Source organism: Providencia sp. wls1943, from assembly GCF_009706275.1.
GTDB lineage: Bacteria > Pseudomonadota > Gammaproteobacteria > Enterobacterales > Enterobacteriaceae > Providencia > Providencia zhijiangensis.
Genome location: NZ_WLTU01000027.1, coordinates 115,343 through 173,013, shown reverse-complemented (window position 1 = coordinate 173,013; position 57,671 = coordinate 115,343). Strand labels below are relative to the sequence as shown.

Here is a 57,671-nt window from a genome sequence, read left to right as displayed (position 1 = left end):
ACACCTCCGAATCCAGCACGTTTTAATGCAGCATTGACGGTTTGGCTATTCATGGGCTGGGTAGGCTTGATTCGGCTAGGAAAGATAAACTCACGATTACCACTTAATGGTTTCATTAGATCTAAAATAGCCAAAGCAGCGTCAGACAACGGAACGGTATGTTCACGGTTCATCTTCATTCTTGCTGCAGGTATCTTCCATTCCTTGGTCTCAAAGTTGATTTCATCCCAACGGGCTTCAGCAGCTTCGGCAGGGCGCGAGATGGTGAGTAGCTGCCACATAAACAAGCATCGAGTAGATAGACTAATACTAGCTGTACGCATTGTCTGCATGAGCTTTGGCAGCTGATCTGGGGGAATACTTGGCATATTTTTTTTCTTGGGTTTTTCAAAAGCTTTGCCAATATTGATACTCGGTACGGCATCAATTAAGCCAGTATTTTGAGCATAAATCATTACTTCATTGATACGCTGACATAGGCGACGAACCGTTTCTAGTGCGCCTCTAGCTTGAACCGGTTGTATTGCTTGAACCAATATGTGCGCTTTGATATCGGTAACGCTGATGTCACCAATGGCAGGGAACACATCTCGTTCAAGTGAACGCCAAATATCATTGCCGTAATCTTCGGTTACGGTGGACTTCTTCACTTCCCACCAACGTTCAGCGACAAGTTGAAAGGTATTTGCCTTAGCTTCTATGGTGTTACGGACTTGCTCTTTATAGTGATCTTGTGGGTCTATTTGTTTAGCAAGCAGTGTTCTTGCTTCAAGGCGATAGCTACGTGCATCTGCAAGGCTGACGGCAGGGTAAGAGCCTAGGCTCTTTTTAGCTCGCTTTTTAGTGAGAGGGCGAATGTAGCGAAATGACCACAGCTTGCTGCCATTGGATTTAACCAATAGCTCTAATCCATCGCCATCATAGAGGACATAATCACTCTGTTTTGGCTTTGCTGCATCGATCTCTTTTGCGGATAAGGGTTTGGTTTGTCTTGCCATTTTTGATGTTCCATTGTTTTTAGGCACCTCAAAAACTATAAAGGTTAACGAGGTGCCTATCAAGGTGCCTAAGATGATTGGATTTAATTAGGTGACATCAGACTACGCAGGACATAAAAAAGCCCACAACTCATTGAGTTAGCGGGCTTTTCAGTCTTCTTTGGACGTCCTTAGAAGATAATTTGGTGGAGCTGGCGGGAGTTGAACCCGCGTCCGAAATTTCTACATCCTCGGTACTACATGCTTAGTCTAGTCTTTAATTTCATTTGCCAACTGCGGACAGACACGCCATCAACAAACTATCCTGATTAAGTTTAACGCTTCAACCCCAGGCAAGGCATCCACGCGATCTCTTTTGGGTTTGACTTCTCTTGATCCCCGTCCTAAGAGCGGAGGCTAGGGAGAGAAGGCTCTAAGCAGGTTATTAAGCTGCTAGTGCGTAGTTTTCGTCGTTTGCGACTATTTTTTTGCGGCTTTTTACGAGGCCAACCGCCCCTCGGCATGCACCTTGGGTTTCGCAAATCCCGTCGAATCCAGAATCAGCCCCAAGTTGTGAGCGCAGTATAACAGAAAATAACTCTATAAAGCTAGGACTTAGCGATTAGAATGTTTCATTATACGTGCTTTATCTAATTGCCACTCTCTATCTTTGATATCAGAACGCTTGTCGTGGGCTTTTTTACCTTTGGCGACGCCAATTTTCACTTTGCACCACGCGTTTTTCCAATATAAGGAAAGAGCGATGACGGTATAGCCTTCTCGGTTAACTTTACCGTAAAGGGTATCTAATTCACGTTGATTAAGAAGCAGTTTTCTACTGCGAGTTGGGTCACAAACTACATGGGATGATGCGACCGTCAGTGGTGTAAAGTTGGCACCAAACAGATAGGCTTCACCATCGCGCAGTAAAACGTAGCTATCACCAATGTTGGCTTTGCCCGCGCGTAATGATTTAACTTCCCAACCTTGTAGGGATAAACCCGCCTCGAACTCCTCTTCGATAGAATATTCGTGGCGAGCACGTTTGTTCATAGCAATTGTTGCTGAACCGGGTTTATATGGTTTTTTCTTTGTCATAGTTCATTCATTATACGTTAAGATGCGTTGAATGAAATCGTTCAACACTGATATTTTTGCGATTGTGCATTTCTTGCCCTGCACGGGTTTTGTTTTTTGAGTAACCCATCAATGGTGCTATTATATGCGCAGTTTTTGGGGATAGGAATTGATATGCCACAGATTAGTCGCTCTGCGTTAGTCCCTTTTAGCGCAGAACAAATGTATAAACTTGTGAATGATGTGGTTTCATATCCAAGTTTTTTACCGGGATGCGTTGGAAGCCGAATTATTAGCCAAAATTCTGATGAAATGACGGCATCGGTTGAGGTTTCAAAGGCGGGAATTAGCAAAACCTTCATTACGAAAAATGCGTTGGAAGACAATAAACGTATCCAAATGCAGTTAGTTGAGGGCCCTTTCAGAACTCTATCTGGGGGATGGCAGTTTATTCCTTTGAGTGCTGATGCCTGTAAAATTGAATTTCATCTCGATTTTGAATTTACCAATAAGCTGATTGAATTGGCATTCGGTAAAATATTCAAAGAGCTAGCCAACAATATGGTTCAAGCATTTACGTCTCGTGCTAAGGTCGTTTACCGTGTCTGATATCAATATTGAAGTGACTTACGCGTTACCTGAAAAGCAATTTTTGCTTTCAGTGAAGGTTGCAGAAGGAACGACGATTGAAGATGCCATTATTGCGTCGGGTATTTTAACGCTGCGTTCAGATATCGATTTAAAGAAAAATAAAGTAGGCATTTATAGTCGCCCAGCGAAATTGGGTGATGTGGTTCAAGAAGGGGATAGAATCGAAATTTATCGCCCATTGATTGCCGACCCGAAAGAGCTGCGCCGCAAGCGAGCTGAAAAATCGAAAGAGAATAATAAATAAGATATTGCGTAGTGAGCGAACCAATTTGATATGAAGCCGAGTGAAAGCTCGGTTTTTTTGTGTCTAATTTATAGATTTTTCTTTGTAGAGAGTGATGGATACGTCGATTTATAGGCTAGAACGTAGAAGATGGTGCTTCTATGTATTGGCGAGAATTTATAAAAGAATAAACAAAAGTACTAAAGTAACTACCTGTTTTTTATCCCATCATTTAAATGGGGCAGGTAGCTACTTATATACTCAAGTTATAAGACATACTTAAGTTATACACGCTCAAGCATTACGCTATATAGGGTGTTATTCCGCTGCTTTTGGTTCTGATGCTTTAACTTCACCAGCTTCCATGGCTTGTTGCGCTTCAAGGTTTTTCTCGTTTTTGATATCCGTCAGAATACCGTTGCGATCAAACGTCAGCGTCAATGTTTCTTGCTTCACTGGGTCATGCCCCAACTCTTGGCGGAAAACATAAAACCAAGTCTGAGAACCAAACGGGTCAGTCATCATTGGCGTGCCTAAAGCATAAGCAACCTGTTGCTGTGTCATTCCTTTTTTAATCTTCGCAACATCTTTCGCTGTCAGGTAGTTACCTTGGTTAATATCCGGATGATAGACAAGACGTTCCATCATTGAACAGCCTGTGGACATTAATGCGAATGATAGTGCTGCAGCAGTTAACAATTTATAACGCATGGATATCTCATTCCTTTTGGAGTCAGAACATCAATGATAATCGACATTGATACAATTTAAAACCTTCCAGATCGACTCTAAGACAACAGGAGATAAAAAAAGTTGTCGAAATTTAAGCTGCGAGCAACTCTTTTGCATTAGCCAACGTATTTTTTGTCACTTCAGAACCTGCAAGTAACCGTGCAAGCTCTTGTAATCTTGATTTTTTATCCAGTAACTGCATGTGAGTCTCGGTTTCTACACCGTTTGTTTCTTTACTAACATAAAAATGGTGATGACCGCAGCCTGCGACTTGAGGCAAGTGAGTCACACACATAACTTGGGTGGATTCGCCAAGTTCACGGAGCAATTTCCCGACGATAGCGGCGGTTGGGCCACTAATACCCACGTCTACTTCATCAAAAATTAACGCCGGAGTATCCATTTTTTTCGCGGTGATCACTTGAATGGCTAAAGCGATGCGAGATAGCTCACCACCTGATGCGACTTTTGCTAAGGCTTGATGAGGTTGTCCCGGGTTTGTGGTGACATTGAATTCGACTTTGCAGGCACCATCGATTTGCAAATGTTCAGGAACAAATTTTACATCAATCGTGAATAGACCATGAGGCATTGAAAGTTGGTGCATGCTGCTGGTAATTAGTTGGCTGAGTTCTTGTGCGTAGTGCAGGCGTACATGATGTAAACGTTCCGCACATTCTAACGCTTTTTGGTGATCAGTAATGACCTGCGCATTTAAAGCTTCACAATCTTCATTTTGATTAGCAATTTGATTTTGCTCTTCGACTAATTGCTGAAAGAGTTCAGGCAGAGACTCAGGCGTAACATGATGTTTGCGCGCCAAACTAATTTGTTTGGAAATTCGCTGCTCCAATTCAAACAAGCGATTTGGGTCTAACTCGTATTGATCGCAGTAATGTTTAATTTCATCACTCACTTCACTAACTTGGATGGCCGCTTCTTCCAGCATATCCAATAGTCCTGAAAATTTAGGATTCAGAGTGACTAAATCAGAAAGCTCATTTTTTGCCATATTAAGAAGGCTGATGACGTTCGCATCGTCACTTTCAGTTAGGATTTGAGCCGCTGTTTGCCCAATAGTTAAAAATTGTCCGTGATTAGCAAGCTGCTTATATTCTTGGTCAATTTCCTCAAACTCCCCTTGAACGGGTAGGAACTCATTTAACTCTTTTAAATGATAATCAAGCAATTGTTGGCGAGATTCACGCTCTTGCATCTGTTTTTGAAAAACAGCTAATTGCTGACAAGACTCATGCCACTTTTGCCACGTTTGCTTCATTTGAGCGAGTAATTCTTGCTGATTAGCATAAGCATCAAGTAAGGATTGCTGATGGTCATTATCCAGTAATAACTGGTGAGCGTGTTGGCCATGAATTTGGATCAGTAATGCACCGAGTTCACGTAATTGGGATAAGGGAACGGAAACTCCGTTAATAAAGCCTCGAGAGCGCCCATCGGTTGCGATGGTACGGCGAAGCAAGCATTCATTTTGATTATCAAGTTGATGCTCAATGAGCCAGTTTGCCGCCATTTGAGCGTCAGACAGTGAAAAACGAGCACACAGGTCGGCACGTTGAGCACCAGGGCGAACCATGTTGGCTTCACCTCGGTTTCCTAAACATAAGCCAAGAGCATCGATAGCGATGGATTTACCCGCACCGGTTTCACCTGTAATTGTCGTCATGCCGCTACGGAAATCGATTTCTAACTCACGAACGATAGCAAAATTATTGATGGTTAGCTGGGTTAGCATCTGAGCTCTCCTGTTTAAATACACACCTGTGTTTTCATACAGTTTAACCTGTTTTTTTATACAGTAAAGAGGCAGTGCGAAAAATTTAAAAAGTTTTTTTAGACCAACCAAGTTTTGAGCTTAATGTATTGAAATAATTGTAATCTTTTGGATGAACTAAATTCAGACTCTTCGAGCTGCGTTTAATAATCACCTCTTCGCCATCCTGTATAGGTAGCATAATTTGACTGTCGCAACTGACTTCATAATCAATATTGGTGCGTAAAAATTTTAAGCGAATACTGCTGTCGCTACTGATAACTAATGGGCGAGACGATAAGGTGTGCGGGAACATCGGCACGAGTACAATAGCGTCTAGATTTGGTGTAAGGATAGGGCCCCCAGCGGATAAAGAGTAGGCTGTTGAGCCTGTCGGGGTTGCAATAATTAAGCCGTCTGAGCGTTGCGAAAAGGCAAATTTTTCATCAATGTAAACTTCAAACTCAATCATATGCGCGACTTTGCCAGGGTGAAGAACGACTTCGTTGATGGCGCTACTTTTACGGGCTTTTTGATTTGCTTTGATAACTTGAGCTTCTAATAAAAAGCGTTGTTCTTCATGATATTCCCCATCAAGAACACAAGAAAGTTGTTGAAGGGCATTGTCGGGGTCTAGGTCGGTTAAAAAACCTAAATTACCACGGTTTACGCCAATAACTTTATTGTTATAGCGGGATAAAATTCGCGCCGCTCCAAGCATGTTTCCATCGCCTCCGACAACGACGACTAAATCTGCTTGTTGACCGATTTCTGTTAAAGTTCCTGTATTGGCATCTTTTAATTTCAAATCCTTAGCCACTTGTTTATCAATTATTGCGTGGTAATTTTTTGAAATCAGCCAATGATAGATAAGTTCATGGGTCGCCAGTGCTTCAGGGTGCCTTGGGTGTCCGACAATACCGATAGTTTTAAATTGTGAAGATGGTGTCATCTTAGCCTTTTGCATACTTTTTTAACTCCTCGTTGTATGACTTCCCTTGAATCCCTGTATTAGATCCCCATAATACTCTCATAGATAGAATTATTGCTAAATACGCGGAGATATTCATGAGTAGTAAAGAACAAAACATGCATGATGAGCAAGCTTCTGAGCAAAATGAAACACAAAAAGTGCAAGCAGAGCAAGAAGTTGATACTCAACAAGCGGATTTACAAGCCGAAGAACAAGCGTTAGCAGCGCGTATTGCTGAGCTTGAACAGCAACTTGAAGCTTCCCGTAAAACTGAACGCGAAGCGATGTTACGTGCTCACGCTGAAATCGAAAATATTCGTCGTCGTACAGAACAAGATATTGAAAAAGCCCACAAGTTTGCGCTTGAGAAGTTTTCCAATGAATTGTTGCCTGTGATTGATAACTTAGAGCGTGCAATTGAAGCCGCTGATCGTGACAACGAAGAATCCAAAGCAATGTTAGAAGGCTTAGATCTTACGTTGAAAACGTTCTTAGATGCCGTTTCTAAGTTTGGTATTGAGCCTGTTGATGCGGCGAATGTGCCATTCAACCCTGAAGTTCACCAAGCCATGACCATGATTGAATCCCCAGACCATAGTTCAGGTCAGGTGATCAACGTAATGCAAAAGGGTTATACCTTGAATAACCGTCTGCTGCGTCCTGCAATGGTAATTGTTTCTAAATAAGTTTAGAACATAAATAATTTTAGGGTATATAACGAGAATGGGATGCTGAGCATCCCATTTTTCTATGATGAATTTCTGCAAGCTTCATCACCAACACATTTACTTTCTATAGAATGCGTTTATTCAGGAATAACCGGATACCAATCAATCGGTGTGCGACCTTGTTGTTCAAGTAATTGATTAGCTTTCGAAAAATGACCACATCCTAGGAAGCCTCGATGCGCAGAAAGTGGTGATGGGTGAGGTGCTTTAAGGACATGGTGGCGTTTAGTATCGATAATGCGACCTTTCTTTTGCGCATGGGATCCCCATAAAAGAAAAATCACGCCTTCTGTATGATCATTAATCGCCTGAATCACTTTATCTGTAAACGTTTCCCAGCCTAAATGTGCGTGTGAGTGCGCATTGCCTTGTTCGACAGTTAATACAGTATTGAGAAGTAAAACCCCTTGCTGCGCCCAGCTAAGTAGGTACCCATGTTCTGGGCGGATAAATCCAGGAATATCTTTCTCAAGCTCTTTATACATATTGACGAGTGAAGGTGGCGCTTTAATACCGGGGCGCACAGAAAATGATAAACCGTGTGCTTGTCCTGGTCCATGATAGGGGTCTTGTCCTAAGATCACGACTTTGATGTCCGCTAATTCAGTATAGCGAAACGCATTGAAAACATCTTCTTGCGGCGGGTAGATTACTTTTCCGCTTTCTCTTTCTTTTGCGACAAACGCGAGAGTCTCTTTGAAATAGGTTTGTGATTTTTCCGCACCGATTACGTCGTGCCAAGTCATCGTATTTGACATGAATGATTCCATAGTGATGTGTTTTATAGTTCGTAGCTTACTGGTTCATGACGTATAGATAAAGTGTTGTTCTGCGCTAACTCTCTAAAAGCGCTTCAAATTAATTTGAGAATTTACAAAAATAATTAAAAAAACCAAACGTGAATATTGATTTAAATCATGAAGATGCACTGGTTTGGTTAATTACCATACGAAATATTTGATAAATATCAAAGAATGTAGGGGTTCTAGCTGGTATATATTAGATAAACAGGTTGGTTAGACCAATTATCCAATCAACAGCGATTAAAAACAGTTAGCAAAGATTGATCAAAATCTGATTCGAACGTGGAGGTCGAGATGATTACTGGTATTCAAATTACTAAAAGTGACAACGCAGCACTGCTAAACTCTTTCTGGTTAATTGATAGCGAGACAAATGAAGCTCGTTGTGTATGTGCGAAAGCAGATTATAGCGAAGGTCAGGTTGTTCCTAAAGATGAACTGGGTGCTTTTGAGAGCCGTGAAGTTCCTCTCGAAATGAAACCAACTGTTCGTGTAGAAGGTGGTCAGCACTTAAATGTTAACGTATTAAGCCGTGAAACATTAGAAGATGCAGTAAAAAACCCAGAAAAATATCCTCAATTAACTATCCGTGTTTCTGGTTATGCAGTTCGCTTTAATTCATTAACGCCTGAACAGCAGCGTGACGTTATTACTCGTACTTTCACTGAAAGCCTGTAATAAACATTAAGGGGTCAATAGATCTCTTATCTTAATAAATTCTAAAAGCCATTGTTCTCAATGGCTTTTTTATTTGCCTCTAACAAAGTTGATTATTTCCTCCCTTGGTTATTTATATTTCAATATTCTTCCAGCATACAGCATTTGTTAGGGAGAATTTATGCCATTCAATACAGCAATACAGCAGACAGTAAGTAAGGACGAACTTTCTTTTGTTGAAGAAGGTTTAAATTTATATCAACAAAATACATTTTTAGATTCATCATGCAGTTTTAGAGATAAATGGTCTAAGAATGTCACAAGAGAGGAGTTTTTAGGAAGAGATGCACAGAATAAAGATTATCTTTTAGCGTTACTATCACAAGGTGCTTATCAGAATAATTGGCGTGATATTCAAGGAGTAGAAAAACTTAGCCCATCAAAAATTAATGAATTAGGCATAGATGCAGAACTTTTAAATAATGAATTTACAGGTTTTCAATCAAATATTTGTTGTTTTAATGGTCTGTATATTATTTGCTTTGCGGGGACGAATGATATTGTCGATTTTTATGCCAATATTCGGCAAGGGCTAGGATATTACGAACCTCAATTCTTTCAGGCTGTGGGGTTAACTAATATTCTATATCGAGCCGTGAAAGGCAATATTATCTGTACAGGGCACTCTCTAGGGGGAGGTCTTGCATCAATAGCCGCTCTGGCGAGTCAATCACCTTGTATTTCATTTAGTCCTTCAGGGCTTGCTCAAAACACAGTAAATAAAATTGGAATGGATTATAACATTGCTAAGCAACAAGCAGATGAAGGTTTGATACGCTTTTATACTGTTCAATATGATTGGCTTGATGCACTTCAAAACACGTTACCAATCCCTTCTGCGTTGGGAAACCGTATCAAAATGGCTTATAGCGAACATAATTCTTGGAAAGACTGGTTACCACACCGTTTGATGGCCAGGAGCTTTATTGCACATTCAATGGTTAAGATTATTAGGATGATGTGCAAATATAAACCATGGAATAATTGGAATGCGATTACAGGTGAATTTGATAAAACAGCGGATTCTATGTTGAATGAATTTCCTAACGTAGAGCAGAAACAAAGTCTTAATTGGCAAGAAAGCTGTAAAAATTCAATTAAGAAAGAAAACATCAGTGAATTTAAAGCGTTGCTTTCAATGAAAAATAAGCACTGCGATATTGATAAACTTGCTATGCAATCTGTTCGTACAGGTAATAGCCAATTTATAAAAGTATTATTGGAGTCACCATATGGGCAGGGAATTAAAAAAATGCAGTTGGCTCAGCAAAAAACTGTTTTACATTTAGCGGCTCAAAGCGGGAGAGTGGCTCAATCAGAAATTTTGCTGAGTAATGGTTTAATAGTCAACGTGAGAGATAATTTGGGAAATACTCCGTTGCATGATGCTTTAAATAGTCACTCTTTAGATGTTGCTGAATTATTATTATCGAATGGCGCAGATTGGAGAATGGAAAATAATCAGGGTTATAACTGCCGAGATATTTTAGATAATCATATGATAAAAGCAGAATCGTTAACTAATGAAAGCCGGGCTATGAGGGAGAAGGTCTATAAGTTAATGAATTAAAAACGGGCCGAAGCCCGCTTTTGTCAGTATCACTCGATTGAGTTTTACTTGGTTTTATTGCTATCTGCAGTTGCAGATGGCGCAGTTGTAGATGACATAGCTGGAGTGCGACGTTTGCCGATATTTTTCTTATCGCGATGGCGTACTTTTTCTTTTTTCTTGCTTTGCTCTTCTTTTTTCTTCTCTTTACGCTTAGCCAGCACTTTCTTAGATGGTTTTGGCTTATTCAGCATCGCTTCAGAAGGCGCTTTGGTTGTTGGGCGTAATGAATCTACCACACGCATCTTAATCGGATCTTCGATGTAGCGAGTGATTTTGCCCAGTAGAGGGAAATCGTGCGCTTCCACTAAAGAAAGGGCAGTACCTTTGCGTCCAGCACGACCAGTACGGCCGATACGGTGCAAATAGACATCTGCAGTGCGCGGTAAGTCGAAGTTAAAAACATGGCTGACGTTTTCAATATCTAATCCACGGGAAGCAACGTCCGTCGCAACGAGGACTTTAACTTGTCCAGTCACTAGGCGGCGAACGGCTTCGTTACGCTTCGCTTGCACCATTTCGCCTTCGATATAGCAAGGTTCAATACCAGCCTCACGCAGCCATTGGACAACTTCACGAACGCGTTCGCGCTTACGCACGAAGACAATCGATTTGGTGACATCTTCTTGCTTGATAAGATGGCACAGTAGCGCAGTTTTATGTTCTAACGTATCAGCGCGATAGTAGAATTGTTGGATTTTCTTGCGTTCACGGCGTGAAGGATCCGCTTCAATTTCGATAGGATCTTCGAGTAGGCGCTCAGCAAAATCACGAATCGCTTCACCTTCAAGGGTGGCGGAGAACAACATGGTTTGCTTACGCCAGCGGGTTTCGCCTGCGATAGTTTCGATATCGTGCGCAAAGCCCATATCCAGCATACGGTCAGCTTCATCGAGGATCAGAATTTCCACAGCGCGGCAATCGAAGTTTTCTTCTTTAATGTATTGCAGCAAACGCCCCGTGGTTGCGACGACGATGTCTTGGTTTTCGCTGAAAACTTCAGCGTGATTCATATACGCAACGCCGCCTGTAATGGTGGCAACGTCTAAATGATTATGTGCACACAACTCTTTAGCTTGATCAGCGACTTGCATAGCGAGTTCGCGAGTTGGTGTTAAAATCAGAACGCGAGGCGGACCTGATTTTTTTCTTGGGAAATCAAGTAAATGTTGAATAGCTGGCAATAAGAATGCCGCAGTTTTACCTGTTCCGGTTGGGGCTGAACCTAAAACGTCGCGTCCATCCATTGCAGGAGGGATGGCGGCTTCTTGGATCGCCGTCGGGCGCTCGTAACCTTTATTGGTCAGCGCGGTGATCAGGCTTTCATCAAGCTCAAGTTCAGAAAAAGTGGATGCAGTCATGATATACCTCTATTTGGGGCGCTGATTATAAACAGGTTAGCAAAATTGTTCACCACAAAAATCAGCTTTGTGCAGAGTTTACCTGTTTTTGTTGGCGGGGGGTATATAAGGAAGTGGCTTACTGATAATGCTCCCTCTTACCAAACTCTGTCATATAGTTGGTAAGAGGGATGAAGTGGAATTAGCTAAGCATGTTAATTAACCAAGTGTGGTAAGGAATTCCCACGAGGTCGATAAGTACAGCTCCGCTTAGAGGCACAATCATAAATGCTTTCATAGAAACTTGTTTGTAGCGCTCGCAGACCGATGACATGTTTGCCATTGCGTTCGGCGTTGCACCTAAACCATGTCCCATCATGCCTGAACACATTACTGCGGCATCGTAGTTTTTGCCTAACAGTCTGAAGACGACGAAAACAACGAACAGGATGATGGCAATAGTTTGCGCCAGTAAGATGATGAATAATGGCAGCGCGATGACTTTCAGTTCCCAAATCTTAAGCGACATCATCGCCATGGTTAAGAATAAGCCCAGTGAAACATCAGAAATTAAGTTGATGGATTTTTGGTTAATACGAACAATTTCAACTTGGTCGTTAATGTTGCGCACAATAATCGCGATAATCATGGCGCCTACATAGCTTGGTAAAGAGAATCCAGTAGCTTTAGTGAACTGGGCAGACGCAAACTGACCGACGACCATTACACCTAAAATCAGCGCTAACATTTTTAAGAATGCATGGGCGTCGATAGAGTCAATTTTACCTGCCAGTTTCTCTTCAACTTTCATGCTTTCAACATTATCTTCAGCTTGAATAGTGACGTTGTGTTTTTTAATTAAGTAGCTTGCGATAGGACCACCTAATAGGCTTCCTGAAATCAGACCAAACGTTGCAGCCGCAATCGCTGCTACGGTTGCAGACTGTACGCCAAGACCTTCAGCCATACTACCAAAGGCAGCCGCACCACCGTGTCCGCCTGTTAAGGAAACACCGCCAGCCATGATCCCGATAACCGGGTCGATACCTAGCAAATGCGCCAAACCGGCACCAAAGGTGTCTTGGAAAATAACCAATGTCCAGCAAATTAACAGGTAAGTAATCAATAAGCGTCCGCCGCTTTTTAATATGCGGAAGCTGCCATCAATACCCACAGTTGTAAAGAACGCCACCATTAAGAATGATTGTAAACTGGTATCGAACGTAATCTCAGCTAAATCGGAAGACTTTAATCCCCAGATAAGCAAACTGACTAAAAATCCACCAATGACCGGTGAAGGGATACAAAAACGTTGCAGCCATTCAATGCGCTTCTTGAGGTGAACACCCATTAGTAGGCAAACTACTGTCAGGAAGAGGGTGGTGAGTGTGTCGATTTGGAATGTCATATTTTTCCCTTTTTTATACTTTGTCTTTCGTGCTACAGCGTTGTTGGTTTCTCTTAGGTACCCTAGTCACATACTTTATGTATGCTCCTAGGGGTACCTTCATTCACCGCCTAGCTGTAACTCGAAATTCAAGGGTATAAATGTCTTGTTAAAGGCATGTATAAGTGTTTTTCAAGCGACAGTGTTGTTGGCTATTTCGAACCTCTGTGCTGTTTATTTTTAACTAGTTGCTTAGTTGACTAAGCTTTTATTTATATTTTGAAAGACAAGGTAAAGTTGTTTATCAGTCGTTTTATTGTGTTTGTTGTTTTTAGAATAAATATTGGTAAACCAAGTAAGCGGCTAGTTTTGATGTGTGGTTATCAATATCAAATTCAGGATTACACTCAGCGATATCAAACAGCGCAATCTTGCCGCTGGATTTGATGACGTTAAATAATTCATCAAATGTTTCAGTAGAAATCCCTCGAGCGGCTGGTGCACTGACCCCCGGTGCGATACCCGCAGAGAACACATCCAAATCCACAGTGACATACAGGTAATCTACAGAATTTACAAATTGTTTAATCTGTTCAATTGCTTGCGGTAATAAGCTTGCGGTTAAGGCTTTATCGCGAATATAGTGGCAGCCTAAGCTGTCCGCTGTATCGAATAACACCTTGGTGTTGCCATGATCCGCAATGCCTAAACACAGGTAATTGAAAGGGCGCTGATGCTTAGCGCACAGTTGTGAGGATTGTAAAAATGGCGTACCGGATGTGGCTTCTGGGGCTTCACGTAAATCAAAGTGCGCATCAAAATTGATGATCCCAATGGTCTTTTCTGGCTGATGTTTTTGAACGAAATCGAAAATGCCTTGAAAGCTCGCAAAGCCGACTTCGTGCCCACCGCCTAAAACAATGGGTTTTTGACGCTGTTCTAATACTGAGATTATTTCATCAGATAGGCGACGTTGAGCTGCTTCCAGCTCACCATCGTCACAACTTACGGTTCCCGCATCACGGATAGCCAATGGCTGGTGGATAGGTAAGCCAGCAAGCTGACGACGAATGGCATCAGGGCCAGCTTTAGCACCTTGGCGGCCTTTATTGCGGCGAACACCTTCGTCTGAAGCGAAGCCGATAATGGCAAACTCTGCAGGTGAGCGTTGGTTGATGACTTGGTGAATGCGTAAATGTTCCTGTGTTTCACCATCAGTTCGACCCTGCCATTGAAAAGGTTGTGTCATAGTTACTCCAAGTTAATCAGTTTTGTTATATTTTGGGCCGTTTGGCATGTTGCTTTAATCAGTTCATCGACACGGTTGACGGCACGAAATTCGGGTGCCATGACAGAGACGACAGCTAAAATATCGTTGCCTTTAAAAACAGGAGCCGATGCGCCAAAAACACCAGCGTCAATTTCACCAATAGAAATGCCATAGCCTTGTTGGCGGATTTGGATTAGATCCTGTTTTAATTTCTGTAAATAGTTATCTTTGTGTAGCTGCTTGGCGTGAGTTTCGAAGACTAATTCTTGGTATTGTTCATCACGGTAGGCTAAAAGGGTTTTTGCGCTAGCGCCGCGGATCACGGTATTACCATGCCCAACAATAAAAGAGCAGCGTACGGCTTGTTCACTATCAATTTTATCGACACAGATAGTTTCCCGTAGGTTGGCGGTAATAATTGCCGCAGTCTCTTGGGTCTTTTTGGCCAGTGCGCGCAACTCTGATTTTGACGAGGTCATTAGCAAACTGTGGTGATAGTATTTTTCTTGGGTTTTGATACTCTGCGCACCAACGGTATAAGTGCCATATTGCTTAGAGTAAGTCACAAATTCCCAGTTTATGAGAATAGTTAAAAGCCGATAAACCGTTGAAAGAGGAATATCTAACTCTTTGGAGATGGTTTGTGGTGTGATTGGAGACGCGCAAGTCGTGACAAACGATAAGATATCTAGTGTTCTATTAATACTGTTCATGGCATCTCCTTTTTCTCGAACTTAGCAGTAAAAAAAATCACTAACAAATGATATTCTCAATATATGAGAATAATATTATTGAAATTAGATTAAATTTGCAGATTTGTGGGTTGAAATTGAGAATATTCACGCAAATCCTATTTAAACCAGAGTGGCAGTATGAGCGAACAAAAAAAGCGTTATCGAAAAGGCGGGTTTACCTTCAAGCAATTTTTTGTTGCCCATGACCGTTGCGCGATGAAGGTCGGTACTGACGGGGTATTACTCGGTGCGTGGGCGCCTCTTAATGCGACAAAATACGCGTTGGACATAGGCAGTGGGAGCGGATTAATTGCCTTAATGCTGGTTCAGCGTAGTGAGCAAGTGCAGGTTGATGCGGTTGAACTTGATGACGCCGCGGCGTTACAAGCGCAGGAAAATTTTGATGAATCGCCATGGTCTGAACGGCTGCGAGTGTTCCATCAGGACATTATTACGTTTAGCGAACAGCCTAACCATCAGTATGATTTAATCGTGAGTAATCCGCCTTATTTTGAGCCCGCGGTGGCGTGTCGGGATGAAAAACGCGATCAAGCTCGCTATACCGGAACACTGACTCACCAAGTATTATTAGATAGCGCTAAACAATGTTTGGCACCTGACGGTATTTTTTGTTTGGTATTACCCTATGAAGTGGGAGAGAAAGTCGAAGCAATGGCAATGGCGAGTGGTTGGAATTTAGCTTACCGCGTGCAAGTTCAGGATAAAGCACATACGCCATATCATCGGATGCTATTAGGGTTGACGATTAAGATGACGGAGCCGGTTATTTCGTCTTTAACGTTGAAACAACCCGATGATAGCTATACGGATGAGTTTATTTCGTTGATCCGACCATTTTATCTTAAGTATTGATCGACTCAGCATTGATCGGCTAAGTATTAACCGCCTATCTGTGGTTAAAGATACCGATAGGCGGTTAGTGTTAGCGAGTTAAAATGGTGGGGCCAGACTCCGGTAATAACTCAGGGTAGTCTAGGGTATAGTGCAAACCGCGACTCTCTTTACGTTCTAAGGCGCAACGCACCATTAACTCTGCAACTTGGACTAAGTTGCGCAGTTCCAGTAAGTTGTTGGAGATGCGGAAATTAGCATAATAGTCATTAATTTCTTGCTGAAGTAAATGAATACGACGCAAAGCGCGTTCAAGGCGTTTTGTGGTTCTTACTATCCCCATGTAATCCCACATAAATAGGCGTAATTCATGCCAGTTATGCTGAATTACAACCTGTTCATCAGAATTATGAACTCGGCTTTCATCCCATTCAGGGAGTGCAGAAATTGCAGGGATCTCGTCGATCGTTTTGATAATATTTTCTGCGGCAGCCCATCCATAAACTAGGCATTCAAGTAATGAGTTAGACGCCATACGATTGGCACCATGTAGCCCGGTATAACTCACTTCACCAATCGCATACAGATTTGGTATATCTGTCATGCCGGTTGGGTCAACAACGACGCCGCCGCAGGTATAGTGAGCTGCGGGAACTATCGGGATCGGCTCTTGGGTTAAATCTAAACCTAAGGTGAGCAACTTGGCATAAATGGTGGGGAAGTGGTTCTTAATAAAGTCTGGGGATTTGTGGCTGATGTCGAGATACATGCAGTCCGCCCCGAGGCGTTTCATTTCATGGTCGATAGCTCTGGCGACAATATCTCGCGGTGCTAATTCACTGCGCTCGTCATAATCTGGCATGAATCGGCTGCCATCAGGGCGCTTTAAGTAAGCGCCTTCACCACGTAAAGCTTCAGTGAGTAAGAAATTACGTGCTTGCGGGTGGAATAAACAGGTTGGATGAAACTGGTTAAATTCCAAGTTCGCTACGCGACAACCTGCTCGCCATGCCATGGCAATACCATCACCGGATGAGATATCGGGGTTAGTGGTGTATTGATAAACTTTCGCAGCGCCACCCGTGGCTAAGACGATAGTTTTTGCTCGAATAGTCTCGACTTGCTCTTTTTGGCGATTCCAAACATAGGCACCGACAATGCGGGAGCGGGCGTTCTGTTGGTTTTTGTCCTCGAGGATCAGATCAACCGCATTGTAGCGTTCTTTGATCTGGATATTCGGGTGTTCGAAAGCAAGATTAACCAGCGTGGTTTCAACCTCTTTTCCGGTGGCATCCGCGTGATGCAGAATGCGGCGATGGCTATGCCCGCCTTCTCGGGTGAGGTGATACTGAGTTTCCCCTGTTTCGTTGACTTCAGTATCAAATAAGACGCCTTGGTCAATGAGCCACTGAACACAATGTTTGGCGTTTGATGCAATAAACTCGACGGCGCTCTTTTCACAGATCCCTGCACCAGCTACAAGCGTGTCATTAACATGGGACTCAATGCTATCTGTATCATCGAAAACGGCGGCTATTCCGCCTTGAGCATAATAAGATGCACCTTCATTGAGGGTGCTTTTACTGAGAATAGTAACTTGATGAAAGGGCGCGAGCCGGAGTGCGGCTGATAATCCTGCGACACCACTTCCAATGATTAAAATATCAGTGTCATGCTGTGTGGATGCGTTCATAAGTGTTTGTGTGCTGTGTTTCTATAGAGAATTTTATGTTAGCCTATCGAGCTGCCTGTGACTATGTATTAATCGCATTTTGAGTTCCCAAAGAACCGTTTTATTTAGCTACACTTGAGTTATTTGGAAAATCATCGTTTATTTGGAAAAAACCATCGGCTACATGATAAGTGCCAATGTGAATGAATAAATTCCACGTAATCATGCCGTAGATATGCCTGTTTTGTGTATACTATTAGGTAGTGCTCACAAGGATCAATGGGATCGATTAAGAAACTTTGATCTCATTTTTTGAAATTATTTTCGATTATTTTTGGAATAAATTGAACTTCATCAGTTTTTATTACTCGAAGTTAGGCTTGCTTAAGGAAGGGAGAAGATGAACAAGTTAAGTCATTATCAATCTGTGTTCAGGAGATGGTTCCTGGAATGAGCGAGCAGCTGACAGACCAAATATTGGTTGAGAAAGTACAAAAAGGCGATCAACAAGCTTTCAATTTATTGGTGATTAAATACCAGCATAAAGTTGCAAGTCTCGTTTCTCGTTATGTACCGCAAGCGGATGTGCCTGATGTCGCACAAGAGTCGTTTATTAAGGCTTATCGTGCAATCGGTTCGTTTCGTGGCGACAGTGCTTTTTATACTTGGCTTTATCGAATTGCTGTCAACACGGCAAAGAACTATTTAGTCGCGCAAGATAGACGTCCTCCCGCGTCAGATCTGGAAGCGAGCGACGCAGAAAACTTCGAGTCCGCCGGCGCATTAAAAGAAATTTCGAACCCAGAGAACTTAATGTTGTCTGATGAATTAAAGCGAGTTGTTTTTCGTACCATTGAGTCTCTGCCAGAAGATCTTCGAATGGCAATCACGCTACGTGAACTTGATGGTTTAAGCTATGAAGAGATAGCCGAAGTGATGGATTGCCCTGTGGGTACAGTTCGATCGCGGATCTTTAGAGCGAGGGAAGCAATTGATGAAAAAGTTCAGCCGTTGATCCAACAACATTAATTGGTTGGGTCGCGAGTTACTGTTTAACTGTGAGCAATTAACTGAAGGTAATTGGGCATGCAAAGAGAGAAACTTTCCGCAATGATGGATGGTGAAGCTCTAGATTTAGAACTTATTAACACCATTTCATGTGATTCAACGTTAAAGCAACGTTGGGAGAGCTATCATCTTGTTCGTGATACTCTGCGTAATGATACAGGCGATGTCATTCATTTTGATATTGCAAGTAAAGTTGCGGCAGCGCTGGAAAATGAAGCGGTGCGAATTAATCCTCAAGCAGTTGTTGAATCACAACCAGAGCCAGAAAGCTGGAGTGGCTTCCCGTTTTGGAACAAAATTCGTCCATGGGCTAGCCAAATTACGCAAATCGGTGTGGCTGCATGTGTATCACTCGCTGTAATTGTGGGTGTTCAACAATACAATCAAAGCAATAGCGTCGATTCTACTGTGGATGATCCTGTATTTAATACCGTTCCAGTCGGACGTGGTGCGCCAGTTAGCTTAAATCTTTCAGATAGCCAATTGTTTGGTACTGAGCAACAATCTCAGCAAATCGAACAACAAAATCAACGTATCAATGCCATGCTGCAACAGTATGAAATTGAAAGACGTTCAATGCTGAATCAGCCGCATCAAGACAGTGATAAAAATACCGCATCAGCAGGGGTTAAACTGCAATAATGAATAAATGGTTATCCGTCTTCTGCCTGACGGGCAGCCTGATTATGTCTAATCAAGCATCGGCATCATCTACGGATGCCGATGTTCTTTTCAAAGAAATGGGAACGGCTGCCCAGAACCTGTCCTATGAAATGTCGTTTATGACATTCAATCCGCAAAATATCGTTCCAGTGCGCTATCGTCACGCGATTATTAATGGAGTCCCTATTTCTCAAATGATCCAGATGGATTCATCTCGCCGAGAGATAGTGCAAAATGGTAACCGAATTAGTTATTTTGAACCGGGATTCGATGCGTTTAGCTTAAATGGTGAACATATCATTGATAACTTACCTACGGTACTTTTTGCGGATTACCAAAAAATTCAGCCTTATTATAATTTTATCGATGCTGGTCGTACGCATATTGGTGATAGACCCGCATTAGTCATGCGCATTATTTCAAAAGATAATTCTCGATTTAATTATGTGTTATTAATCGATGAAGAAACTAAACTGCCACTGCGTGTTGATTTGCTCGACAACAATAATCAAACACTGGAACAGTTCCGGGTAATTTCGACTGTTTTAGATAGTAAAAATGTACAAGATTCATTGAAATCTCTCAGTAATGTAAATTTACCACCATTATTAGTGTCGCCGAAAAACGAAAATCCATCGTTTAAATGGCGGGTGGGAATGCTGCCTCCAGGCTTTGAGGAAGTGTCTCGCTCTACGCGAAAATTAAGCGATGATGACATCATTGAAACGGCAATGTTCAGCGATGGGCTATTTACCTTTTCGGTTAATGTGACAAAAACATCGAAAGGTCCTTTACTGGATCAGCCGCGACAAAATGGTCGCCGCACAATTTACACCATGACTCAAAAGCAAAATGTGATTACGATAATAGGGGAGTTACCGCTATCAACATCCCAGTTAATTGCGAGTAGCATTCAGTTTCGGGAGTAAATCATGGTAAAAGAATGGGCAACGGTGGTTAGATGGCAGAAAGGCCGAGCATTATTACGTTATGGCTCTTCAGCCGGATGTGGAAGTTGTAGCGCTCGTGCTGCTTGTGGTTCATATGCTTTAAACAAAATAGGGCCTAACACAGAGCACGAATTGGAAATTGAAGTTGAGCAGCCTTTGGTTGTTGGGCAAAAAATTGAAGTGGGTATTCCTGAAGGGAGCTTACTGCGTTCTGCGATGTTAGTCTATTTAACGCCATTGGTTGGATTGTTTTTATTTGCCGCATTGGCTCAATTAGCTGAATTTGAGCAAGTTTGGGTCGCATTAGCGGGAATTTTCGGTGGGTTTGCTGGCTTTTTCACTGCGCGAGAAATGGCTGCACGTTGGCGCAATAAAATCGATTTCCAGCCTATCGTCTTACAAATAGGACTTCCCCCTGGCGACATTAGCGTTCAATCACATTGTTGAATGCCATTGTCGCACATCATCGCCTGTAGTTAAGCTTTCACGACATAAGCTTTTTACTACAGGCGATTTTGTTTTTAGTCGCTCAAAAATGAAGAAAAACGAAGAAAAATGAAATAAGTAACTCATTCAACTTTGGCAAGTTTACAGTTGTTTTACATTGAATCTTTGTGTTAGTGGGTTCTTGTATGTAAAATGCTGCTAATTAGCAATCTTGTGATAATCATAGCATTTTAGTTTTGCGGCAAAATTTGCTCAAAACTGATTTTGTAAGGCAATTTAAAAGAAGATATTACCTTGAAAATCAAAAACATCAGAAACTTTTCGATCATTGCACATATCGACCACGGAAAATCAACGTTGTCAGATCGTATTATTCAAATCTGTGGTGGCTTAACTGACCGCGAAATGGCGGCTCAGGTTTTAGACTCTATGGATCTGGAACGTGAACGTGGTATCACCATCAAAGCACAGAGCGTAACGCTCGATTATAAAGCGGCGGATGGTGAAACTTACCAACTGAACTTTATCGACACCCCAGGACACGTAGACTTCTCCTATGAAGTTTCTCGTTCATTGGCGGCGTGTGAAGGTGCATTATTAGTTGTGGATGCAGGGCAGGGTGTTGAAGCTCAAACCTTAGCGAACTGCTATACAGCTATTGAAATGGACTTGGAAGTGGTTCCAGTCCTGAACAAGATTGACTTACCAGCCGCTGATCCTGAGCGTGTTGCTGATGAGATTGAAGACATTGTGGGTCTTGATGCCCATGATGCTGTTCGTTGTTCTGCGAAAACCGGTATCGGTGTTCAAGATGTTATCGAACGTTTAGTGAAAGAAATTCCACCACCAGAAGGTGATGGTGATGCACCGTTACAAGCGCTGATTATCGACTCTTGGTTCGATAACTATTTAGGTGTTGTTTCTCTGATCCGTATTAAAAATGGTATATTGAGAAAAGGCGACAAAGTTAAAGTGATGAGTACGGGCAACGTGTATAACGCGGATCGCCTCGGTATTTTCACACCAAAACAAGTTGACCGTGATGTGCTTAACTGCGGTGAAGTAGGCTGGTTAGTGTGTGCGATCAAAGACATCACTGGCGCCCCAGTTGGGGATACTTTAACAGGTGCTCGTAACCCAGCAGATAAAGCATTACCGGGCTTCAAAAAAGTGAAACCTCAAGTTTATGCGGGTCTGTTCCCTGTTAGCTCTGATGACTATGAAGCTTTCCGCGATGCATTGGGTAAATTAAGCCTGAACGATGCTTCCTTGTTCTATGAACCAGAAACGTCAACAGCATTAGGATTCGGTTTCCGTTGTGGTTTCCTTGGCTTACTGCACATGGAAATCATTCAAGAGCGTTTAGAGCGTGAATACGATCTCGACCTAATCACTACAGCGCCAACGGTAGTTTATGAAGTGCAGCAAACTAATGGCGAGATTGTTTATGTGGATAGTCCGTCGAAATTACCACCGCTGAATAACATCGAAGAGTTAAGAGAGCCTATCGCTGAGTGTCATATGCTGATGCCTAAAGAGTATTTAGGTAACGTTATCACTCTGTGTATTGAAAAACGTGGCGTACAAACCAACATGGTTTACCACGGAAATCAGGTTTCTTTGACCTACGAAATTCCGATGTCAGAAGTGGTGCTGGATTTCTTTGACCGTTTAAAATCAACCTCTCGTGGTTATGCTTCTTTGGATTACTCATTCAAGCGTTTCCAAACGTCAGACATGGTGCGTGTGGATGTGTTAATCAACAACGAACGTGTCGACGCATTAGCGCTGATCACTCACCGTGGCAACTCACAGTACCGCGGACGTGAGCTGGTGGAAAAAATGAAAGAGCTTATTCCACGTCAACAGTTTGATATTGCTATCCAAGCAGCAATTGGTAACCACATTATTGCTCGTTCTACAGTGAAACAGCTGCGCAAAAACGTTCTTGCCAAATGTTATGGCGGTGACGTTAGCCGTAAGAAGAAACTGTTACAGAAGCAAAAGGATGGTAAGAAACGTATGAAGCAAGTGGGTAACGTTGAACTCCCACAAGAAGCGTTCCTTGCTATATTGCACGTTGGTAAAGACAGCTAAGTTTACAAGGAGTCTTAATGGCTAACACATTTGCCCTGATCCTCACACTGGCTACGCTAGTGACAGGGATTATTTGGTGCTTAGATAAATTTAAGTTTGCGCCAGCACGTAAAGCGAAACTTAAAAAATTGCGGGAAGTAACAAACGGCTCAATGAATGAAGATGAACTTGCGAAAGCGGTTCGTCGTCCGTCGTGGCTGGAAACGGGAACCTCAATTTTTCCTGTGTTAGCCATTGTTTTGGTTGTTCGTTCGTTTATTTATGAGCCGTTCCAAATCCCATCAGGTTCGATGATGCCAACACTTTTAGTTGGCGATTTTATGTTGGTTGAGAAGTTTTCTTATGGATTGAAAGATCCAATTACTCAAACCACATTAATCGAAACGGGTAAGCCTAATCGTGGAGATATTGCGGTATTTAAATACCCGAAAGAGCCAAATGTAGACTTCGTGAAACGTGTAATTGGTTTGCCGGGGGATAAAATCATTTATAACCCAGAAGCGAAAGAGCTGACTATTTACCCTAACTGTGCAGACAATAAATGCACAGAAAAATTACCGGTTACTTATGGCCCATTAGAGCCAAGTGAATGGACAATGGTATTTGAAAATAGCTCCGTGGTTGATAATCAATATGGTAACTATCAAATCCCAGTAGACCAAGCGGTACCGAATAACTCACTGCGTCAATATGGCCGAAGTGAGAAATTAGATACCGTTACGCACCAAATTTTGACGATTAATAACTACATTACTCAATCAAAATATGTACAACCAGGTTTACCTCTTAATGAGTGGATTGTACCTGAGAAACACTATTTTATGATGGGTGATAATAGAGACAACAGCTCTGATAGCCGTATGTGGGGCTTTGTTCCTGAGCAAAATTTAGTGGGCCGTGCGGTGTTTATCTGGTTAAGTTTAGATAAACAAGAGAACGAATGGCCTACAGGTATTCGCTTTAGCCGAATTGGTCCTCTATAATTCATTTCAGACAATGCGGGTTTTCATGAGAAAACTCGCATTATCATAAGCATTATTATTTTACCCAGTGTACAATAATGTTGTTTTAAACATTATTGACTTCCTAATTATTAACTATTCTCCTTAAATTCCGATAATTCATAAAATTTATTTTTCGAATATCAATTGCTTACGGGTGATGGTCGGAGGAAGTCAGTGCAAACGCAACAGTTTTGTAAAATAGCTGATTTTACAGGTCTGTTGCGTGTGCTTTTTTATTAAACGTAGAATGGTTGGGCGCACATGAACCCCTCTTTGTTAGAAAAATTACAGCGTAAGCTGGGATATACATTCCAGCAAAATGATTTATTAATTCAGGCATTAACTCATAGAAGTGCTAGCAGCAAACATAATGAAAGACTGGAGTTTTTGGGTGATTCAATTCTCAGTTTTGTGATTGCTAACGATCTCTATCATCGTTTCCCTAAAGTGGATGAAGGTGATATGAGCCGTATGCGCGCAACGTTAGTGCGTGGAAATACACTGGCAGAAATTGCCCGTGAATTTGAACTCGGTGAATGTTTACGTTTAGGCCCGGGTGAATTAAAAAGTGGCGGTTTCCGCCGAGAATCAATCTTAGCTGATACCGTTGAAGCCTTAATTGGCGGGATTTTCCTTGATAGTAATATTCAAACTATCGAACAGATCATTCTGGCATGGTACAAAGTAAGATTGGATGAAATTAGTCCGGGTGATAAACAAAAAGACCCGAAAACGCGGCTACAAGAATATCTGCAAGGGCGTCATCTTCCACTACCAAACTATTTAGTGGTACATGTGAAAGGTGAAGCTCATGATCAAGAATTTACGATCCATTGCCAAGTGAGCGGCATTGAAGAGCCGATTAACGGCATAGGTTCAAGCCGCCGTAAAGCGGAGCAAGCCGCAGCAGAACAAGCATTGAAAATCTTGGAGATTGAATGAGTGAATTACAATCCCACTGTGGTTTTGTTGCCATAGTTGGACGACCAAATGTTGGGAAATCAACACTGTTAAATCAGTTACTGGGGCAAAAAGTCTCGATCACATCGAGAAAGCCGCAGACAACTCGCCACCGTATTATGGGGATCCATACAGAAGATAATTACCAAATTATCTATGTTGATACCCCAGGTCTTCATATTGAAGAAAAAAGAGCAATTAACCGTTTGATGAACCGCGCAGCATCCAGCTCTATTGGCGATGTTGAATTGGTTATTTTTGTGGTTGAAGGTACCCATTGGACACCTGATGATGAAATGGTGCTGAACAAGCTATCTAGCTTGCGTTGCCCAGTCATTTTGGCGATCAACAAAATTGATAATGTGGTGGATAAAACCAGCTTACTGCCACACATCGGTATGATCAGCCAAAAAATGAATTTCTTGGACGTGGTGCCAATCAGTGCAGAAAAAGGCACTGGCGTTGATACCATCGCGAAGATTGTGAAGCAGCACATCCCTGAAGCTATTCACCACTTCCCTGAAGACTATATTACAGATCGCTCTCAGCGTTTTATGGCCTCTGAAATTATTCGTGAAAAACTGATGCGTTTCTTAGGTGACGAGCTACCATACTCAGTGACTGTTGAAATTGAACAGTTTAAAGAGATGGATAAGGGTGGCTACCATATCAACGGACTGATCTTAGTTGAGCGTGAAGGTCAGAAAAAAATGGTTATCGGTAATAAAGGTAGCAAGCTGAAAACCATTGGTACCGAAGCTCGTATTGATATGGAACGTCTGTTTGAAACTAAAGTTCACTTAGAGCTTTGGGTTAAAGTTAAATCCGGTTGGGCAGATGACGAAAGGGCACTGCGCAGTCTGGGCTATGTTGACGATTTAAAATAATCGGTGACATCGTGAGTGGTTGGCAACGCGCGTTTGTGCTCCATTCCCGTCCTTACAGTGAAACGAGTCTATTGATTGACTTTTTCACGGAAGGGGAAGGAAAAATTCGTTTGCTAGCAAAGGGTGCGAGACGCAACCGCTCACCATTAAGAGGCTGCTTGCAGCCTTTTACACCTTTGTTGATCCGTTGGAGTGGCAAAGGTGAAATCAAAACCCTCATCAATGCTGATCCTGTCTCTCTTGCTCTCCCTCTTAGTGGTACTGTTTTATATAGCGGTTTATACCTTAATGAACTTACCGCTCGGGTTATTGAGTTTGGCACACCGTATTCATCTCTATTTTTTGATTACCTCAATTGCTTGCAAGTTTTAGCCGGGAGTGAACGCACGCCTGAATCTGCTTTACGCCAGTTCGAGCTCGCTTTGCTGTCTTATCTCGGTTACGGCGTAGATTTTTTACATTGTGCGGGCAGTGGTGAGCCGGTTTCAGACACCATGACCTACCGTTACCGTGAAGAAAAAGGGTTTATTGGCAGCCTAATTGTTGACCAACTCACATTCACGGGTAAGCAATTAAGAGCGTTAGCCGAACGCGAATTCCCAGATGCGGACACCTTAAAAGCCGCTAAACGGTTTACCCGCATGGCACTGAAACCTTATCTTGGCGGTAAACCCCTTAAAAGCCGTGAACTCTTCAGGCAATTTATTATCCCTTCTCAGAATATGGCGAAGTCATAACAATTAATTGATTTTGTTTTATGACGCTATTTTTTCTATTTGTTATTACTGCGAGCATTTCCAACTATATACCTTTCCAACTGCGGACTGTTGTAACCGCAAAACTACAGGCAATCTAGACAAAGTTTTCGTCCTATCCATTTTCTTCGAGGCGCTTCCCAAAACATGAATGTAATTGATGAAATATTATTATTGCTTTGGAATCCGCGAGGAAGAACGAGATATTTTTTCCCCCAATACGATAAATTGCAGTAGGATATGGCAGACAAGAAATAAGTGACTGTTTATTCATAGGGAGTTAAACATGGCTGAGCTGTTATTGGGCGTTAACATTGACCACATTGCAACTGTTAGAAATGCAAGAGGAACACAATATCCTGACCCTGTTCAAGCAGCATTTGTTGCTGAGCAAGCTGGAGCTGACGGGATCACTATTCACTTACGTGAAGATCGCCGCCATATTACCGATAGAGACGTTGAACTGCTCAACCAAACCATTCAAACGCGCATGAACCTTGAAATGGCAGTCACAGAAGAGATGATTGACATTGCTTGTCGTATTAAGCCGACTTATTGCTGCTTAGTTCCTGAAAAGCGTGAAGAGGTGACTACTGAAGGTGGGCTTGATGTTGCAGGGCAAAAACAAAAAGTCGCATCCGCAGTAAAACGATTGACCGAAGCGGGTATTTTAGTCTCTTTATTTATCGATGCGGATCATGAACAAATTGATGCGGCTCAAGAGTGTGGGGCACCATTTATTGAAATTCACACAGGCGCATACGCGGATGCTAAAACTGAACAAGAGCAAGAGCTTGAATTTCGTCGTATTCGTGATGGCGTAGGCTATGCCGCGGGTAAAGGCATTAAAGTGAATGCGGGACATGGATTGACTTACCATAATGTTCAACGTATCGCAGCACTGCCTGAAATTTATGAACTGAATATCGGGCACGCGATTATTGGCCGAGCTCTGTTTAGCGGTCTAGCTCAAGCTGTATCAGACATGAAAAACTTACTCACAGAAGCGCGTAAATAATGGCTATTGTAGGTTTAGGTACAGATATTGTTGAGATTACGCGTATTGAATCTGTCATTGAGCGCTCCGCTGACAGCTTAGCGAAGCGTATTTTAACAGAACATGAATATGTACAATATCAGCAACAAGCTAAGCCTGCGCGTTTTCTTGCTAAGCGATTTGCAGTGAAAGAGGCGGCGGCTAAGGCATTAGGTACGGGGATCCGTAATGGTTTGGCTTTTAATCAGTTTGAAATCACAAACGATGAGCTAGGTAAACCGTTACTTTCACTGAGTGGTGAGGCGTTAAAACTAGCCAATAATTTAAAAGCCACGCATTTTCATGTTTCGATTACTGATGAGCGGCACTATGCGGCTGCAACAGTGATTATTGAAAGTCTGTAGGCATTACTCATTGCCGACTTGTTTTCGGTCGGCAATGTTTCAACGAAATAGTACTTCAATGAAATAGTACTTTAATGAAATAGTACTTTAATGAAAGTGTGCTTCAACGGATGGATGTTTTTAGTAAAACAAAAATTGAATATCGCAGAGCTGAGCCATCGTCACTTTAACAAATGTATTCAGCGTATTGGCGAAATTAGATTTTATCGGCGTGATGGATCATGACAAACTTATCCCAGAGTTGTTCTTGGGATTCAACATGTTCAGGGTCTGTAATAATCGTATTCGTTATGGGGCAAACTGACTGGCAAGTAGGTTTATCATAGTGCCCAACGCATTCAGTACACAGGTTAGAATCTATTTCATAGATTTCCGACCCCATGAAAATTGCATCATTTGGGCATTCGGGTTCACACATATCGCAGTTAATGCATTTTTTAGTAATTAATAGTGCCATTTCAATTAGTTATATCAGATTCAAACCAGTAGTATACGTTTTCGAACGCCATTTTACACTGAAGTAAATCAATTAGACACTGAATTGTGTGTGAGTGAACGAATATACTTAGCAAAAAAATAGTAATGAACAAGCAGAATAATCAAGAGTTTTAAGTGTGATTCAAAGTGGATGGTCTATAAGTAAAGCGGAATTAATAATATAAAGATGATTTTATTTATAAAAATAAAATAAGAGCTTAAATTTAAGCTCTTATTGGGTAAGGCAATTAAAAATTAATAGAAAATATTAAATTAATAATTAATTAAGTTATAGATATACCAGTTTTTAGTTTTATCAGATTGCGTATAGAAGCACAGTACACCATTAACGATGAAGAAGGTCGCTGATTTAATCGAGTCTTCAATGGTGAACTCCTCAGAATACATCAGCACGATACTGGCATTATCGGCGATTTGATAAACATCGATAACTTTCTCATCGAGATTATAACCGTACAGATATTGCTTGTTCTGTGTTGGATCGTAGAAGGCTTGAATATTTTGCAGGTAGGTTTTTAATTTACCTTTTTGTACAACGACAGTAGGTTCGATTTTTCCTGCGTCTGTCATGTTGTAGATCATGTAAGATTTATCTTTTGAATGCCCTAAGAAGTAATTTTTCTTAGCAGCACTGAATGCGAGCGTTGTTGGATAAAATTCTTCAAAGATATTTGTTTGCACGGTTCTTCTAATAAAAGCCATATTTATTCCTCTTATTTAAATTATGAAAACTGAAGTGCGTGTTAATCATATTTAATGAGAGAGATTTTAAAAATAATGTTATTTATTAGTTTGTTTTATATATTCAAATGATTTAAAAATTAATAAAAGTAGAATATTCACAATGGTTCTTAACTGTGATAGTAATAAGAAAAAACAATTAGGAAGTGGTCATGTTTGAAAATCTAGGGGTATTGAATTTCTGGACTTACTTAGCGGGATTGGTGCTTATCATCATTGTACCCGGTCCAAACTCACTGTATGTATTAAAATCAAGTACTTCACATGGGACTAAAGCGGGATATCGTGCTGCAATCGGTGTTTTCACGGGGGATGCAATACTGATTTTTCTTTCATTCATTGGTGTTGCCTCGGTCATCAAAGCCTCTCCAACACTGTTTACTATCGTAAGATACTTAGGGGCGGCTTATCTTTTGTACTTAGGATGCAAAATCCTATATGCAACCTTTTGGCAGAAAAAACCGTTATCAGCAGGGGTAGAGCAGATTGAAGTAAGAAAAGAAAATTACTTTACTCGAGCTTTGGTACTTAGCTTAACGAACCCGAAAGCGATTTTGTTCTATATTTCGTTCTTTATTCAATTTATTGACTTCAATTATAGCCATGCTTGGGTTCCGTACATGGTATTAGCAGTTATCTTAGAAACGGTTAGCTTCTTGTATCTAAGCTTATTGATATTCAGTGGCTACTTGATCGCCCGCTTTTTACGGGAAAAGCAGATTTTGGCGAAACTGGGAAATTGTACTGTAGGTGCATTCTTTATGGGGTTCGCTGCGAAACTTGCCATTTTTAGTAATTAGTTATTGATTAATATTAGATTCAATTTGCAGTCACTTTAACATTTCGTAATAATCAACTTTTCGAGTGTGGATGAATGAGAGGCTAGAGTGACGCAATTAGAAATCGATGAGTATTGGATGGCTCAAGCCCTTGAGCTAGCAATAAAAGCTCAAGATGCCGGGGAGATCCCTGTGGGTGCGTTACTGGTCAAAGATAACCAACTAGTGGCAGAAGGCTGGAACCACTCCATTGAAAACCACGACCCTACCGCCCATGCTGAAATTGTTACCTTACAAAAAGCGGGCACCGCGCTACAGAATTACCGCTTATTAGACACAACACTGTATGTCACTTTAGAACCTTGCATTATGTGTGCTGGAGCGATGATCCATAGCCGCATCGGTCGGGTCGTATATGGTGCGAAAGATTTTAAAACGGGAGCGTGTGGCTCCTTCATGAATATCATGTCGCAGCCAGGTTTAAATCACTATGTTGAAGTGACGAGTGGTGTACTTGAAGAAACTTGCTCATCCATGCTCAGCGAATTTTTTAGAATGCGCAGAGCACAAATTAAAGAACAGAGACGCCAAGAAAAACAGGCTCAAAACCCCGAGAACTAGTCATCAATCGGTGGTTCCCTTTGTAGGACTACGCCATTATCGATGGAACTCGAGCGTGTTGGTTTTGCTAGAATATATTTCCCTAGGGAGTGATTTTGTGCACGATTATTTTCACTGGCATAAAACACACCTAAATTAGCTGACGCTTTTGGCGCGACCTCCAATTTGGCTGGTACCATATCAGGCATCACATAAGATGAGAGCTGAGTATTCTCATTGGGTACCACGACATAAACGTGAGATTTCTTCGCAATCTCTAAGGTTTTCTGTTTTTTCTCCTGACTCTGCAAATAACCCACTAAGCTTTGATGATAGCGGCGAATATTTTCCACATAACGATAAGCCTCGTGTCCTCGAGCATAGCCATACGTGAGCTGAGAATAATATTTTGGTTGTGTTAACAGGGGCAAATTCGCTTTAACATCAAGCCAACGGTCAGGGTTGCCACCCAGCTTTTGCGTTAATTTACGCACATCCAGCATATGCCCATAGCCCATATTATAGGCTGCAAGGGTAAACCAAATACGGTCATCTTCAGCGATAGAGTCGGGTAAGCGTTTCATGATGTACGACAAATATGCTGCCCCACCTTTGATGCTTCCTTCAGGGTCTAATCTATCTTCAATTCCCATCGTTGCCGCAGTTGGTTTGGTAAGCATCATGATCCCACGAACACCAGTAGGGGAGGTTGCAAGGGGATCCCAGTGGGACTCTTGCCAAGCGATAGCTGCCAATAATTTCCAATCGACGGTCTCGACAGTATCGGCATATTTTTCAAATAAATGCTGATAATCAGGTAATTTATTGTTAATGGCACTAATAAATGTAATCGTATCAAAATAATCAAAGGATTCTACGTGACTAAAATGTTTCTCGGTCAAGCGGGCGAGTGAGTCATTTTGATTACTGATATTAAAAAAGTCGAGCAGAGCGGCATCTAGGCTATAGTCATGTTTGCGGCTCATATACCATGTGATGGCATGGTCATCGCGTAAGTCAAATGCGACAGCGATTTTCGGGTGAATACGTTGTTGTAAAGAGATTGCGATAGAATCCTCAAGGGTATAGTCAATTTCACCTTCGGCCACCATTTCTAATAACTGGCTTGGTGTATAGTCGCTGCTTTCTTCCCACTTAAGATTAGGGTATTGCGTCGAAAGTGCTTTTAATGTGCTGGCGTGAGTACTCCCAGTGATAACAACCAGTTTCCCTTTCACGTCATTGAAGGTTTTTGGACGAAGTTTCCCTTTACGATAAACCAATTGCTGAGTCACGTTTAAATAGCTTGGACCAGCTTTCATCGTGTCTAAACGGTCTTTGTTATACAGCAATCCTGCCATAGCAATATCAGCATCATTGTTGTCGATATCATCAAAAATTTGCTCGATAGTGGGGCGGATAATGATTTTTAGTTTAACACCTAGGTACGTGGCAAAGCCTTGAGCTAGCTCGTAGTCGAAGCCACGTAGCTGATGTTGCTCATTAATATAGATAAGTGGCGAATTTACTGCGCTAATACGTAATTCCCCTCGAGAGATAATTTTATCGACTAGGGTGTTTTGCGTATTCGGCCATCGGACATTGAAGCCAATGATCATGGTAGCAAGTAAGGCGATGACCACGATAATAAAATAGTTAACTTTTAGGTTATTCAAATAATTATTTCTCGTGTAGGGAACTGGTGTTGTGCGCTTAATAAAAACTGTTTAATCATGGTTATAAATCCAGTGGTTTCGTATTTTGCTCTAACAATGATGATCGGTGCAACTAATATTATCGTATTTAGCACATAATAATATTTAACTAATCGCTCTATTTTTAGTCACGCAAACGGTTTCGTATTGATGAACATTGCTCTATAATGGACTCCGGTTTCCCTGCTTTCATGATCAGGGCTGGCGTTTAAAAGAGAGAATTTAAGACTATGGAAATTTTGCGTGGCTCACCGGCACTATCAGCATTTCGTATTACCCGCCTTTTGGCGCTGTTTGCTGAAAAACAGCTCCCTGTAACGGATATCTATGCTGAATATATGCATTTTGCTGAGCTATCAGCCCCATTAAGTAGCAGTGAGCAAGGTAAACTGAGTAGTTTGTTAAAATATGGTCCTTCTCTGGCAGAGCATGAGCCATTTGGAAAACTGATTTTAGTCACCCCACGCCCAGGAACTATCTCTCCTTGGTCTTCTAAAGCAACGGATATCGCGCATAACTGTGGCTTAACACAGGTTAAACGTATTGAACGCGGTGTTGCCTATTATATTCAAGCCGACTCACTGACAAGCGAGCAGTGGGATCTGGTCATCAGTCTGTTGCATGACCGTATGATGGAAACGGTTTTTGCCTCTTTTGAACAAGCCGAAGCGCTATTTGTTCAGCAGCAGCCAGCCCCAATGAAAGTGATTGATATTATCGCAGGCGGACGCCAAGCACTCGATACTGCTAACAAAGAGATGGGCTTAGCGTTAGCCGACGATGAAATTGATTATCTATTAGAGGCATTCACAGGGTTAAAACGTAACCCAACGGATGTTGAGCTGTATATGTTTGCGCAAGCAAACTCAGAGCATTGCCGCCATAAAATTTTCAATGCGGATTGGATTATTGATGGGGAAACACAGCCAAAATCCCTGTTTAAAATGATCAAAAATACTTTCGAAAAAACGCCAGATCACGTTCTGTCTGCCTATAAAGATAATGCGGCAGTAATGGAAGGCTCTTCAGTAGGTCGTTTCTTCCCTGAGCCAGATGGACGTACTTATCGTTACCATCAAGAAGATGCACATATTTTGATGAAAGTGGAAACTCACAACCACCCAACGGCAATTTCTCCATGGCCGGGAGCTGCAACCGGTTCTGGTGGTGAAATTCGTGATGAAGGCGCAACAGGTCGTGGTGCAAAACCAAAAGCAGGTTTAGTCGGCTTCTCCGTTTCCAACTTACGTATTCCGGGTTTTGAACAACCTTGGGAAGAAGATTTTGGCAAGCCAGAGCGTATTGTGACCGCACTCGATATTATGACGGAAGGTCCTTTAGGCGGCGCGGCATTTAACAACGAATTTGGGCGTCCCGCTTTATTAGGTTATTTCCGTACCTATGAAGAGAAAGTCAATAGCCATAATGGTGAAGAATTACGCGGTTACCATAAGCCAATTATGTTAGCAGGCGGTATTGGTAACATCCGTGCAGATCACGTTCAAAAAGGCGAAATTACTGTTGGCGCTAAGCTAATCGTTCTCGGTGGTCCTTCGATGAATATCGGTCTAGGCGGTGGGGCTGCATCATCAATGACATCCGGTCAATCTGCGGCGGATCTTGATTTTGCTTCTGTTCAACGTGACAACGCCGAAATGGAGCGTCGTTGCCAAGAAGTGATCGACAAATGTTGGCAGCTAGGCGATAAAAACCCAATTCTGTTTATCCATGATGTTGGCGCGGGTGGTTTATCCAACGCAATGCCTGAATTGGTGAGCGATGGCGGTCGTGGTGGTCGCTTTGAACTGCGTAAAATTCTGAATGATGAGCCGGGAATGAGCCCATTGGAAGTGTGGTGCAACGAATCCCAAGAGCGCTATGTGATGGCAGTTGCGCCAGAGCAATTAGCCTTATTCACAGAGATTTGTGAGCGCGAACGCGCACCGTTTGCTGTGATCGGTGAAGCAACGGAAGAGCGTCATTTAACCCTTAATGATGAGCACTTTGACAACCAGCCTATCGACATGCCACTGGATGTATTGCTGGGCAAAACGCCAAAAATGCTGCGTGATGTGACGACACTGAAAGCCGAGCCTGAATCACTGGATAGAACCGCTATCGATTTAACGGAAGCTGTTAAGCGTGTTCTGCATTTACCAGCTGTGGCAGAAAAAACCTTCTTAATCACTATCGGTGACCGTACTGTGACGGGTATGGTTGCACGTGACCAAATGGTTGGTCCATGGCAGATCCCAGTCGCTGACTGCGCGGTGACAACCGCAAGTTTGGATAGCTATTATGGTGAATCAATGTCTATTGGCGAAAGAACGCCAGTGGCACTGTTGGATTTTGCCGCTTCTGCGCGTATGGCTGTGGGTGAAGCACTGACCAACTTAGCTTGTTCTTATGTGCAAGACCTTAAGCGCGTGAAGCTGTCTGCTAACTGGATGTCTGCTGCGGGTCACCCAGGGGAAGACGCAGGTCTGTACGAAGCGGTTAAAGCGGTTGGTGAGGAGCTGTGTCCAGCATTAGGTTTGACAATCCCAGTGGGTAAAGACTCAATGTCAATGAAGACTCGTTGGCAGCAAAATGGTGAAGAACGTGAAATGACGTCGCCATTATCATTGATTATCAGTGCATTTGGTCGAGTTGAAGATGTTCGTCTAACGGTTACGCCAGAACTGAAAACTACGGCAGATAACGGCTTGTTATTAATCGACCTTGGTCAAGGTCACAATGCGCTTGGTGGTTCTGCACTGGCACAAGTTTACCGTCAGTTAGGTAATAAAGCGCCAGATGTCCGTGATCCAGCGTTGTTGTTAGGTTTCTTTAATACCATCCAAAAACTGTTATCTGAGCAGAAATTACTGGCTTACCATGACCGCTCTGATGGCGGGCTGTTTGTCACGTTAGTGGAGATGGCATTTGCGGGTCACTGCGGTATTAATGTGGATATCAGTTCATTTGATGAAGACACTTTAGCGGCGTTGTTCAATGAAGAGCTGGGCGCGGTGATCCAAATCCAAGGTGTGGATCGTCAATATGTAGAGCAATGCTTTAACGATGCGGGCTTAGCAGGCTGCGTTCACTATCTTGGTTCTGCAACTCATGACGATGCGGTGATCATCAATAGCCGTGATACGGTCGTTTATAATGGTTCCCGTAGTGCTTTGCGTGAGTGCTGGGCTGAAACTACATGGCAAATGCAGCGCCTGCGTGATAACGAAGAGTGCGCAGACCAAGAGCACGAAGCGAAGAAAGACAATCAAGACCCAGGTCTGAATGTGAAGCTGACTTACGATATCGCAGAGGATATTGCTGCGCCGTATATCGCGTCAGGCGTTCGTCCTAAAGTGGCTGTGCTGCGTGAGCAAGGGGTTAACTCCCACGTTGAAATGGCAGCAGCATGGGATCGCGCAGGTTTTGATGCTATCGACGTCCACATGAGTGACTTACTGGCGGGCAACTTGTCTCTTGAACAGTTCCAAGCGCTAGTGGCATGCGGTGGTTTCTCATACGGTGACGTATTAGGCGCGGGTGAAGGTTGGGCGAAGTCCATTCTGTTCAATAACCGTGTTCGTGATGAGTTTGCCTCCTTCTTCAACCGCCCAGACACTTTATCATTAGGTGTATGTAATGGTTGCCAGATGATGTCTAACTTGCATGACCTGATCCCTGGTGCTGAGTATTGGCCTCGCTTTGTACGTAACCGTTCAGAGCGCTTTGAAGCGCGCTTCAGCTTAGTGGAAATTGCAAACAGCCCATCATTACTGCTGCAAGATATGGCGGGTTCGCGTATGCCGATTGCGGTTTCTCACGGTGAAGGTCAAGTAGAAACCCGTGCACCTGCTCACTTAACTCAGTTAGAAAATAATGCGCTGGTGGCAATGCGTTTTGTGAATAACTACGGTCAAGTGACGGAGCAATACCCAGCAAACCCGAACGGTTCTGTGAATGGGATTACGGCAGTAACATCAATGGATGGTCGCGCGACTATTATGATGCCGCACCCTGAGCGTGTATTCCGTACGGTGAGCAACTCTTGGCACCCAGAAAACTGGGGTGAAGATAGTCCATGGATGCGCATTTTCCGTAATGCACGTAAGCAATTAGGCTGAGATTAAAACACCTGTTTTAATTTAAAGCTAAAAACTAAACACCCTGTAAGTCGCCTGATTTATAGGGTGTTTTTTATGCTTGAAGATTTTTAATAGAAAAATAATCATTATTTTTCTTTGAGTTACAACGACGAGTATTGAATTTTCAACGATGAACTTCCATTATTTTGCTATTCAAAAATAAGCCAATATGGAGTGTTAGATGCTTACGTGTTTTGATATTGCTGATTATTTTTTGTCTTGTTGTGATTCAGAAAGTGGCGAATTAATGTCCAATTTAAAAATCCAAAAATTGGTTTATTACGGGCAGGGATTCTCACTGGCATTGCTCAATGAAGCGTTGTTTAAAGAAAATATTGAAGCGTGGATGTATGGTCCAGTTATCCCTAAATTATATGAAAAATATAAAAAATATGATCAAACGCCATTGCCATTTAGCGGTTTAGATAAACGTAAATTTACTCAGGAGCAGCTGGATTTATTAGCGGAGGTTTACCATGTTTATGGTCAGTTTTCTGCATGGAAGCTGAAGGATATGACCTATCAAGAAGCGCCTTGGCGTGAAACTTACATAGATGGTAAAGAACCCGTCAGTATACCAATTGGTTTAATGAAACAATTTTTTTTGACTCGAATCGTGCATTAATATGTCATGAAAAAGCAGAAGAGCAAATTTAATGGGAAGATCATAAAACCCAGCAATAAATCAGAGGGTAATCTAGGAATACAAAAAAATATTACAGGTTATATTGCTGAAAATAACCCACCTAATTTTTCATTAAGATATTTGCAAAAAGGTTATTGCTTAGATTGCTGTGAGAAAGATGAAAAGGCTGCTTTATCTGATAAGCTATTTAAATTGAGCCAGATAACGTGGGCAGAAATAAAAAGTTTACCTCGGCATGGTTTAGGGTTTGAAAAAATAAGTCGCAGTTGTATTAAATCGAGTATTCCTCCGCATATTACAGATGATGTTGAGCTAATTGCATTTAGGTTTTGTGCAAAAAAGCCAATGGTAGGTTATAGGAAAGATTCAACCTTTTATCTTATTTGGTTGGATAGGACGTTTAAATTGTATAACCATACTTAATTGTACACTTAACTATGAATGAAAAGACAAATAAAAACCGCCCAATAGGGCGGCTGAAATAACAAGTCTAAAACAGAAAACCTTTATTCTAAAATAAACATCCCGTATGGGTGGATTTGCAAATAAAGATCTTCACCCACAGACGGTTGCAATTGAGTTGCGTTGATCTGCAATAGCATCGATTGGCCATGCCAATCTACCGTGACTTCATATTGCGGGCCCATATATGCCACATGAGTGATGGTACAGCGTTGGCTATCTTCACCTTGCTTGCTTAATGTGATGGCTTCTGGGCGAACACCGACAGTGATTTGGGTTTTATCTGTCATAAACTGCGCAGGTCGCGGTAAACGATAATTAAAGATATCCACGGAATCGCTGCTGAGTGTGGCTGGGAAAATGTTCGCATCACCCATAAAGCTCGCCATAAATTTGGAAGCAGGCTGGCGGTATAGCTCTTGCGGTGAACCTAACTGCATTATTTTACCTTTGTTCATTACCAGAACCATATCCGAAACCGCAAAAGCTTCGCTCTGGTCGTGGGTCACGTACAGTGAGGTAATATTAAATTGCTGTTGCAGTTCACGGATTTTTTCACGCATGCTGCGGCGTAAGTTAGCATCCAAGTTACTTAGCGGCTCATCAAATAACAGCACTTTCGGTTTTAAAATCAGAGCACGTGCCAGTGCCACTCGCTGCTGCTGCCCACCGGAAATTTGGTCAACGAAACGGTCTGCAAAGCCCGCTAAGTCTACCAGCTCTAATGCTTCTTCTACGCGCTGTTTGATTTCAGCCTTTGGTAAGCCAAGCATTTTCAAACCATAGCCTACGTTATCCCCTAACGACATATGCGGGAAGAGGGCATAGGATTGGAAAACCATACAAATATCGCGCTGTTGAATAGAGCGGTCGGTGACATCTTCGCCATCGATAAACATGCGTCCTTCCGTTGGTTTTTCTAAACCGGCGACTAAACGCAGCACGGTGGTTTTACCACAGCCAGACGGCCCTAATAGGGTGACCATGCTTCCTTGTGGGATGGAAAGACTTAAATCGTCAATGACCGTATTGTCGCCAAAGCGCTTAGTTATATTTTTTAATTCAACGAAACTTTTCTGTGTCATGTCAGTGACTCCATGATTACTGTGCATTTTTGGCTTTGGAACGTGAAACACGGGCTTCGCCAATTAAATAGTCAAATAAGAAGATAATCGCGAGCATGACCACGATCAGAATAGAACCGTAAGCAATCGCCACACCGTATTCACCATCTTCAACGCGGTTCAAGATATACGCCGTTGCAACGCGGGTATCTGGCGTAACTAAGAACACAATGGCGCTCACGGTGGTGATAGCACGGACAAAGCTATAGATCAGTGCCGACAAAATTGCTGGACGTAACAATGGCAGCAGGATGTGGAAAATTGTCCTCATTGAACCTGCACGTAAGCTGAGGGAAGCCTCATCTAGCGACTTGTCAATTTGGCCTAATCCCGCGATACCTGCGCGAATACCCACAGGCACGTTACGCATGGTCATGGAGATAATCACAATTGCCGCCGTCCCTGTTAAATAGAACGGTGTATCGTTAAAGGCGAGGATGTAAGAAACCCCAGCCACAGTACCCGGTACGGCAAAGCACAACATGGTGGTAAATTCGATGGTTTTCTTACCACGGAAATCTTGGCGAACCACAATATACGCGATAAGCAGACCCAAAATCGCGGTGATTGGTGCAGCGATACCCGCATATAACAAGGTATCTAACAGTGACGGCCATGCGCCATCATTCATGCCTTGACCAAACAGTTTGATAAAGTTGTCCAGTGTTAAGGTGTAGTCCACACCCCAGTTCACAGTGAAGCTTCCGTAGAAGATGCTGCCGTACAGTAAGATGTTAAACGCCACCCAAATACCCAGAATTGTTGTCACTGTTGCGACAAGAGAAACTGGCAGCGGTTGCACATCGCCACGATAAGATTTACCGGAAACGGTGACGTAAGAGCGTTTACCAATCCACATGTATTGCACACAGAACACCAGCAATGAGAAGACAAGTAAGGAAGCACCTAACGTACTGGCCGCTTGGTAATCCAGTTGGGAACCTGTGATATAGAAATAGATTTGCGTCGCCAGAACGTCGAAGTTACCCCCTAATACTAATGGGTTACTGAAGTCGGCAAGGGATTGCACAATCACGATTAAGAAGGCGTTCGCCAGTGCAGGTTTCAACAGTGGCATAAACACGTTGAAGAATGTCTGGTAGCGGTTAGCACGTAAGGTGTATGACGCTTCTTCCAGTGATGGATGGATAGTTTTAATCGCACCATCAAGGATCATAAAGGACATCGGCGTGAACGCGAGAACCTGCGCTAGCCAAATCCCAGTAAAGCCGTACAACCAGTTAGTATTTTCTAGCCCCATATAGGTCGCTAAAAACTCAGTAATATAGCCTGAGCGACCCATCATTAAGGTGACACCTAAACCGACAACAAACGGCGGGGTCACAATCGGTAAAATCGAGAATACGCGACCAATAATCGCAGAACGCTTAGCAATTCGGGTGGTATAAATCGCGAGGATCAGACCAAAGAAGGTACAGCCAACACCCACGGCTAGCGAGAGGAATACGGAGTTGATGATGACCTGAACAATATGCGACTGGGTTAAAATAGCCACAAATGCAAATGGTGCAAAATCTCCGTTCCCATCAGTAAACATCGGAATAAAAATTGCCACACTGGGAAATACGATAAACAGCGCAATCAGTGCGACAACGGTGATCAGGGAGCCAATCACAAATTGGTCGCCACCCAGCCACTCTAAGCGAGTGAGGGCATGGGTCATTATCATACCCAATGCAATAAACAGCGTAATGGCGGAGTAGCCTAATCCTGTGCCTACCAAATAGGCACTAATAATGACGACAACGGCGGTAATTGCAGCCACGGCGATGTCGATATAGTGACGCGTTTTTTGGTTGCGATCAGCGGCAGTGATGGGTCTTAACAGTAAAATAGAAGGCAATAGATACCATAGCCAACTGATATTGACACTGCTCCAGCCGTACGCAGCTAAGATCTCATCTTGGGTTGAGTCGAATAAGCCGTAGTCGAGGCTCCATGAGGGTAACAGAGCGAAGCCCAGCCAAGCTATCAGAATCCAAAGGAAGATACTGTCCTTTTTCTTCGAGGCTGTTAGGGTTAAGGTCTGAGGCATTGTTTTTCCCCTAAGTTCATTATTATTGAGTTAATAATTCATTAATTTAATATCATGATTTATAACGAAAATAATTATAAACTTAATTAATATTATCGTTCTAATGAGTGAGCCAAGCTGGAGCCGTCTGCGTGGCGCAGACACTCTTTGATTTGGCATCATTTTTTATAGTAAGTAGCTAATACACTAAATCGCGAAGCTCGCGAGTCTTACGTGAGCAAATCAGGTAAAGTGCGGCGACGGGCGCCGCACTCAACATCTTATTTACTCATTTTAACTTCAGTAACCCACTTGTTGATTAGATTCTTACGGACTTCAGCATCGCCGTATTTATCCATATCGTAGTTGATTAAGTTTAAGTCTTTGAGTTTCAGAGACAGTGGAGAAGACTCTGCGGTGGTGTTAGTCAGGATTTGGTAAGATTGACCTTGTTTCCAACTCAGTTCTTGGGCTTCTTTAGACAGAACGAAATCCACGAACAATTTTGCGTTGTCCATGTTACGTGCGTTTTTCAGAATACTGATCCCGCCGATTTCATAGCCTGTACCTTCACATGGCGCGATTAACTCTAATGGCGCACCATTTTCAACTTCTAAAGAGTAGTCATGCAGGAAGCCGATGCCGATAGCAGATTCGCCGCGAGCCGCGTTACGTGCTGGGGCAATACCTGATTTGGTATATTGGGAGATGTTCGCGTTCAGTTTTTTCAGGTAATCAAAGGCTTGCTCGTTGCCCCACAGTTGGTCAAAAGTCGCCAATGCAGTGTAGGCAGTCCCTGAACTTTGTGGATCCGCGATTTGAATTTCGCCTTTATATTCAGGCTTAGTCAGGTCTTTCCAGCAAGTAGGAACTGGTAACCCTTTCTCTTTTAAGCGATCTTTATTCACACCAAAACCTAAGATACCGATGTAAACCGCAGAAGAGTAGTTACCTTTACGTTTAGCTGGATCTTGGAATTGCGGCATGATTTGAGACAGGTTAGGGGATTTGTACGGCTCAAGCAGATCCATTTCACCCGCTTGTGAATGTGGATCTAAGGTTCCGCCATACCAGACGTCTGCTTGTGGGTTACGTTTTTCAGCTTCGATTTTCGCTAACGTACTGCCGGAACCGTTGCGAACAAACGTGGTTTTAACGTCGTATTTCTTAGCGAATGCTTGCGTTTCCGCTTCGCACATTGCGTTGGTCGCACTACAGTAAACCACTAAACGACCCGCTGCGTTTGCAGTGGTTGTAATAGCGGCAAGGGATAAACCTGCTGCAACGAGTGTAGAGAGAGTCTTAAGTTTCATTGTCAGTCCTTTATTCACGTTTTCGGATTAACTATTATTATGTGTCGGTGAAACTGCACCGGCTAAATGCTCTCTTTTGCTGACATTGGCAATCAAAAGAGGCATCAGTAGTAGCCCCATCAAAGCGGCTGCACTGGCGAGTAAGGTAAACATCCCTGACCAACCATAATTGGCAATCACTTGAGAGAGCGGCCATCCTGCGATTGCCGCCCCTAGATAAGCGTACAATCCAAGATAACCCGTTACCGTTCCAGCTGCCTTTTTATGACAATATTCTGTAGCAGCTAGACCGACTAACATCTGTGGTCCAAATACAAAGAAACCGTTGGCTAAGAAGCATGCAGCTAATAGCCCGTAGTGATGAATTGGTATTAACCATAAGGCATTCACAGAAATGAATAGACCTAAGGAAAACAGCAAAATCATCGGTGCGCGTTGCCCTCGAAACAGGAGGTCGGAACCCCAACCCGCGCACAGTGCGCCCAATAAACCACCTAATTCAAACAGTGCTAACGTGGCATTGGCACTTAATAAATTGCTTCCGTGTGTTTCGGTTAGCCATAAATTTCCCCAATCGTTTATCCCAATACGGATGAGATAAACCAAAATGTAGGTGAAACCGAGCAGCCAAATCATTGGGTTAAACACAATGGTTTGTTTTAAAATCACCCACATGGATTGTGGGGGAGAAAGCTGCTCTTGGCGTAACTCTAATGCATCATGTCGCCATTGCCCGACTGTGGGTAAATGTTCTTCTTTTGGCGTTCCTCTAAGCTGGCGACATAGCCATAAACCTAAAATCACACCAATAATGCCCGGAACGATTAACGCCATTTGCCAGCTATAATGGGTTGCGAGTAACGCGGTTAACAGTGGCAGTGCCATTCCACCAAGGTTGATAGAGATATTCCACAGTCCCCACCAAAAACCGCGTTCATTGCGCGAATACCAATGGGTTAGAATGCGCGCACAAGGTGGCCAACCCCAGCCTTGGAAAAACCCGTTTAGTGTCCAAACAACCAGCAATGCAGGAAACGATAAACAGTAGGCAAAAATGATATTGAGGATCCCCGTCATGACTAAACCTACCCCCATAAACCAACGGTAGCCTGTAATGTCGTGGAAAATACCGGATATAAACTTGGATAAACCATAAGCAAGGTAAAATGCGGAGGCGATCCAACCAATATCACTTTTGTCTAAAAACAGCTCAACTTGCATGACCGGCATAACAAAATTAAAGCTTTTACGAGTTAGGTAAAAAGCGGCATAACCGATGATCATAGAAAACATCAAGCGGCGACGCCAAAAACGGTAATTGCTGTCTAAACCCAGTTTGCTTTTACCTGTCATGATAGAGTTTCTCCCGTTTGGCAGAATGTAATGAAGTTTTTAAATAAAAGGATGAGATAAGGTATTAGGAGGCTAGGAAATATTCCTAGTTTTTCACTATTTCATTTCAAAATGTGGGCAAGTTAACAATTATTTTGGTACCACTTTGCGTTGTTAGCGTCCAGTCACCACCTAAGGCCCTGACTCGTTCCTCAATTCCGCGTAAACCAAAGCCTGATGTGCGTTTGCTAAAAGGAATGCCTACACCGTTGTCATCCACAATTAGCTGTATCGAGTCACCTTGTTGATTTAGTGAGATGTGGATTTTTGTGGCTTTGGCGTGCTTGCTGATATTGTTCAGTAGCTCTTGAACTAACCGGTAAAGGGTGAATAACACCGTTTCATTGGCTGGGGTTTCAGTTAATCCGTAATGGAAGTCACATTGAATATTGTTTTCTTTAAATGCAAATTCACCGATTAGATGGGTGAGTGCGTTTTCAAGGGACATTTCATCGAGTACAGGCGGACGTAATTGGCGCAATAGATGGCGGGTGGCTTGGTGGATCTGTAGTGCTAGCTCATTAATTTGGCTGGCAGCGTTATAGCTTAAATCGTTAGTCGCCGTTTTCTTCACCAGCATAGATTGGATTTGGATCGCGGTAATGTTTTGTCCAATCTCATCATGAAGTTCACGGGCGATATCTTTCTTCACATCTTCTTCGGTGTGCACGAGTTGGCGCATCAGGTCTCGACGGGCATGAAGTTCTTCTTCTAATCGCTGGCGGTAGCGTTGTAAATTACTTGAGAGTTGCTTCTGGCGGCTGATAGCAATGCCTAACCCGATACCAATCAAGGCTTGAGAGCTTAAAAACAGTTGTAGTTCTTGGAGATCATCAAAAGCCCCGTGGAACTGTCTTGCAAAGGTGATGATTAAGCTTCCCAGTAATGCGGATAACACACCGCCTTGCCAGCCATAACGGTATGCCATAAAAATATTGGGAATAAAAACTAATAAAACAATCAGTTGCTCAATTTCTGGGGCAAAGAAAATTTGGGCACTTAAACCAACAAGGCAGAAAAGAAAACACCAAATAATCAATGAAGTACGTAATTGCTTATCCGTGGTTCCGTAGTCAAGCAGCATATGATAGTGCTGTTCGTGCAAGTATTCATAGATAAGATAAACAAAGGGGGAGAGGAGAATTCCACCCGTAAATGTCGTTAAGAATAATTGGCTAATGGAATATTGAGACAAAAGCCCAAATAGCAAGGCATTGAGTATGCTATTGGCGGCCACACCAGCCAGTAACAAAATAAGCCGTTGCCAATAAAGGGTATATCGCCACCAAATATTTTGGATAACCATCGCAACCAGCAGGCTCAATATTGGGGATAACAGCAAAATAGGTTGAGTGAGTAATTGCTCTTGTGCAAGCCAGTAGGTCAGTAGCCCTTCAGCGAGTAAAACCGTTGGCCAGTAGCGTCGCCATAATAGGATCATCAAGGTGAGGCGTAAGGCTTGCGGTAGAAATAGGGTGGCTTGAAAGCTATTTTGGCTAAGATAAAAGCCGATGATCCATAACCCCACCCAAATCAGTGAGTAGGTAAATAATAGGAAGAGAGACTGTAATCCTAAACGAGCCGCTTTGTTCATTATTATTTACCTTGCTGGGACGTTACCTTGCTGGGACGTTACCTTGCTGGAACGGAAATCGGTCTATCGAGAAATGATGTTGTGTTCTAAGGCGTAGTGCACTAAATCAATGGTGCTTTCGCATTGCAATTTCCCGAGGACATTCGCGCGATGTACATGCACCGTTTTATGGCTGAGGTTTAATTGTTCGGCTATGACTTTCACACTGAGACCTGCCACCAGTAAATCAAAGACTTCGCGCTCACGGTTAGTGAGCTCTTGAATACCTTGTTTTTGCTGCGGTGTTTGGCGCAAGGCTCGCATTGCATCAGCACACAGGTAGCACCCACCTTGGTGAACAGAGCGTACCGCCTGGACTAATTCTTCAGGTCCGCAGCATTTGGTGAGATAGGCACTGGCGCCAGCATCAAGTGCACTTTGCACGAAAGCAGGGGTGTCATAGATGCTTAAAATAATGGTACGAAACTCGGGCTTTTTTTTACGTAAACGGGTTAGCAGTTGTAAACCGCTCTCATCTGGCATTGATATATCCATAATCGCCACGTCAATATCGAGGCTAATTAGGTGCGGCCATGCTTCTTGCGCACTCGCATATTGTCCCACAATACTAATGTCAGGTTCTAACGTCAGTAATTGGGCAAAACCGGAGCGAACAACAATATGGTCATCAATAAGGGCTATTTTTATCATTGTAATGTTAAGAGTAAGTAGGAGACCATTTGCCAGTCTTATATCAATATATGGATGGATAAGCTAGCGGAATAACATAAAATTCTGACGTACATCAGAAATGAAACGCGCAAGATCATAGCGATAATAAATAGGATGGCAATATTTTATTTGGGGATAAAGTGAGTTTGCCATCAAATAAAATAGATTTTGGTGAATGACTATACACTCGCTGCTAAAATACCGTGAAAGCGAGTGCGAGAATATTGTTAGATTATTTGGGCTTCAAGAATCGATAAATCACAGTCAGTTTTAATAAAGTTGGTGACTTTTAAGCCTGCTTGATGCAACAGCAGCTCAAAATCTTCTTTAGAACGTTCATCAGCACCCACGTTGATGTTGGTGCATAAAAGTCCCACTAATTTTCCAACATTAAGGTGATTACTGTGTGGGAAATGGTAATCAATCAATAGGATCTTTGATTCATCCTTCATGGAGCTACGAATGACGTTGAATATTTTTACCAGTTGTTGGTCGCTCCAGTCATGGGCTACCGTTTTTAAGATATAAAAATCCGCAGTAGGGACTTTCTCAAAGAAAGAACCACTTTCAATAGTCCAGCGGTTATCCTCGTTTAAATCATGAAGAATGTGTTTATCCGTCACGGCTTTTAGGTCAAAGAGGATACCTTGAGTATTCGGATTATTTTTTAATATTTCAGCAAGTAAGCCACCCGTTCCACCACCAATATCGGCAATCACGCTGTTTTCAGGGAATGAAAGTTGGGTGATGATAAATGGGATTTCAATGCGTGAGAGTGATGCCATGCCATCATGGAAACTATCAGCGGTATTTGCCTCATTTTCCCAGTAATCAAAAAAGGAGCTACCGAAGATATGTTCAAAAACAGGTTCTCCCCGCGCCATCGCTGAAAAATGCAATGAAGGGAGCCAAAATGTTTGGTCAGTGAGCATTAAGACGGCACTTCGCATTGAGTAAGGGTGTTCAGCTAACAGAAATTCAGCATCTGAATTCAATGCAAATTGGCAATCATCAATAGCAGAAAAAACATTTTGCGTGGCGAGTAGACGTAGAATTTGGTGGATTATCGTGGCATTAGCATCAACTTTTTGTGCAATTTGCTCTGCGGTTTGAGGACCACTTTGCAGATGTTCAGCCAATTCTAACTTCACTGCCGCACGTAGGGCTGCTTGAAAAATAAAACCAACGGATTTGTGAATTAATCGAACGCCAGGTTCCAGATGAGAAAAAACATAGGATGACGACAAGCTCATAGAGTCTCCGTATATGAATGAATAGGGTATTTTTATTAGGAACTTGAAGTATCGTAGGGAAGGGAAAAACCATCAAAACTATAAATTAACTATACCAATATAAAAAACAATAAGATCACGAGGTTACACTAATTTTTATTGTTATCTGGATGTAGCTTAACCTAAATGTCTAATATTGGCGACAAACATGGATCTTTAGTGTCTCTAAAAGGAGACATTTATCTTATTGATAAATAAAGCATTTAAAAACGAGAGGATTCACTGTCTTAAATTGGAGACAGATTTGTGTTGGGTAAGTGGCGTTTTTCTGTATTCAGATCAATTCAGAAATGATGTAAATGAGTAAGAAGATAAATTTTGATAAGAATCAATGAGATAAAAATCCCATTGAAAAGTTGGCACGGGTTGTGCATAATATTTGTCAGTTGCTCATTCAATTGCTTATGTAGGTCCAAGCTTGGGGAAACCTAGCAAATGGGAACATACCACATAAAACCCGAATGATGCCAAAGTAAGGTGCCTACCGTCCGATATCATCGATATTCGCTTTCGAGCTTTATCAAACACAGGGCGACACGTGGAGTGAGGCACCACCTATATGATTATCTTTAATGAAAGACATAATCATATGCAAAAAATCGACATTCAAGCGTAATGCCGAGTATCGCTGGCGGAGGTGAGAAGCAATTCTTCCCTCCGCCTTCCCATTTCTGGGGTATCAACATTCCTTTCTATGAGTTTATCCTTTCTATCAAGTTTATCCTTTTTATCGAATTAATCCTTCCGTTCTATTGTGGTGTTTTTATCTGAAATCATTCACGTTTCAGTCACTTTTTTGGCATGTTCATTGCTATCTATTTGTTTATTGGTTTCTCTATCATCAATGTAAACAGCACTTTTCGCATTAACTGGAGTTCTGCTACCATTGAATTACATATAAATAGGTAAGAGATGAATGCGTTGAGTAAATTGCGTCTTTTTCCGCGCTCATTGCGGCAGTTAGTGGTCATGGCTTTTTGGTTAGTCCTTTTACCATTATTGGTATTGGCTTATCAGGCTTATCAAAGTCTAGAACAATTGAGTAATCAGGCTGCGGATATCAATAAAACTACGCTGCTTGATGCTCGGCGCAGTGAAGCGATGAGTAGCCTCGCGCTGGAAATGGAGCGCAGCTATCGCCAGTATTGTGTATTGCAAGATAAAGCCTTACAGACGCAGTATGAAAAGCAGTTTGCTGATTATGAACAGATGCTGGAACGCCAAAAAACTATTTTGCCAGAGACACCTGAAGTGCTAGGGCTCTTTACTGGCCTGCAAAAGCTGAAAGCGATTAGTTGTGAAAATAATGAGCCGATGGAAGCCACGACTAAAGTGTTAGAGCAATTCTCAGCGCAAAATACGGCTGTCGTTCAGCAAACTCGAGAGGTTATTTTTAGCCGCGGTGAACAGCTTCAAAAAGCCATTGCGAATAAAGGACAATTATTTGGTTGGCAAACACTGATCCTCTTCTTGCTAAGCGCACTGTTGGTGACCTTATTTACTCGTATGATTATCGGCCCAGTTAAAATCATTGAACGTATGATTAACCGTTTAGGAACGGGACTGACTCTGGAAAATGATACTGACCGTTTTAAAGGCCCAAGAGAATTGCGGATCATTGCTCAGAGAATTATTTGGTTAAGTGAACGGTTGGCTTGGTTAGAATCCCAGCGCCATGAGTTTTTGCGTCATATTTCCCATGAGCTGAAAACACCATTGGCCAGTATGCGAGAAGGAACAGAATTATTGGCAGATGAGGTTGCAGGTCCGTTAACTAGCTCACAAAAAGAGGTGGTTGATATTCTTGACCAGAGCAGTAAGCATCTTCAGCAACTTATTGAACAGCTTCTTGACTATAATCGGAAATTAGTCGATGAGCCGCCCGTTGCCCAGCAAGTTGATTTGAAAAAGCTTATTGAAGATATTGTTAATGCACATAATTTACCCGCAAGAGCGAAAGGTATTATCACCGATGTCCGCTTAAAAGTGGAAAGTTGTCTTGCAGAACCGACCTTACTCGGAAGGGTTATTGATAATATCTACTCCAATGCGGTGCACTATGGTGGCGAATCAGGTAATATTTGGATCTCAAGCCGCAGGACAGGGAATAAGTTACTCATTGAGGTTGCCAATACGGGCACGCCTATCCCTGAGTCTGAGCAAAATATGATTTTTGAACCTTTCTATCAAGGCAGCCTCCAAAGAAAAGGTGCCGTCAAAGGAAGTGGGTTAGGGCTTAGCATCGCGCAAGATTGTATTAAGCAGATGGGTGGTGAATTATCATTAGTGCCACATAAATCCGCGGATGTTTGCTTCCGAATTGAATTGCCTTTAACCGCAGAGAACGAATAATAATGCAAAACAGGTCTACAGATTTCTTGGCGGTATTGTGTAATGCAGTACTGTCGAAGACAAAAACAATCTCCATTCGCCGTGGGACAAGCGTTAAGTCTTCCCGCGTAGGCACTCCTTTGGGAATGATTTTATTCTCGCTCATTTTAACGGGGTGTGTGGCGAAGAACGGTCAATCACCATTAGAAACTCTCGCTAAAGTCGTTATTCCAGAAGTGAAAACCACGGATTACCGTTACGCTTCTTGCGAATCAATTTGGGAAAATCAAGAACCTATCTCACAGGAAAATGCCCTCTATTGGTTACGTATGATGGGCTGTGTGGATAGAATGGATGCTGACAAAGCACGTGCCGAAGCGAAAAAGATTGAAGTGAATGATTGGTCTACTTCATTTACCAAAAATATTCTCTTAGGCTCAGCGGAGCCGACAATCGCTGAGCGTCGCCAAATGCTTGATAGCATCAACACCTATAGTTTGAGCTTCCCAACACCAATTCGCCCATTATTGCAATTGTGGCGCGAGCAGCAGGTTCAAGTGATTAACCTTGCAGATGCGAATGCCCGTTATAAACGTATGCAGCAGGAGATGGATGCAAAGCTTGACCGTCTAAAAGAAGATAATGCCAAGCTGCGTTTTGAGCTTAATAATACTTCCCGCAAGTTAGAGAACTTAACGGATATCGAACGCCAGCTCTCTTCTCGCAAGAAAAATGCGAATGAAGTTGAAAAAGAAGATGAAGCCGCTGTTGCTGCGCCAGCAGAAACGAAGCCAGCCCCAGCCGAACAAAATTCCTCGGAGAATAAAGCACAATGACCGGCCGTAAGTCAGCTAACTTACTTTTGGTGGATGATGATCCTAGCCTGCTAAAATTGCTTGGTATGCGTTTGAGCAGTGAAGGTTTTAAAGTCTCAACAGCGGAGAGTGGGCCTGAAGCACTAAAATTACTCCAGAAAGAAAAAATCGACCTCGTTATTAGCGATTTACGCATGGATGAAATGGACGGTATGGCGCTGTTTGATGAAGTGCAAAAAGCCCATCCGAATCTTCCGGTGATTATTTTAACGGCTCATGGTTCGATCCCTGATGCGGTTGCGGCAACGCAGCGCGGGGTGTTTAGTTTCTTAACCAAACCCGTTGATAAAGACGCGCTTTATAAAGCCATTGATGAGGCATTAGCATTATCTTCTACACCGATGAGTGATGAAGAGTGGAGCGCTGGCATTGTCACGCGTAGCCCGCTCATGATCCGCTTGCTTGAGCAGGCGCATATGGTGGCGCAATCGGATGTGAGTGTGCTGATTAATGGGCAAAGTGGTACGGGTAAAGAAGTATTAGCGCAAGCAATCCACAAAGTGAGCCCACGTGCTCATAAACCGTTTATCGCGATTAACTGTGGCGCATTACCTGAACAATTGCTGGAGTCTGAACTGTTTGGACATGCTAAAGGCGCGTTTACAGGTGCAGTCAGTAGCCGTGAAGGGCTGTTTTTTGCTGCCAGCGGTGGGACGCTCTTTTTAGACGAAATTGGTGATATGCCGATGCCGCTGCAAGTCAAACTGCTGCGTGTTCTGCAAGAACGTAAGGTTCGCCCGCTAGGAAGTAATCGCGATTTAGATATTGATGTACGCATTATTTCTGCGACCCATCGTAACTTACCGAAAGCGATGGAAAAAAACGAGTTCCGTGAAGATCTCTATTATCGTTTGAATGTGGTGAACTTGCGGATCCCTGCGTTGAATGAACGCTCGGAAGATATTCCGTTATTAGCGAATCATTTATTACGTGAAGCTGCGAGCCGCCATAAACCCTTTGTGCGCAGTTTTTCGAGCGATGCGATGAAGTGCTTGATGACTGCAAGTTGGCCCGGAAACGTGCGCCAGTTAGTGAACGTGATTGAGCAGTGTGTCGCATTGACGACATCTCCAGTGATCAGCGAAGCCCTCGTTAGCCAAGCTCTGGAAGGCGAAAATACGGCGCTACCGACCTTTGTGGAAGCGCGTAACCAATTCGAATTAAATTATCTGCGTAAATTATTGCAGATGACCAAAGGCAACGTGACCCAAGCTGCACGCATGGCGGGACGCAACCGTACTGAGTTTTATAAATTACTTGGGCGTCACGATTTAGAAGCGAATGATTTTAAAGAATAAAACCTTTATAGCCTAAAGGATTAAGGGAGAACAAACACGTTATGAGCCGTAAGCTTAATATCTCACTGGCACAACTTAACTGGCTGGTTGGCGACATCGAAGGCAACTGTGATCGTATGTTGCAAACTGTTGAAGAACAGGCTGAAAATACTGATATTGTCATGTTTTCTGAGTTGGCTCTAACAGGGTACTCCCCTGAAGATTTACTCTTCCGCCACGATTTTGAAGAGCGTTGCACCGCACAATTAAAACGTTTACAACAAGCTAGCGGTCAATGCGGGATCATCGTGGGTCACCCGTGGTACGAAGATAATGAAATTTATAACGCATTATCATTTTTCTACCAAGGAAAGCTATTAGCCCGTTACTTTAAGCAAGAGCTGCCTAATTATGGTGTTTTTGATGAGCCTCGTTATTTCACTGCAGCAGAAAAAACCTGCGTGGTGGAATTCAAAGGCTATCAGCTCGGTTTACTGATTTGCGAAGATATTTGGTATGACGAACCGATTGATGCGGTGAAAGGGGCGGGGGCTGAGTTGGTTCTCACCATTAATGCTTCACCGTATGATTTAAACAAAGAGCACATTCGCAGTGATCTGCTGGTGGAACATGCTCAGCGTACCGGTTTGCCGATTGTCTATTTGAACCAAGTGGGCGGACAAGACGAACTCGTATTTGATGGCGGCTCGAAAGTGCTGGCAAACAAAGGCAAGCAAGTCTACCAAATGGCTGAATTTGCAGAGCAAGTGGCGACAGTCACCTTTGAAGATGCGAAATTAGTGACTGAGCAGCCGAAGCAGCCTGAAGTGTCGCAAATTGCTCAGGTGTATCAAGCATTAGTCTTAGCAACCCGCGATTACATCAACAAAAATGGCTTTAATGGGGCGATTTTAGGGTTATCCGGTGGGATTGATTCAGGATTAACTGTGGCGATTGCGGCGGATGCTATCGGTAAAGATCGCGTTCAAGCCGTTATGATGCCGTTCCGTTACACCTCTGAAATGAGCATCCATGATGCTAAAGAGCAAGCGGAATTACTGGGTGTTGAGTTTGATATTGTCTCCATCGAACCGATGTTTGATGCCTTTATGACGCAATTGCAGCCGATGTTTGAAGGTACTCAACCGGATACCACGGAAGAAAACTTACAAGCCCGTTGCCGCGCCGTGATCTTAATGGCGATGTCCAATAAGCGTCGCCGTTTAGTATTGACGACCAGTAATAAAAGCGAATCCGCAGTTGGGTATTCAACCTTGTATGGTGATATGGCGGGGGGCTTCGATGTCCTTAAAGATGTGCCAAAAACGCTGGTCTTTGAACTGGCTAAATATCGTAATACAATATCGCCAGCAATTCCGCAGCGCGTGATTGATAGACCACCTTCAGCGGAACTGGCTCCAGGGCAATTAGACCAAGATAGTTTACCGCCTTACGATGTGTTAGATGCCATCTTAGACGGTTATGTAGAAAAAGATTTATCTGTGGCTGACCTTATCAAGCTCGGATTTGATAGAGAAATTGTTCGCAAAGTTGTGCGTCTTGTCGATATTAACGAATATAAGCGCCGTCAGGCTCCTGTTGGACCGCGGATCACAATGCGTAATTTCGGTAAAGATCGTCGTTATCCGATTACCTCAGGTTTTGGCCGTAAAAACTGGTCATAACAGGAACTGAAAATGAAAAAAATTGATGCAATTATAAAGCCATTCAAACTTGATGATGTGCGCGAAGCGTTAGCCGAAGTGGGGATCACGGGTATGACGGTGACTGAAGTGAAAGGCTTTGGTCGCCAAAAAGGTCACACTGAACTGTATCGTGGCGCGGAATATATGGTGGATTTTTTACCAAAGGTAAAAATTGAAATCGTTGTGCCGGATGATATTGTTGAAAGCTGTGTAGAAACTATTATGCAAACGGCGCAAACCGGCAAAATCGGTGATGGAAAAATCTTTGTGTATGATGTCGCTCGCGTAATTCGTATTCGTACGGGTGAGCAGGATGAAGAAGCGATTTAACTAGAATGAAAAATGCGGTAACGGGATAAATATATCCTACATGGGATGATAATATATTTATATGCGAGTCCGTTACCGCAAAATTAAAAATAATTTAAAACTAAAGCTTTAAAAACAATCCACTATAATGAATAACCGCGGTTAATTTAACGGTAATACTTTATGAGGGCCAAAACACTCATAATGAATATTATCGGCAGTAACACCCATTTCAATTAGCTGTTTTCCAACATGCTGCATAAAGCCAACTGGTCCACAGAAATAGAATTGCATATTTGGCTGAAGCATTTTCTCTTTAACTTGCGTTAAATCCAGTAATCCACGGTATTGGTAATCTTCACCCAGTTGATCTTGTGGCGCAGGTTGATTAAACCAGACTGCTGAATGACCTTGGGTATGTTGTGATATCAACTGGCTAACTTCTTGATTAAAAGCGTGTACATCCCCATTTTCAGCAGCATGTAGCCAATTCACAGGTGCTTGATGTTGGTGCGTGGTGAGGTGGTTAAGCATGCTGAGCATTGGTGTTAAGCCGACGCCAGCAGAAATTAAAGTCACTGGTGTTTTCGGTTCGACATCAAGGTAAAAATCACCGCATGGTGGCGCTAAACGAACAATATCGCCTTCATTGAGATTTTGATGTAAGAAGCCAGAAACGGTGCCTTGCTCTTCACGTTTCACCGCAATACGGTAGGTTTTCCCATTTGGCGCAGTAGTGAGTGAATACTGGCGAATTTCTTGATTTTCAAAACTATTTTCATTCAGGTACACAGTAATATATTGCCCTGGACGATAATCCGCCACCGCTTTACCATCTACCGGAGTGAGTTCAAAACTGGTGATAACAGCACTTTGAGGTTGTTTTTTAGTGATTTTGAATTCACGTAAACCTTCCCATCCGCCGGACTTTTCCGCGTTTTCACGGTAAATCGTGCTTTCACGGTTAATGAAAATATCCGCCAACACGCCATAAGCTCTTCCCCAAGCATCCAACACTTCTTGACCCGGGCTCAGTAGCTCATCAATCGCAGCGAGAAGGTTTTCCCCGACAATCGGGTAGTGCTCAGGTTTGATATTTAAACTGGCATGTTTCTGGGCAATTTTCTCCACTGCGCCAATTAACGCTTCGGGGGTTTCAATATGGACTGCATAAGCGCAAATGGCGTTGAATAGGGCTTCACGCTGATCGCCATTCGTTTGATTTCTCATATTGAAAATATCTTTCAGCTCAGGATGTTGTTTAAACATTCTGTCATAAAAGTGAGCGGTTAATTTAGGGCCAGTTGCTGCGATGGCAGGGATGGTGGATTTAATTGTGGCGATAGTTTGTTGGTCAAGCATACAGGCACTCCTGAATTATTTTCATAATATTATGAATTTATAAACATGTATTTTGCATGCAACTTATAATATTTAGCGGGAGATGTAAATAATTAACGCATCAAAAAGTGGGGGAATTCACCGCAAAATTAGAGGTGGCTAGCAAAGTTAGATATTCGTCTCGGTATTATTGAAATGTGCGCTATTATATTTTGTGTTGTTTAAAGGTATCTGAAAGCAAAAAAATTAATGCAATCGTTTGCGTATATTTTTTCGTAGGGGCTATCTCAACGACGAAAAAGAGTTTACACTGTCAGTCATTAAGTTGAATTGATTGTTACCTTATTGAATTGCTGAGGCAGGAGAAGCGAATGTTAAAGCGTGAAATGAATATTGCAGATTACGACCCACAACTGTGGGAAGCAATGGAAAAAGAAGTACAACGTCAAGAAGAACACATTGAATTAATTGCTTCTGAAAACTATACCAGCCCACGAGTTATGCAGGCTCAAGGCTCTCAGCTGACCAATAAGTATGCGGAAGGTTATCCAACTAAACGTTATTATGGTGGTTGTGAATTCGTTGATGTGGTTGAGCAATTAGCTATCGACCGCGCGAAAGCGTTATTTGGTGCTGACTACGCAAACGTACAGCCACACTCTGGTTCACAAGCTAACGCTGCGGTCTATATGGCGCTGCTGCAACCAGGTGACACTGTATTAGGTATGAACTTGGCGCATGGCGGTCACTTAACTCATGGTTCTCCAGTAAACTTCTCCGGTAAACTGTATAACATCGTTCCTTACGGTATCGATGAAAGCGGTAAAATCGATTACGACGATATCGCGGCTCAAGCGAAAAAACATCAACCTAAAATGATCATCGGCGGCTTCTCCGCATATTCTGGTGTGGTTGATTGGGCTAAAATGCGTGAAATCGCTGACAGCATCGGTGCCTACCTGTTCGTTGATATGGCACACGTTGCGGGTCTGGTGGCAGCGGGTGTTTACCCTAACCCAGTTCCACATGCTCACGTCGTTACGACAACAACACACAAAACTCTAGCGGGCCCACGTGGTGGTCTGATTTTAGCTAAAGGCGGCGACGAAGACCTGTATAAGCGTCTGAACTCTGCGGTATTCCCAGGTTCACAAGGCGGTCCTCTGATGCACGTTATCGCAGGTAAAGCGGTAGCACTGAAAGAAGCGATGGAGCCTGCGTTCAAAACTTACCAACAGCAAGTTGCAAAAAATGCGAAAGCAATGGTAGAAGTTTTCCAAAAACGCGGCTTTAAAGTGGTGTCTGGCGGTACTGAAAACCACCTGTTCTTAGTTGACTTAGTTGACAAAGATATCACTGGTAAAGATGCTGACGCAGCACTGGGTCGCGCAAACATTACGGTAAACAAAAACAGCGTACCTAATGATCCGAAGAGCCCGTTTGTCACTTCTGGTGTTCGTATCGGTTCTCCTGCAATTACGCGTCGTGGCTTCAATGAAGCAGATGCACGCGAGCTAGCTGGCTGGATGTGTGATATTCTGGACAACCTCAATGACGAAGCAACCATTGAAGCTGTTAAACAGAAAGTATTAGCTATCTGCAAAAAATACCCAGTTTACGCATAATGGTAATTAACCAATAGCGTGCAGTGAATTAGCACGATAAACCCGCTTCTACATTTGGTAAAAGCGGGTTTTTTGTTGTCTGTTTTAAACCCCTCAATAGTAGGGGAAGATGAAAATAAGGGAGGAGTGATGGTTATTCCATCAACGCGTTGGCTAGCGATTGATTATTTTACCTACTTTTTTGCCTACAGTATTTTCTTGCCATTTTGGTCCGTGTGGCTACAAGGTGAGGGAATAGATGCAGAAATGATAGGGCTTTTGTTAGGTATCGGACTTGCGGCGCGTTTTCTCGGTGCGATGTTTATCACTCCCCAGGTTAAAGAGCCTTCCAAACTGATCAATGCATTACGATTACTGGCGGCGCTTTCCCTTATTTTCTCCATTGGATTTTCGTTCGGCTCCCATTGGGCTTGGCTGATGTTTGTCATGATTGGATTTAACCTATTTTTTGCTCCTATGGTGCCATTAGGGGACTCATTAGCAGGAACATGGCAGAAACAATTTACGTTTGATTATGGCAAAATCCGAGTTTGGGGCTCAATTGCCTTTATTATTGGCTCGTCATCAATGGGATATTTTGCTGGGGTGTGGGGACATACCTCGATAATGGTCGCATTAGTGATCAGCTGCGCGGCCCTATTATTGGGAGCCATGTTGAAACCTGCGATTATGCCAGCGGGAGTAGCAAAAGCAGAAGGTGCAAATAAAGTCTCATTCAAGCAACTGATCGCAGATAAAAATATACTGATGTTTTTAATCTGTGTGACTTTATTGCAAGGTGCGCACGCCGCTTATTACGGGTTTGCTTCGTTGTTCTGGAAAGAAGCGGGTTATTCTGATTTAGTGATCGGTAATTTATGGTCGCTGGGTGTGGTGGCCGAAGTGATTGTCTTTATGCTGAGCCATCGATTATTCCGACGCTGGAGTGCCCGTAATTTACTTTTATTATCCGCAGTGTGTGGGATTATCCGCTGGGGAATGATGGGGGCATTTACTGCATTGCCAGTCTTAATTATTGTGCAAATATTACACAGTGGAACCTTCACCGTTTGCCACTTAGCTGCGATGCGATTTATTAGTGCGCGTAAAGAAAATGAAATTATACCGTTGCAAGGGGCTTATTCTGCCTTAGCAACTGGAGGCGGGCTCGCGGTGGTTACTATTATGGTGGGGTATATTTATGAGCGTATGCCTGACCAACATGGCGTCGTGTTTTATTTGATGGCGCTCTTAGCTGTGCCTGCACTGTTTATTCGACCAAGAGTGACGGCTTAGTCTTAGACTGGAGTTACCGTAACGCAATAATAAAAAGGGCGCTTAGTTTTCACTAGCGCCCTTTTTAGTAAATTTAACGAGGATTAAATTAACGTTTTAATGCTTCAGATAATTCATCTTTCATTGCAGCCAGAATATCGCGA

52 protein-coding genes and 1 other RNA gene (2 of these 53 running past the window's edge) are annotated in these 57,671 nt (G+C 42.7%); 29 read left to right on the top strand and 24 right to left on the bottom strand.

Going from position 1 to position 57,671, the window contains the following annotated elements:
• The 3 genes from GKR48_RS17650 to smpB all read right to left on the bottom strand — a co-directional run.
• Positions 1-998, bottom strand: the 5' portion of a protein-coding gene (locus GKR48_RS17650) for an integrase (RefSeq protein WP_154629008.1). It extends 244 nt beyond the left edge of the window; 998 of the gene's 1,242 nt are visible here — the first part of the coding sequence; it begins with the start codon at positions 996-998; its stop codon lies off the left edge, out of view.
• Positions 999-1,181: 183 nt separating this feature from the next.
• Positions 1,182-1,545, bottom strand: a transfer-messenger RNA (tmRNA) gene (gene ssrA, locus GKR48_RS17645).
• A gap of 47 nt (positions 1,546-1,592) precedes the next feature.
• Positions 1,593-2,075: an SsrA-binding protein SmpB gene (gene smpB, locus GKR48_RS17640; RefSeq protein ID WP_006814817.1), complete on the bottom strand. Its 483-nt coding sequence runs from the start codon at positions 2,073-2,075 to the stop codon at positions 1,593-1,595.
• A 153-nt stretch (positions 2,076-2,228) separates the two neighbouring features.
• Between smpB and GKR48_RS17635 the strand changes: the two genes are divergently transcribed.
• Together GKR48_RS17635 and GKR48_RS17630 are read left to right on the top strand one after the other, a co-directional pair.
• Positions 2,229-2,663 (top strand): type II toxin-antitoxin system RatA family toxin, encoded by a 435-nt coding sequence (locus GKR48_RS17635; protein ID WP_195848268.1) that lies wholly within the window; start codon positions 2,229-2,231, stop codon positions 2,661-2,663.
• Positions 2,656-2,949, top strand: coding sequence for an RnfH family protein (locus GKR48_RS17630; RefSeq protein WP_211886192.1), 294 nt, complete (start codon positions 2,656-2,658; stop codon positions 2,947-2,949). Before GKR48_RS17635 ends, GKR48_RS17630 begins: the two co-directional genes overlap by 8 nt.
• 297 nt (positions 2,950-3,246) lie before the next feature.
• Here the strand turns inward: GKR48_RS17630 and bamE are convergent, their stop codons facing one another.
• The 3 genes from bamE to nadK form a co-directional block, all read right to left on the bottom strand.
• Positions 3,247-3,639, bottom strand: coding sequence for an outer membrane protein assembly factor BamE (gene bamE, locus GKR48_RS17625; protein WP_036949409.1), 393 nt, complete (start codon positions 3,637-3,639; stop codon positions 3,247-3,249).
• Between the two features lie 112 nt (positions 3,640-3,751).
• A complete protein-coding gene (recN, locus tag GKR48_RS17620) occupies positions 3,752-5,413 on the bottom strand; it encodes a DNA repair protein RecN (RefSeq protein ID WP_154629007.1) in 1,662 nt (553 codons plus the stop codon).
• 85 nt (positions 5,414-5,498) lie between these two features.
• A complete protein-coding gene (nadK, locus tag GKR48_RS17615) occupies positions 5,499-6,383 on the bottom strand; it encodes an NAD(+) kinase (RefSeq protein WP_181478775.1) in 885 nt (294 codons plus the stop codon).
• 116 nt (positions 6,384-6,499) lie between these two features.
• Between nadK and grpE the strand changes: the two genes are divergently transcribed.
• Entirely contained in the window at positions 6,500-7,090 is a 591-nt protein-coding gene (gene grpE / locus GKR48_RS17610; protein ID WP_154629006.1) for a nucleotide exchange factor GrpE, read from the top strand.
• Between the two features lie 119 nt (positions 7,091-7,209).
• On the opposite strand, the gene ung is transcribed toward grpE, so the two are convergent.
• On the bottom strand, positions 7,210-7,890 hold the full coding sequence (ung, locus tag GKR48_RS17605; protein WP_154629005.1) for a uracil-DNA glycosylase: 681 nt from the start codon (positions 7,888-7,890) through the stop codon (positions 7,210-7,212).
• A 339-nt stretch (positions 7,891-8,229) separates the two neighbouring features.
• Here ung and grcA point away from each other — a divergent pair, with 339 nt between their 5' ends.
• Positions 8,230-8,613, top strand: a complete 384-nt coding sequence (gene grcA / locus GKR48_RS17600; RefSeq protein ID WP_108478520.1) for an autonomous glycyl radical cofactor GrcA — start codon at positions 8,230-8,232, stop codon at positions 8,611-8,613.
• Positions 8,614-8,773: 160 nt separating this feature from the next.
• Positions 8,774-10,222, top strand: a complete 1,449-nt coding sequence (locus tag GKR48_RS17595) for an ankyrin repeat domain-containing protein (protein ID WP_154629004.1) — start codon at positions 8,774-8,776, stop codon at positions 10,220-10,222.
• Between the two features lie 44 nt (positions 10,223-10,266).
• Here GKR48_RS17595 and srmB read toward each other — a convergent pair whose 3' ends face one another.
• From srmB to GKR48_RS17575, 4 genes are all read right to left on the bottom strand, one after another.
• The gene (gene srmB, locus GKR48_RS17590) at positions 10,267-11,622 is read right to left on the bottom strand and encodes an ATP-dependent RNA helicase SrmB (RefSeq protein ID WP_154629003.1); all 1,356 of its coding nucleotides are present in this window, start codon (positions 11,620-11,622) and stop codon (positions 10,267-10,269) included.
• Between the two features lie 181 nt (positions 11,623-11,803).
• A complete protein-coding gene (gene gltS, locus GKR48_RS17585; protein WP_154629002.1) occupies positions 11,804-13,009 on the bottom strand; it encodes a sodium/glutamate symporter in 1,206 nt (401 codons plus the stop codon).
• Positions 13,010-13,319: 310 nt separating this feature from the next.
• On the bottom strand, positions 13,320-14,237 hold the full coding sequence (gene hutG, locus GKR48_RS17580) for a formimidoylglutamase (protein ID WP_154629001.1): 918 nt from the start codon (positions 14,235-14,237) through the stop codon (positions 13,320-13,322).
• Positions 14,238-14,239: 2 nt separating this feature from the next.
• Complete coding sequence (locus GKR48_RS17575; RefSeq protein WP_154629000.1) at positions 14,240-14,971, bottom strand: IclR family transcriptional regulator; 732 nt, start codon at positions 14,969-14,971, stop codon at positions 14,240-14,242.
• Between the two features lie 159 nt (positions 14,972-15,130).
• On the opposite strand from GKR48_RS17575, the gene trmN reads away from it, so the two are divergent.
• The gene (trmN, locus tag GKR48_RS17570) at positions 15,131-15,865 is read left to right on the top strand and encodes a tRNA(1)(Val) (adenine(37)-N(6))-methyltransferase TrmN (RefSeq protein ID WP_154628999.1); all 735 of its coding nucleotides are present in this window, start codon (positions 15,131-15,133) and stop codon (positions 15,863-15,865) included.
• Positions 15,866-15,935: 70 nt separating this feature from the next.
• Here the strand turns inward: trmN and nadB are convergent, their stop codons facing one another.
• Positions 15,936-17,537: an L-aspartate oxidase gene (gene nadB / locus GKR48_RS17565; protein ID WP_154628998.1), complete on the bottom strand. Its 1,602-nt coding sequence runs from the start codon at positions 17,535-17,537 to the stop codon at positions 15,936-15,938.
• A gap of 429 nt (positions 17,538-17,966) precedes the next feature.
• Between nadB and rpoE the strand changes: the two genes are divergently transcribed.
• The 11 genes from rpoE to acpS all read left to right on the top strand — a co-directional run bounded on the left by rpoE (position 17,967) and on the right by acpS (position 27,748).
• Complete coding sequence (gene rpoE, locus GKR48_RS17560) at positions 17,967-18,545, top strand: RNA polymerase sigma factor RpoE (protein WP_006661282.1); 579 nt, start codon at positions 17,967-17,969, stop codon at positions 18,543-18,545.
• 57 nt (positions 18,546-18,602) lie between these two features.
• On the top strand, positions 18,603-19,226 hold the full coding sequence (gene rseA / locus GKR48_RS17555) for an anti-sigma-E factor RseA (RefSeq protein WP_154628997.1): 624 nt from the start codon (positions 18,603-18,605) through the stop codon (positions 19,224-19,226).
• Positions 19,226-20,176, top strand: a complete 951-nt coding sequence (rseB, locus tag GKR48_RS17550; protein WP_154628996.1) for a sigma-E factor regulatory protein RseB — start codon at positions 19,226-19,228, stop codon at positions 20,174-20,176. The genes rseA and rseB overlap by 1 nt, the downstream gene beginning before the upstream one ends.
• Positions 20,177-20,179: 3 nt before the next feature.
• Positions 20,180-20,644, top strand: a complete 465-nt coding sequence (rseC, locus tag GKR48_RS17545; RefSeq protein WP_154628995.1) for a SoxR-reducing system protein RseC — start codon at positions 20,180-20,182, stop codon at positions 20,642-20,644.
• A 300-nt stretch (positions 20,645-20,944) separates the two neighbouring features.
• Positions 20,945-22,741 (top strand): translation elongation factor 4, encoded by a 1,797-nt coding sequence (gene lepA / locus GKR48_RS17540; RefSeq protein ID WP_336431201.1) that lies wholly within the window; start codon positions 20,945-20,947, stop codon positions 22,739-22,741.
• Between the two features lie 17 nt (positions 22,742-22,758).
• Positions 22,759-23,724 (top strand): signal peptidase I, encoded by a 966-nt coding sequence (gene lepB, locus GKR48_RS17535; protein WP_154628993.1) that lies wholly within the window; start codon positions 22,759-22,761, stop codon positions 23,722-23,724.
• Between the two features lie 282 nt (positions 23,725-24,006).
• The gene (gene rnc / locus GKR48_RS17530) at positions 24,007-24,687 is read left to right on the top strand and encodes a ribonuclease III (protein WP_154602649.1); all 681 of its coding nucleotides are present in this window, start codon (positions 24,007-24,009) and stop codon (positions 24,685-24,687) included.
• Positions 24,684-25,592 (top strand): GTPase Era, encoded by a 909-nt coding sequence (gene era / locus GKR48_RS17525; protein WP_036949437.1) that lies wholly within the window; start codon positions 24,684-24,686, stop codon positions 25,590-25,592. The genes rnc and era overlap by 4 nt, the downstream gene beginning before the upstream one ends.
• A gap of 11 nt (positions 25,593-25,603) precedes the next feature.
• Positions 25,604-26,329 (top strand): DNA repair protein RecO, encoded by a 726-nt coding sequence (gene recO, locus GKR48_RS17520; protein WP_181477344.1) that lies wholly within the window; start codon positions 25,604-25,606, stop codon positions 26,327-26,329.
• A gap of 304 nt (positions 26,330-26,633) precedes the next feature.
• Positions 26,634-27,365: a pyridoxine 5'-phosphate synthase gene (gene pdxJ, locus GKR48_RS17515; protein WP_154628992.1), complete on the top strand. Its 732-nt coding sequence runs from the start codon at positions 26,634-26,636 to the stop codon at positions 27,363-27,365.
• Positions 27,365-27,748 carry a holo-ACP synthase gene (acpS, locus tag GKR48_RS17510; protein ID WP_154628991.1) on the top strand — a complete coding sequence of 128 codons (384 nt, stop codon included), beginning with the start codon at positions 27,365-27,367 and terminating at the stop codon, positions 27,746-27,748. Before pdxJ ends, acpS begins: the two co-directional genes overlap by 1 nt.
• A gap of 196 nt (positions 27,749-27,944) precedes the next feature.
• Here the strand turns inward: acpS and GKR48_RS17505 are convergent, their stop codons facing one another.
• Positions 27,945-28,205, bottom strand: a complete 261-nt coding sequence (locus GKR48_RS17505) for a YfhL family 4Fe-4S dicluster ferredoxin (RefSeq protein ID WP_154602652.1) — start codon at positions 28,203-28,205, stop codon at positions 27,945-27,947.
• Between the two features lie 293 nt (positions 28,206-28,498).
• A complete protein-coding gene (locus GKR48_RS17500) occupies positions 28,499-28,948 on the bottom strand; it encodes an XRE family transcriptional regulator (RefSeq protein WP_154628990.1) in 450 nt (149 codons plus the stop codon).
• 191 nt (positions 28,949-29,139) lie between these two features.
• Between GKR48_RS17500 and leuE the strand changes: the two genes are divergently transcribed.
• The gene (gene leuE / locus GKR48_RS17495; protein ID WP_154628989.1) at positions 29,140-29,787 is read left to right on the top strand and encodes a leucine efflux protein LeuE; all 648 of its coding nucleotides are present in this window, start codon (positions 29,140-29,142) and stop codon (positions 29,785-29,787) included.
• A gap of 87 nt (positions 29,788-29,874) precedes the next feature.
• Entirely contained in the window at positions 29,875-30,387 is a 513-nt protein-coding gene (gene tadA / locus GKR48_RS17490; protein WP_181477343.1) for a tRNA adenosine(34) deaminase TadA, read from the top strand.
• Here tadA and mltF read toward each other — a convergent pair.
• Positions 30,384-32,042 (bottom strand): membrane-bound lytic murein transglycosylase MltF, encoded by a 1,659-nt coding sequence (mltF, locus tag GKR48_RS17485; protein ID WP_154628988.1) that lies wholly within the window; start codon positions 32,040-32,042, stop codon positions 30,384-30,386. The two genes, tadA and mltF, sit on opposite strands and share 4 nt — an antisense overlap.
• A gap of 269 nt (positions 32,043-32,311) precedes the next feature.
• On the opposite strand from mltF, the gene purL reads away from it, so the two are divergent.
• From purL to GKR48_RS17470, 3 genes are all read left to right on the top strand, one after another.
• Positions 32,312-36,199 carry a phosphoribosylformylglycinamidine synthase gene (gene purL, locus GKR48_RS17480; RefSeq protein ID WP_154628987.1) on the top strand — a complete coding sequence of 1,296 codons (3,888 nt, stop codon included), beginning with the start codon at positions 32,312-32,314 and terminating at the stop codon, positions 36,197-36,199.
• A gap of 268 nt (positions 36,200-36,467) precedes the next feature.
• Positions 36,468-36,845, top strand: a complete 378-nt coding sequence (locus GKR48_RS17475; RefSeq protein ID WP_230088712.1) for a Panacea domain-containing protein — start codon at positions 36,468-36,470, stop codon at positions 36,843-36,845.
• 6 nt (positions 36,846-36,851) lie between these two features.
• A complete protein-coding gene (locus GKR48_RS17470) occupies positions 36,852-37,289 on the top strand; it encodes a hypothetical protein (RefSeq protein ID WP_154628985.1) in 438 nt (145 codons plus the stop codon).
• 83 nt (positions 37,290-37,372) lie between these two features.
• Here the strand turns inward: GKR48_RS17470 and fbpC are convergent, their stop codons facing one another.
• The 7 genes from fbpC to GKR48_RS17435 all read right to left on the bottom strand — a co-directional run bounded on the left by fbpC (position 37,373) and on the right by GKR48_RS17435 (position 46,750).
• Positions 37,373-38,413: a ferric ABC transporter ATP-binding protein gene (fbpC, locus tag GKR48_RS17465; protein WP_154628984.1), complete on the bottom strand. Its 1,041-nt coding sequence runs from the start codon at positions 38,411-38,413 to the stop codon at positions 37,373-37,375.
• A 16-nt stretch (positions 38,414-38,429) separates the two neighbouring features.
• A complete protein-coding gene (locus tag GKR48_RS17460) occupies positions 38,430-40,508 on the bottom strand; it encodes an ABC transporter permease (RefSeq protein WP_154628983.1) in 2,079 nt (692 codons plus the stop codon).
• A gap of 260 nt (positions 40,509-40,768) precedes the next feature.
• Positions 40,769-41,800 carry an ABC transporter substrate-binding protein gene (locus tag GKR48_RS17455; RefSeq protein WP_154628982.1) on the bottom strand — a complete coding sequence of 344 codons (1,032 nt, stop codon included), beginning with the start codon at positions 41,798-41,800 and terminating at the stop codon, positions 40,769-40,771.
• A 27-nt stretch (positions 41,801-41,827) separates the two neighbouring features.
• A complete protein-coding gene (gene uhpC / locus GKR48_RS17450) occupies positions 41,828-43,153 on the bottom strand; it encodes an MFS transporter family glucose-6-phosphate receptor UhpC (protein ID WP_154628981.1) in 1,326 nt (441 codons plus the stop codon).
• A gap of 106 nt (positions 43,154-43,259) precedes the next feature.
• Positions 43,260-44,786 (bottom strand): MASE1 domain-containing sensor histidine kinase, encoded by a 1,527-nt coding sequence (locus tag GKR48_RS17445; RefSeq protein WP_154628980.1) that lies wholly within the window; start codon positions 44,784-44,786, stop codon positions 43,260-43,262.
• Positions 44,787-44,849: 63 nt separating this feature from the next.
• Positions 44,850-45,476: a response regulator transcription factor gene (locus GKR48_RS17440; protein ID WP_154628979.1), complete on the bottom strand. Its 627-nt coding sequence runs from the start codon at positions 45,474-45,476 to the stop codon at positions 44,850-44,852.
• Positions 45,477-45,724: 248 nt separating this feature from the next.
• Positions 45,725-46,750 (bottom strand): methyltransferase, encoded by a 1,026-nt coding sequence (locus GKR48_RS17435; RefSeq protein ID WP_154628978.1) that lies wholly within the window; start codon positions 46,748-46,750, stop codon positions 45,725-45,727.
• A 951-nt stretch (positions 46,751-47,701) separates the two neighbouring features.
• Here GKR48_RS17435 and GKR48_RS17430 point away from each other — a divergent pair.
• The 5 genes from GKR48_RS17430 to glnB are packed head-to-tail and all read left to right on the top strand — an operon-like array spanning position 47,702 to position 53,308.
• Positions 47,702-49,141: a sensor histidine kinase gene (locus tag GKR48_RS17430; RefSeq protein WP_154628977.1), complete on the top strand. Its 1,440-nt coding sequence runs from the start codon at positions 47,702-47,704 to the stop codon at positions 49,139-49,141.
• A gap of 2 nt (positions 49,142-49,143) precedes the next feature.
• Entirely contained in the window at positions 49,144-49,956 is an 813-nt protein-coding gene (gene qseG, locus GKR48_RS17425) for a two-component system QseEF-associated lipoprotein QseG (RefSeq protein ID WP_154628976.1), read from the top strand.
• Positions 49,953-51,293 carry a two-component system response regulator GlrR gene (gene glrR, locus GKR48_RS17420; protein ID WP_154628975.1) on the top strand — a complete coding sequence of 447 codons (1,341 nt, stop codon included), beginning with the start codon at positions 49,953-49,955 and terminating at the stop codon, positions 51,291-51,293. Before qseG ends, glrR begins: the two co-directional genes overlap by 4 nt.
• A gap of 41 nt (positions 51,294-51,334) precedes the next feature.
• The gene (locus GKR48_RS17415; protein ID WP_154628974.1) at positions 51,335-52,957 is read left to right on the top strand and encodes an NAD+ synthase; all 1,623 of its coding nucleotides are present in this window, start codon (positions 51,335-51,337) and stop codon (positions 52,955-52,957) included.
• Positions 52,958-52,969: 12 nt separating this feature from the next.
• On the top strand, positions 52,970-53,308 hold the full coding sequence (gene glnB / locus GKR48_RS17410) for a nitrogen regulatory protein P-II (protein WP_004921424.1): 339 nt from the start codon (positions 52,970-52,972) through the stop codon (positions 53,306-53,308).
• Between the two features lie 141 nt (positions 53,309-53,449).
• Here glnB and hmpA read toward each other — a convergent pair whose 3' ends face one another.
• Positions 53,450-54,649, bottom strand: coding sequence for an NO-inducible flavohemoprotein (hmpA, locus tag GKR48_RS17405; RefSeq protein ID WP_154628973.1), 1,200 nt, complete (start codon positions 54,647-54,649; stop codon positions 53,450-53,452).
• 350 nt (positions 54,650-54,999) lie between these two features.
• On the opposite strand from hmpA, the gene glyA reads away from it, so the two are divergent.
• Both glyA and GKR48_RS17395 read left to right on the top strand, forming a co-directional pair.
• The gene (gene glyA, locus GKR48_RS17400) at positions 55,000-56,253 is read left to right on the top strand and encodes a serine hydroxymethyltransferase (RefSeq protein WP_154628972.1); all 1,254 of its coding nucleotides are present in this window, start codon (positions 55,000-55,002) and stop codon (positions 56,251-56,253) included.
• A gap of 129 nt (positions 56,254-56,382) precedes the next feature.
• Positions 56,383-57,528, top strand: a complete 1,146-nt coding sequence (locus tag GKR48_RS17395) for a 3-phenylpropionate MFS transporter (protein WP_154628971.1) — start codon at positions 56,383-56,385, stop codon at positions 57,526-57,528.
• An 88-nt stretch (positions 57,529-57,616) separates the two neighbouring features.
• Here the strand turns inward: GKR48_RS17395 and suhB are convergent, their stop codons facing one another.
• A protein-coding gene (suhB, locus tag GKR48_RS17390; RefSeq protein WP_154602670.1) for an inositol-1-monophosphatase crosses the window boundary here: on the bottom strand, positions 57,617-57,671 show its 3' end. It continues 749 nt past the right edge of the window; 55 of the gene's 804 nt are visible here — the last part of the coding sequence; its start codon lies off the right edge, out of view; the stop codon is at positions 57,617-57,619.

Coding starts and splice junctions, on each gene's coding strand:
- smpB (WP_006814817.1), bottom strand. CDS start 2,075: ATGACAAAGAAAAAACCATATAAACCCGGTTCAGCAACAATTGCTATG.
- GKR48_RS17635 (WP_195848268.1), top strand. CDS start 2,229: ATGCCACAGATTAGTCGCTCTGCGTTAGTCCCTTTTAGCGCAGAACAA.
- bamE (WP_036949409.1), bottom strand. CDS start 3,639: ATGCGTTATAAATTGTTAACTGCTGCAGCACTATCATTCGCATTAATG.
- recN (WP_154629007.1), bottom strand. CDS start 5,413: ATGCTAACCCAGCTAACCATCAATAATTTTGCTATCGTTCGTGAGTTA.
- nadK (WP_181478775.1), bottom strand. CDS start 6,383: ATGACACCATCTTCACAATTTAAAACTATCGGTATTGTCGGACACCCA.
- grpE (WP_154629006.1), top strand. CDS start 6,500: ATGAGTAGTAAAGAACAAAACATGCATGATGAGCAAGCTTCTGAGCAA.
- ung (WP_154629005.1), bottom strand. CDS start 7,890: ATGTCAAATACGATGACTTGGCACGACGTAATCGGTGCGGAAAAATCA.
- grcA (WP_108478520.1), top strand. CDS start 8,230: ATGATTACTGGTATTCAAATTACTAAAAGTGACAACGCAGCACTGCTA.
- GKR48_RS17595 (WP_154629004.1), top strand. CDS start 8,774: ATGCCATTCAATACAGCAATACAGCAGACAGTAAGTAAGGACGAACTT.
- srmB (WP_154629003.1), bottom strand. CDS start 11,622: ATGACTGCATCCACTTTTTCTGAACTTGAGCTTGATGAAAGCCTGATC.
- gltS (WP_154629002.1), bottom strand. CDS start 13,009: ATGACATTCCAAATCGACACACTCACCACCCTCTTCCTGACAGTAGTT.
- hutG (WP_154629001.1), bottom strand. CDS start 14,237: ATGACACAACCTTTTCAATGGCAGGGTCGAACTGATGGTGAAACACAG.
- GKR48_RS17575 (WP_154629000.1), bottom strand. CDS start 14,971: ATGAACAGTATTAATAGAACACTAGATATCTTATCGTTTGTCACGACT.
- trmN (WP_154628999.1), top strand. CDS start 15,131: ATGAGCGAACAAAAAAAGCGTTATCGAAAAGGCGGGTTTACCTTCAAG.
- nadB (WP_154628998.1), bottom strand. CDS start 17,537: ATGAACGCATCCACACAGCATGACACTGATATTTTAATCATTGGAAGT.
- rpoE (WP_006661282.1), top strand. CDS start 17,967: ATGAGCGAGCAGCTGACAGACCAAATATTGGTTGAGAAAGTACAAAAA.
- rseA (WP_154628997.1), top strand. CDS start 18,603: ATGCAAAGAGAGAAACTTTCCGCAATGATGGATGGTGAAGCTCTAGAT.
- rseB (WP_154628996.1), top strand. CDS start 19,226: ATGAATAAATGGTTATCCGTCTTCTGCCTGACGGGCAGCCTGATTATG.
- rseC (WP_154628995.1), top strand. CDS start 20,180: ATGGTAAAAGAATGGGCAACGGTGGTTAGATGGCAGAAAGGCCGAGCA.
- lepB (WP_154628993.1), top strand. CDS start 22,759: ATGGCTAACACATTTGCCCTGATCCTCACACTGGCTACGCTAGTGACA.
- rnc (WP_154602649.1), top strand. CDS start 24,007: ATGAACCCCTCTTTGTTAGAAAAATTACAGCGTAAGCTGGGATATACA.
- era (WP_036949437.1), top strand. CDS start 24,684: ATGAGTGAATTACAATCCCACTGTGGTTTTGTTGCCATAGTTGGACGA.
- pdxJ (WP_154628992.1), top strand. CDS start 26,634: ATGGCTGAGCTGTTATTGGGCGTTAACATTGACCACATTGCAACTGTT.
- acpS (WP_154628991.1), top strand. CDS start 27,365: ATGGCTATTGTAGGTTTAGGTACAGATATTGTTGAGATTACGCGTATT.
- GKR48_RS17505 (WP_154602652.1), bottom strand. CDS start 28,205: ATGGCACTATTAATTACTAAAAAATGCATTAACTGCGATATGTGTGAA.
- GKR48_RS17500 (WP_154628990.1), bottom strand. CDS start 28,948: ATGGCTTTTATTAGAAGAACCGTGCAAACAAATATCTTTGAAGAATTT.
- leuE (WP_154628989.1), top strand. CDS start 29,140: ATGTTTGAAAATCTAGGGGTATTGAATTTCTGGACTTACTTAGCGGGA.
- purL (WP_154628987.1), top strand. CDS start 32,312: ATGGAAATTTTGCGTGGCTCACCGGCACTATCAGCATTTCGTATTACC.
- GKR48_RS17475 (WP_230088712.1), top strand. CDS start 36,468: ATGTCCAATTTAAAAATCCAAAAATTGGTTTATTACGGGCAGGGATTC.
- GKR48_RS17470 (WP_154628985.1), top strand. CDS start 36,852: ATGAAAAAGCAGAAGAGCAAATTTAATGGGAAGATCATAAAACCCAGC.
- fbpC (WP_154628984.1), bottom strand. CDS start 38,413: ATGACACAGAAAAGTTTCGTTGAATTAAAAAATATAACTAAGCGCTTT.
- GKR48_RS17460 (WP_154628983.1), bottom strand. CDS start 40,508: ATGCCTCAGACCTTAACCCTAACAGCCTCGAAGAAAAAGGACAGTATC.
- GKR48_RS17455 (WP_154628982.1), bottom strand. CDS start 41,800: ATGAAACTTAAGACTCTCTCTACACTCGTTGCAGCAGGTTTATCCCTT.
- uhpC (WP_154628981.1), bottom strand. CDS start 43,153: ATGACAGGTAAAAGCAAACTGGGTTTAGACAGCAATTACCGTTTTTGG.
- GKR48_RS17445 (WP_154628980.1), bottom strand. CDS start 44,786: ATGAACAAAGCGGCTCGTTTAGGATTACAGTCTCTCTTCCTATTATTT.
- GKR48_RS17440 (WP_154628979.1), bottom strand. CDS start 45,476: ATGATAAAAATAGCCCTTATTGATGACCATATTGTTGTTCGCTCCGGT.
- GKR48_RS17435 (WP_154628978.1), bottom strand. CDS start 46,750: ATGAGCTTGTCGTCATCCTATGTTTTTTCTCATCTGGAACCTGGCGTT.
- GKR48_RS17430 (WP_154628977.1), top strand. CDS start 47,702: ATGAATGCGTTGAGTAAATTGCGTCTTTTTCCGCGCTCATTGCGGCAG.
- qseG (WP_154628976.1), top strand. CDS start 49,144: ATGCAAAACAGGTCTACAGATTTCTTGGCGGTATTGTGTAATGCAGTA.
- glrR (WP_154628975.1), top strand. CDS start 49,953: ATGACCGGCCGTAAGTCAGCTAACTTACTTTTGGTGGATGATGATCCT.
- GKR48_RS17415 (WP_154628974.1), top strand. CDS start 51,335: ATGAGCCGTAAGCTTAATATCTCACTGGCACAACTTAACTGGCTGGTT.
- glnB (WP_004921424.1), top strand. CDS start 52,970: ATGAAAAAAATTGATGCAATTATAAAGCCATTCAAACTTGATGATGTG.
- hmpA (WP_154628973.1), bottom strand. CDS start 54,649: ATGCTTGACCAACAAACTATCGCCACAATTAAATCCACCATCCCTGCC.
- glyA (WP_154628972.1), top strand. CDS start 55,000: ATGTTAAAGCGTGAAATGAATATTGCAGATTACGACCCACAACTGTGG.
- GKR48_RS17395 (WP_154628971.1), top strand. CDS start 56,383: ATGGTTATTCCATCAACGCGTTGGCTAGCGATTGATTATTTTACCTAC.